General features: G+C 35.2%; 44 protein-coding genes, 3 tRNA genes and 1 other RNA gene (1 of these 48 running past the window's edge). 29 read left to right on the forward strand and 19 right to left on the reverse strand.

Annotated features, from left to right (window positions below; genetic code table 11):
- The first annotated feature begins 88 nt into the window (after positions 1 to 88).
- The 5 genes from B0A80_RS08020 (at position 89) to B0A80_RS08050 (ending at position 2,433) form a co-directional block, all read left to right on the forward strand.
- Positions 89 to 161: transfer RNA gene (locus B0A80_RS08020), tRNA-Phe, on the forward strand.
- 6 nt (positions 162 to 167) lie between these two features.
- Positions 168 to 253: transfer RNA gene (locus tag B0A80_RS08025), tRNA-Leu, on the forward strand.
- Positions 254 to 418: 165 nt separating this feature from the next.
- Positions 419 to 492: transfer RNA gene (locus B0A80_RS08030), tRNA-Arg, on the forward strand.
- Between the two features lie 572 nt (positions 493 to 1,064).
- Complete coding sequence (locus B0A80_RS08045; protein ID WP_089076961.1) at positions 1,065 to 1,661, forward strand: hypothetical protein; 597 nt, start codon at positions 1,065 to 1,067, stop codon at positions 1,659 to 1,661.
- 106 nt (positions 1,662 to 1,767) lie between these two features.
- Positions 1,768 to 2,433 (forward strand): M15 family metallopeptidase, encoded by a 666-nt coding sequence (locus tag B0A80_RS08050; protein WP_089076962.1) that lies wholly within the window; start codon positions 1,768 to 1,770, stop codon positions 2,431 to 2,433.
- Here B0A80_RS08050 and B0A80_RS08055 read toward each other — a convergent pair whose 3' ends face one another.
- From B0A80_RS08055 to tsaD, 8 genes are all read right to left on the reverse strand, one after another.
- Complete coding sequence (locus tag B0A80_RS08055; RefSeq protein ID WP_070908898.1) at positions 2,434 to 3,000, reverse strand: hypothetical protein; 567 nt, start codon at positions 2,998 to 3,000, stop codon at positions 2,434 to 2,436.
- A 2-nt stretch (positions 3,001 to 3,002) separates the two neighbouring features.
- Positions 3,003 to 4,184, reverse strand: coding sequence for a THUMP-like domain-containing protein (locus tag B0A80_RS08060; protein ID WP_089076963.1), 1,182 nt, complete (start codon positions 4,182 to 4,184; stop codon positions 3,003 to 3,005).
- A 2-nt stretch (positions 4,185 to 4,186) separates the two neighbouring features.
- The gene (locus tag B0A80_RS08065; RefSeq protein ID WP_089076964.1) at positions 4,187 to 5,278 is read right to left on the reverse strand and encodes an AI-2E family transporter; all 1,092 of its coding nucleotides are present in this window, start codon (positions 5,276 to 5,278) and stop codon (positions 4,187 to 4,189) included.
- A 115-nt stretch (positions 5,279 to 5,393) separates the two neighbouring features.
- On the reverse strand, positions 5,394 to 6,344 hold the full coding sequence (locus tag B0A80_RS08070; RefSeq protein ID WP_089076965.1) for a zinc metalloprotease: 951 nt from the start codon (positions 6,342 to 6,344) through the stop codon (positions 5,394 to 5,396).
- Between the two features lie 457 nt (positions 6,345 to 6,801).
- Positions 6,802 to 7,299, reverse strand: coding sequence for a TrmH family RNA methyltransferase (locus tag B0A80_RS08075; RefSeq protein WP_017497666.1), 498 nt, complete (start codon positions 7,297 to 7,299; stop codon positions 6,802 to 6,804).
- Between the two features lie 10 nt (positions 7,300 to 7,309).
- Positions 7,310 to 7,948, reverse strand: a complete 639-nt coding sequence (locus tag B0A80_RS08080; protein WP_089076966.1) for a DUF4159 domain-containing protein — start codon at positions 7,946 to 7,948, stop codon at positions 7,310 to 7,312.
- Positions 7,949 to 8,104: 156 nt separating this feature from the next.
- The gene (locus B0A80_RS08085) at positions 8,105 to 8,812 is read right to left on the reverse strand and encodes a 16S rRNA (uracil(1498)-N(3))-methyltransferase (RefSeq protein ID WP_017497664.1); all 708 of its coding nucleotides are present in this window, start codon (positions 8,810 to 8,812) and stop codon (positions 8,105 to 8,107) included.
- A gap of 2 nt (positions 8,813 to 8,814) precedes the next feature.
- On the reverse strand, positions 8,815 to 9,837 hold the full coding sequence (gene tsaD, locus B0A80_RS08090) for a tRNA (adenosine(37)-N6)-threonylcarbamoyltransferase complex transferase subunit TsaD (protein ID WP_089076967.1): 1,023 nt from the start codon (positions 9,835 to 9,837) through the stop codon (positions 8,815 to 8,817).
- 206 nt (positions 9,838 to 10,043) lie between these two features.
- Between tsaD and B0A80_RS08095 the strand changes: the two genes are divergently transcribed.
- The 5 genes from B0A80_RS08095 to B0A80_RS08115 all read left to right on the forward strand — a co-directional run bounded on the left by B0A80_RS08095 (position 10,044) and on the right by B0A80_RS08115 (position 18,293).
- Positions 10,044 to 14,540, forward strand: coding sequence for a translocation/assembly module TamB domain-containing protein (locus B0A80_RS08095; protein WP_233430727.1), 4,497 nt, complete (start codon positions 10,044 to 10,046; stop codon positions 14,538 to 14,540).
- Positions 14,541 to 14,849: 309 nt separating this feature from the next.
- On the forward strand, positions 14,850 to 15,836 hold the full coding sequence (gene pfkA, locus B0A80_RS08100; RefSeq protein ID WP_017497661.1) for a 6-phosphofructokinase: 987 nt from the start codon (positions 14,850 to 14,852) through the stop codon (positions 15,834 to 15,836).
- A gap of 83 nt (positions 15,837 to 15,919) precedes the next feature.
- Positions 15,920 to 16,924, forward strand: a complete 1,005-nt coding sequence (gene gap, locus B0A80_RS08105; protein WP_017497660.1) for a type I glyceraldehyde-3-phosphate dehydrogenase — start codon at positions 15,920 to 15,922, stop codon at positions 16,922 to 16,924.
- A gap of 129 nt (positions 16,925 to 17,053) precedes the next feature.
- Positions 17,054 to 17,905, forward strand: coding sequence for an N-acetylglucosamine kinase (locus B0A80_RS08110; protein WP_070908889.1), 852 nt, complete (start codon positions 17,054 to 17,056; stop codon positions 17,903 to 17,905).
- A 13-nt stretch (positions 17,906 to 17,918) separates the two neighbouring features.
- Positions 17,919 to 18,293: a methylglyoxal synthase gene (locus B0A80_RS08115; RefSeq protein ID WP_017497658.1), complete on the forward strand. Its 375-nt coding sequence runs from the start codon at positions 17,919 to 17,921 to the stop codon at positions 18,291 to 18,293.
- A gap of 135 nt (positions 18,294 to 18,428) precedes the next feature.
- Here the strand turns inward: B0A80_RS08115 and B0A80_RS08120 are convergent, their stop codons facing one another.
- Together B0A80_RS08120 and B0A80_RS08125 are read right to left on the reverse strand one after the other, a co-directional pair.
- Positions 18,429 to 18,809, reverse strand: a complete 381-nt coding sequence (locus B0A80_RS08120) for a RidA family protein (RefSeq protein WP_070908887.1) — start codon at positions 18,807 to 18,809, stop codon at positions 18,429 to 18,431.
- A gap of 24 nt (positions 18,810 to 18,833) precedes the next feature.
- Positions 18,834 to 21,557 (reverse strand): putative LPS assembly protein LptD, encoded by a 2,724-nt coding sequence (locus B0A80_RS08125; protein WP_026110113.1) that lies wholly within the window; start codon positions 21,555 to 21,557, stop codon positions 18,834 to 18,836.
- An 82-nt stretch (positions 21,558 to 21,639) separates the two neighbouring features.
- Here B0A80_RS08125 and B0A80_RS08130 point away from each other — a divergent pair, with 82 nt between their 5' ends.
- The 7 genes from B0A80_RS08130 (at position 21,640) to B0A80_RS08160 (ending at position 28,480) form a co-directional block, all read left to right on the forward strand.
- Positions 21,640 to 22,767 carry an N-acetylmuramoyl-L-alanine amidase family protein gene (locus B0A80_RS08130; protein ID WP_089076969.1) on the forward strand — a complete coding sequence of 376 codons (1,128 nt, stop codon included), beginning with the start codon at positions 21,640 to 21,642 and terminating at the stop codon, positions 22,765 to 22,767.
- Between the two features lie 50 nt (positions 22,768 to 22,817).
- Positions 22,818 to 23,783: an MlaD family protein gene (locus tag B0A80_RS08135; protein ID WP_017497655.1), complete on the forward strand. Its 966-nt coding sequence runs from the start codon at positions 22,818 to 22,820 to the stop codon at positions 23,781 to 23,783.
- Between the two features lie 5 nt (positions 23,784 to 23,788).
- A complete protein-coding gene (locus B0A80_RS08140; protein WP_026110112.1) occupies positions 23,789 to 25,120 on the forward strand; it encodes a (Fe-S)-binding protein in 1,332 nt (443 codons plus the stop codon).
- Positions 25,121 to 25,253: 133 nt separating this feature from the next.
- Complete coding sequence (locus B0A80_RS08145) at positions 25,254 to 26,045, forward strand: (Fe-S)-binding protein (RefSeq protein ID WP_017497653.1); 792 nt, start codon at positions 25,254 to 25,256, stop codon at positions 26,043 to 26,045.
- Positions 26,046 to 26,143: 98 nt separating this feature from the next.
- Positions 26,144 to 26,626, forward strand: coding sequence for an ABC transporter ATPase (locus B0A80_RS08150; RefSeq protein WP_089076970.1), 483 nt, complete (start codon positions 26,144 to 26,146; stop codon positions 26,624 to 26,626).
- Positions 26,627 to 26,878: 252 nt separating this feature from the next.
- Complete coding sequence (gene bshA, locus B0A80_RS08155; RefSeq protein WP_017497651.1) at positions 26,879 to 28,033, forward strand: N-acetyl-alpha-D-glucosaminyl L-malate synthase BshA; 1,155 nt, start codon at positions 26,879 to 26,881, stop codon at positions 28,031 to 28,033.
- 18 nt (positions 28,034 to 28,051) lie between these two features.
- Positions 28,052 to 28,480, forward strand: a complete 429-nt coding sequence (locus B0A80_RS08160; protein ID WP_089076971.1) for a protease complex subunit PrcB family protein — start codon at positions 28,052 to 28,054, stop codon at positions 28,478 to 28,480.
- 197 nt (positions 28,481 to 28,677) lie between these two features.
- Here B0A80_RS08160 and B0A80_RS08165 read toward each other — a convergent pair whose 3' ends face one another.
- Both B0A80_RS08165 and B0A80_RS08170 read right to left on the reverse strand, forming a co-directional pair.
- Positions 28,678 to 29,175, reverse strand: a complete 498-nt coding sequence (locus B0A80_RS08165) for a hypothetical protein (protein WP_070908883.1) — start codon at positions 29,173 to 29,175, stop codon at positions 28,678 to 28,680.
- 153 nt (positions 29,176 to 29,328) lie between these two features.
- Positions 29,329 to 30,153, reverse strand: coding sequence for a UDP-2,3-diacylglucosamine diphosphatase (locus B0A80_RS08170; RefSeq protein WP_017497648.1), 825 nt, complete (start codon positions 30,151 to 30,153; stop codon positions 29,329 to 29,331).
- A 188-nt stretch (positions 30,154 to 30,341) separates the two neighbouring features.
- On the opposite strand from B0A80_RS08170, the gene aroC reads away from it, so the two are divergent.
- The 3 genes from aroC to B0A80_RS08185 all read left to right on the forward strand — a co-directional run bounded on the left by aroC (position 30,342) and on the right by B0A80_RS08185 (position 35,057).
- Positions 30,342 to 31,403 carry a chorismate synthase gene (gene aroC, locus B0A80_RS08175; protein ID WP_017497647.1) on the forward strand — a complete coding sequence of 354 codons (1,062 nt, stop codon included), beginning with the start codon at positions 30,342 to 30,344 and terminating at the stop codon, positions 31,401 to 31,403.
- Positions 31,404 to 31,453: 50 nt separating this feature from the next.
- Entirely contained in the window at positions 31,454 to 32,740 is a 1,287-nt protein-coding gene (locus B0A80_RS08180) for a dicarboxylate/amino acid:cation symporter (protein WP_017497646.1), read from the forward strand.
- Positions 32,741 to 32,867: 127 nt separating this feature from the next.
- Entirely contained in the window at positions 32,868 to 35,057 is a 2,190-nt protein-coding gene (locus B0A80_RS08185; RefSeq protein ID WP_165769234.1) for a response regulator, read from the forward strand.
- Here the strand turns inward: B0A80_RS08185 and B0A80_RS08190 are convergent.
- Together B0A80_RS08190 and B0A80_RS08195 are read right to left on the reverse strand one after the other, a co-directional pair.
- Positions 35,054 to 36,304, reverse strand: coding sequence for a DEAD/DEAH box helicase (locus B0A80_RS08190; protein WP_017497644.1), 1,251 nt, complete (start codon positions 36,302 to 36,304; stop codon positions 35,054 to 35,056). The two genes, B0A80_RS08185 and B0A80_RS08190, sit on opposite strands and share 4 nt — an antisense overlap.
- A gap of 136 nt (positions 36,305 to 36,440) precedes the next feature.
- Positions 36,441 to 37,478, reverse strand: a complete 1,038-nt coding sequence (locus B0A80_RS08195) for a formimidoylglutamase (RefSeq protein ID WP_017497643.1) — start codon at positions 37,476 to 37,478, stop codon at positions 36,441 to 36,443.
- 97 nt (positions 37,479 to 37,575) lie between these two features.
- On the opposite strand from B0A80_RS08195, the gene B0A80_RS08200 reads away from it, so the two are divergent.
- Complete coding sequence (locus B0A80_RS08200) at positions 37,576 to 38,454, forward strand: hypothetical protein (RefSeq protein WP_017497642.1); 879 nt, start codon at positions 37,576 to 37,578, stop codon at positions 38,452 to 38,454.
- Positions 38,455 to 38,529: 75 nt separating this feature from the next.
- On the opposite strand, the gene hutI is transcribed toward B0A80_RS08200, so the two are convergent.
- Together hutI and B0A80_RS08210 are read right to left on the reverse strand one after the other, a co-directional pair.
- Positions 38,530 to 39,768: an imidazolonepropionase gene (gene hutI, locus B0A80_RS08205; protein WP_089076972.1), complete on the reverse strand. Its 1,239-nt coding sequence runs from the start codon at positions 39,766 to 39,768 to the stop codon at positions 38,530 to 38,532.
- 101 nt (positions 39,769 to 39,869) lie between these two features.
- A complete protein-coding gene (locus B0A80_RS08210; RefSeq protein ID WP_089076973.1) occupies positions 39,870 to 40,922 on the reverse strand; it encodes a glutaminyl-peptide cyclotransferase in 1,053 nt (350 codons plus the stop codon).
- Between the two features lie 88 nt (positions 40,923 to 41,010).
- Between B0A80_RS08210 and ffs the strand changes: the two genes are divergently transcribed.
- The 3 genes from ffs (at position 41,011) to fsa (ending at position 42,786) form a co-directional block, all read left to right on the forward strand.
- An RNA gene (gene ffs / locus B0A80_RS08215) (signal recognition particle sRNA small type) lies at positions 41,011 to 41,108 on the forward strand.
- A 173-nt stretch (positions 41,109 to 41,281) separates the two neighbouring features.
- Positions 41,282 to 42,085, forward strand: coding sequence for an SDR family oxidoreductase (locus B0A80_RS08220; protein ID WP_089076974.1), 804 nt, complete (start codon positions 41,282 to 41,284; stop codon positions 42,083 to 42,085).
- A gap of 44 nt (positions 42,086 to 42,129) precedes the next feature.
- Positions 42,130 to 42,786, forward strand: coding sequence for a fructose-6-phosphate aldolase (gene fsa, locus B0A80_RS08225; RefSeq protein ID WP_017497638.1), 657 nt, complete (start codon positions 42,130 to 42,132; stop codon positions 42,784 to 42,786).
- Positions 42,787 to 43,005: 219 nt separating this feature from the next.
- On the opposite strand, the gene B0A80_RS08230 is transcribed toward fsa, so the two are convergent.
- The 3 genes from B0A80_RS08230 to B0A80_RS08240 all read right to left on the reverse strand — a co-directional run bounded on the left by B0A80_RS08230 (position 43,006) and on the right by B0A80_RS08240 (position 46,395).
- Positions 43,006 to 44,475, reverse strand: coding sequence for an MFS transporter (locus B0A80_RS08230; RefSeq protein WP_089076975.1), 1,470 nt, complete (start codon positions 44,473 to 44,475; stop codon positions 43,006 to 43,008).
- Between the two features lie 176 nt (positions 44,476 to 44,651).
- Complete coding sequence (locus tag B0A80_RS08235) at positions 44,652 to 45,353, reverse strand: LytR/AlgR family response regulator transcription factor (RefSeq protein WP_017497635.1); 702 nt, start codon at positions 45,351 to 45,353, stop codon at positions 44,652 to 44,654.
- On the reverse strand, positions 45,343 to 46,395 hold the full coding sequence (locus B0A80_RS08240; protein ID WP_089076976.1) for a sensor histidine kinase: 1,053 nt from the start codon (positions 46,393 to 46,395) through the stop codon (positions 45,343 to 45,345). Before B0A80_RS08240 ends, B0A80_RS08235 begins: the two co-directional genes overlap by 11 nt.
- Positions 46,396 to 46,816: 421 nt before the next feature.
- Here B0A80_RS08240 and B0A80_RS08245 point away from each other — a divergent pair, with 421 nt between their 5' ends.
- The 5 genes from B0A80_RS08245 to B0A80_RS08265 all read left to right on the forward strand — a co-directional run.
- Positions 46,817 to 49,849, forward strand: coding sequence for a SusC/RagA family TonB-linked outer membrane protein (locus tag B0A80_RS08245; RefSeq protein WP_017497633.1), 3,033 nt, complete (start codon positions 46,817 to 46,819; stop codon positions 49,847 to 49,849).
- Positions 49,850 to 49,859: 10 nt separating this feature from the next.
- Complete coding sequence (locus tag B0A80_RS08250) at positions 49,860 to 51,443, forward strand: RagB/SusD family nutrient uptake outer membrane protein (RefSeq protein WP_070908877.1); 1,584 nt, start codon at positions 49,860 to 49,862, stop codon at positions 51,441 to 51,443.
- Between the two features lie 116 nt (positions 51,444 to 51,559).
- Positions 51,560 to 53,497, forward strand: coding sequence for a glucosamine-6-phosphate deaminase (gene nagB, locus B0A80_RS08255; RefSeq protein ID WP_017497631.1), 1,938 nt, complete (start codon positions 51,560 to 51,562; stop codon positions 53,495 to 53,497).
- A gap of 159 nt (positions 53,498 to 53,656) precedes the next feature.
- Positions 53,657 to 55,723 (forward strand): beta-N-acetylhexosaminidase, encoded by a 2,067-nt coding sequence (locus B0A80_RS08260; protein WP_089077033.1) that lies wholly within the window; start codon positions 53,657 to 53,659, stop codon positions 55,721 to 55,723.
- 499 nt (positions 55,724 to 56,222) lie between these two features.
- Positions 56,223 to 57,671 carry the start of a glycosyl hydrolase family 18 protein gene (locus tag B0A80_RS08265; RefSeq protein WP_233430728.1) on the forward strand. 3,525 nt of this gene lie beyond the right edge of the window, so the window shows 1,449 of its 4,974 coding nt (coding positions 1-1,449); the start codon lies at positions 56,223 to 56,225; its stop codon lies off the right edge, out of view.

The raw sequence follows: 57,671 nt of genomic DNA on the forward strand, positions 1-57,671 counted from the left end.
TGTCGTCGCCTTTCTTTGAAAACCCTGTTCGTAATAAAACGGGGTTTTTTATTCTAATTTTGGTTAAATGAAGATTTAACCAAAAAAAGGTACCTTAGCTCAGATGGTAGAGCAATGGACTGAAAATCCATGTGTCCCTGGTTCGATCCCTGGAGGTACCACATAATGCTCGGATGGTGAAATTGGTAGACACGCTGGACTTAAAATCCAGTGAACAGCAATGTTCGTGCGGGTTCAAGTCCCGCTCTGAGTACTAAAAACTTCAACTGGTTTTACTAGTTGAAGTTTTTTTTCGAATAAAAATAAAGAATGCTGGTCATTTGTAATAAACTTTATAATAAGAGCGCATTATTTTAATCGAAAAAAAAAGTATTGATTAGCCTAAAGTTTTGAAAGAGCCGGTTAATTAGAAAATAATGGACGCATAGCTCAGCTGGATAGAGCACCTGCCTTCTAAGCAGGCGGTCGAAGGTTCGAATCCTTCTGCGTTCACAAGAAGCCACTCTAACTGAGTGGCTTTTTTGTTTTAAATATTTTTATTAACGCAGCTCAGCAGGATAGAGCATCCCGATTTCCAATCGGGACGGTCGAAGGTTCGAATCCTTCTGTGTTCACAAGTAGCCACTCTTACGGAGTGGCTTTTTTGTTTTAAGTATTTTTATTAAGGCAGCTCAGCAGGATAGAGCATCCCGATTTCCAATCGGGACGGTCGAAGGTTCAAATTCTTCTGCGTTCACAAGAAGCCACTCTTACCGAGTGTTTTTTTTGTTTACATAATTTTTGATAATCTAGCCCAGTTGGATGGAATAGTTTGACTTTTAATAGAGATGCTGAATCGCTCGAAATTTCATAGCTACTACAATCCGCTCAGATAGAATAATTTTTCGTTTAACTCCGTTTACATATTGTTTGTCAGGTAAGTTTAGCTTTAAATGGAAATAAACAGGTGTTTATACTTGGTTGAAAGAATTGAAGAATTCATATTTTTAAAACTTTCTTATGATAAATGAGATTGTCTCTACAGGATGAAGTGAAGGCACTATTTGAATAGTAAAAGATAGATTATGATTGTTAAACCAGGTGATTTTTTTTTCGGCTTAATGGAATTTTTGGCTTATATAGTTCCGGGTTTTGTCCTGTCTATAACGTTACCTATTTATCTAAATATTGGAATTCCTTGCTATTTGGATGTGAAAAGAGATGATCCTACAATATTTTCATGGATTGCATTTATTTTGATTTCATATATTGCCGGGCATTTTATTCATCATTTGTGTGCAATGTTATTGAATCCGTTGTATAAAATTAGCTACGAAAAAATCAAACAGAAAAAATATCATGAATTTTTAAATTTGGCAGAAAATGTAATTAAAGAGAGATTTTCTTTTCATTCTGATTATTTGAAAATAGCAGAAGGCTTCCTTAGGTTAAATCATTCCGGATTGGTAGCCGAAATAGAGGTGTATGAAGCCAATTCTAAGCTGTTTAGGTCTCTTACTGTATTAGGAATATATTTGTGTTTTTTCCCAAAGATGCCCATAGCTGTAGTCGTAATTTTGGTGATTGCATCGTTTTTCTCATTTTTAAAATTTGCCAACCAGCGATGGACCTATCGGTTTGTTGTTTATGAGTATTTCTTGCTTGAGAAATCAGATCAGTAAAATTTGTTGTGTGCATAGAAGTTTGTTGTGAAATTTTTTCAAGATTCAATTAGTGTGTTAAGTAAATGGTTTTGTTTATATTTACTTCTTTCAACATATATTTATCATGAAATTAAGTTCGTCTTCCGCTCATACTTTAGTATTTCTGTTTTGTCTTTTCTTTTATGGACTTTCTTCAAATGCTCAAAATGAATCTTATTCATCTGAGGATAATGAAGAAATTGCCGATACCACTTTTGTAAATTTAAGGGAATATAGTAGCGATTTCGTTTATGATATGAAGTATGCTACCGAAGATAATTTTTTGAAAGCTAAAGTCTACGATTGTGCTGAATGTTTGTTGCGCTATAAAACGGTAAAAGCTCTTATAGCGGCAAATAGAGATTTTATGAAGGATGGATGTAAAATAAAGATTTTCGACTGTTACAGGCCTTTATCGATTCAGAAAAAGATGTGGGAGATTGTATCGAATCCGGAGTATGTGGCAGATCCAAAAAAAGGCTCCATCCATAATAAAGGAGGAGCCGTTGATATAACTTTAGTGAATGCTCAAGGTGAGGAACTGGAAATGGGAACTAATTTTGACTTTTTTGGCATCGAGGCAAGTCATAATTATAGAAAATTTCCGGTCTCAGTTAAAGCAAATCGAAAATATTTGAAAAAAGTGATGTTGAAAAACGGATTCAATTCTTTTGATTCGGAGTGGTGGCATTATAATTTAAAGACAGGTTTAAAGGATAAAGTCTCGAACCAAAAGTGGAAATGCGATTAATTATTCAACACATCTTATGTTTTCCATAAAATAAGTATTCGGGTGGTAAACTTTACCGTTCAGTTCAGAGGTTAATTCTCTTTTTACAATGTAATCTTCTATATTGGTTAGATATTTTATACGCATAATTGAAACAGGGGATTTTTTGAGCTCTTCAAAACCTTCTTTCATGAACATAAAAATTCCCGTATTGATGCGATTATCGAACCCTTTTTCGTCATGGATAAGTGTTCCACAGCTTTCTTTATCAATATGAATTAATGTTACGATTTTCCCGTTTTCTAATTGTAAAAAAACTTTTGAATTTTTATCAAAGCAGTTGGCTTTTATAAAATCTTTACTTTTTTGGATAAGCTGCAAATTTAAGGTCGGCAGACCGTCAGTTTGTGCCAGCGCGAAGAAAACATAATCAAAAGTACCTCCAAAGTATTTTTCGCTGATCATGTAGTCGTTTGTTACTTTATAAGTCCCTAAGGAGTCGGTAACATTCGCACTATATTCACATGGTTTTTGTGCAAAGGCGGTTAAGGTTAGTAATAAAAAGGTTAGTGTAATTAGTTGTTTCATTTTTAAGTTATTTTTCTGCAAATTAAAACTATTTTGTTATCATTTTTATCAGTTGTAAAAAAACAATACAAATTTCCGCCGTTTTTTATTTTCCATTTTTTTCGAATGTTTTCTACCGTGTCCGGAAAGTTTCGTGTTGTGATATTGGCCTGCTGATTGGCAAGTTCAATTTTCATCTCATTCTTGCTGTATGAGATTGTTTTTTCGATTTCAAAACGTCGTCCGGGAAACTCGATTAAAGTTTCTGAGGTATAGAGATGAGAATGTTTATGAAGTTTGTTGATCTTAAAAATAGTACTTACTTCATCGAATCCTCCTGATTTCATAATAGCCGAATTGGGCTCGTAAACGTATTTTTGAGGAAGCTCGTAAGAGGGAAAACCAATTTCATTTCCTAAAATAAAATCAAAAGTCTCGATTTTATCTTTCAGAATATTGGCCGTTTTTATAGTGATTTCGCCGGAATAATTTTTATGAATCTCAAAAAGCAATTCTTTTACTTCGTTTTCAAGGGCAATAATATGGATGTTTTTAACAAATTGAAGTTCCGATAATCCTGCAGAAAGATCTAATAGCGGAGCCGTTTTTATTAAAATGGATTCTGTTTTCTCAAAGTAAAAATTGAGCAAATCAGGAACATTGGGTAAGCAGTCTTTCAGCATAAAAACTTTACCTTTAGCGTCGTTTCTACGGGACGGATCAATATAAATCCAATCCCACTTTTTATTGAATTGATTTAAAACTGAAGTAGAATCATCTGCATAAAAAGTACAGTTTTCGACTTTAAGCTGTTTGAAATTATGTTTTACAATTGCCGATAAATCGTTATTTATTTCGCAATGCGCTATGTTTTTGAATTTTTGAGAGAAATAGTAATCATCCACACCAAAACCTCCTGTAAGATCAATTAAACTTTCTCCGGAAATTAAAGATGCTTTGTAAGCGGCAGTTCTTTCGGATGAAGTTTGTTCAACCGATATTTTGGAGGGATAAATAATATTTTCGGCAGCAAACCAGGTAGGCAACTTGTCTTTTGCTTTCGATTTTGCTTCAATCTGATTTAAAATTACAATCCATTCTATTTCAGGAAATGGATTTTTCTGAAGCGCTAATTTTGTAATCGGGACACCACTATTTTGAGTTATGAATTCCTGAATGTTTGGGGCTAAAATAGCAGTATTCAATGTTAAATTCTTTCGGTTAATACAGAGACAATTTTGTTGTCAGGAAAAAATTCTTTTAAAATTACTTTCACCATGGTAAAGGCCGGAATGGCAATAATCATCCCAACAATTCCAAAAGTAATTCCGCTGATTAAAGTAATCAGGAATATTTCTAACGGGTGCGAATTTACGCTTTTTGATGAGATTATGGGTTGACTGATGTTGTTATCAATAGCCTGAACCAACAGAAACCCTATAAGTACATAGATTGTTTTAGGAAGTATTTCCGATTGAAAATCACTTCCGATCATACTAATCATTGTTAAAAGTCCTGCCAGTATGGTTCCTATAATTGGTCCTATATATGGGATAACATTCAAGATGGCACATAAAAAGGCAATAACAAAGGCATTTTTATTTCCAAAAATCATTAAAACAATTAAATACAGGATAAATACAACCGTTAACTGCAGTAATAGCCCAATAAAATAACGGGTTAGGAAATGGTTTATTTTGGTTATCGAATTTAAGATTTTGTCTTCATTGGTGTCAGGAAGGATTTTTCGGGCACTAACTTTAAAGGCATCCTGATCTTTGATAAAGAAAAAGGTTATAAAAAATACAGATACCAATCCCATTCCCATATTGGCCATGAACCCGATAATTGAATTCAGGAAACCAGTAAAGTAGCTGAAATCGATTATGGATGTGATTTTGGATTCTTTTAAAACCTTATCGAGATCCAGATGTTGTATATTAAAATAATTTTCAATACTGCGTTCTGTTTCGAGAAATTGCTGTTGCAGATTTTGAGTATCAAGTAAGGATAGATTATTGGCTTGCGAAATGATTAACGGCACAAACAGTAGAATAAAACCAACAATTGCAAGTATGAATAAGATTAGCGCTGTGGTTGCAGCCAGTGAATTACTGAACTTTAATTTATTCTTTAAAAATTGAATTAACGGATTGGCAATTAAACACAATAACAGCGAAATGCACAGATAGACAATTACAGTCTGGATTTGGTATAGAAAATACAGGACAGCCGCGACAATCAGGATTGTTGTTAAAGCTCGTAAAATTCCGTTAGATATTGTTTTCGATGTTATCATGATTCGGTTTTAGATGATAAATATAGGAAAAAAGCTTTTGAAATTTTGAAGTAAACGAAAAAAAGCGGGATGTTGCCATCCCGCTTTTCAGTTTGTTTTTTATACTTGTTTGGTATTAGATTCCAAAAGAAGCTCTTGGACCTCCGGTAACAAATATAGCAGCCATTCTGCTTTTTTGTCCTTGAGAGAACATATACATAGCGTTGTCATCAACGTAATCCATATAGTTCATTGTCATTTCAACAGGAGTTCCTGAACAAGTGCTATAGTGAGGATATGCTGGTACACCATAGTTTGCAGTGTTGTGTGTAGGAGTATCTGAAACTAAATCACTTCCACAAGTAGCATCTCCCCAGATGTGACGTAAGTTCATCCAGTGTCCTACTTCGTGAGTAGCGGTTCTTCCTAAGTTAAACGGTGCATTTGCTGCTCCGGAAAGACCAAAATATTTCGGGTCAACAACAACTCCGTCTGTAGCAGAAGCTCCTCCAGGAAATTGTGCATAACCTAAAATACCTCCTCCGATAGTGCAAGACCACATGTTTAATTTTGTTGTTGGAGAAGTTGGTGCAAGACCACCTTGAGCAGTTTTCTTCATAGCATCGCTTGTTCCCCATGAAGTTTTGGTAGTAGATTTTCTAATTACCTGATCTAAAACGAATGTAATTCCAACATTTGCTTTTACACCAGAAAAAAGAGCTGGTACACTATTGTAATCTGAATTTAATGCATTGAAATCTTTATTTAAGACATCAATTTGTGTTTGAATTTGCGCATTAGAAATGTTTTCTGCTGCAGTTCTGTAAAGAACATTAACTACGACCGGAATTTCAATTTTACCGTTTACAAGACGTTTGGTAAGGATTGCATTTTCAGTGAAAGCGTTGATTTCGTTCATTCTGATTGCTAAAGTTGGATCAGCTTTCAGTTGAGCTTCTAAAACTTCCTGACTTGCGCATCCGCGATGTGCAATAGCTTCAACTTTTGAATCCGCAGATTCTGATTGGTCGTTTTGGCAAGAAAACAGCACTAATGCTGTAAATGCAGTAACAATGATTTTTTTCATAATAACTTGGGTTTTTGTTATAAAAAATTTGTTTTGGTTAATTATAATGCAATTTTATAACAAAAAAATTATTGTAACAAAATATTTACATAATATTATTTGTGAGAATTTTACAAACCCTTGTACAATCTAGTTCTTACAAAAAAATAGCAAAAATAATTAAGAAGTAATTTCGTACAATGCTGTTTTTGAGAATGTTATTGTGTCGATTTTTATCGTTTATAGAAGATTTTTTTGACAAATATTACAAAGTGAAATTTTCGTAAGTATTTATACGTAAGAATAACTGTTAAATTAATGGTAATTTTGAATCAAATTAGCCATGAAATTCCATCCGACTGTCTTACATGTCAAACAATAATTCCTGGTATTTCTTCATTTGGAGTAAATCCGGAAGAAACAACAAAAGGTAGTATCAAAATAAGTTGTATACTTGAGATTTAAAATGTGAAAAAAATTAAAAAGAAGTAATTTCATAAAGGGCAATACTTGCCGCTTGTACAACATTCATACTGCTGTTCTTTCCAAACATATTGATGTGTACAATTTGGTTTGAAATTTTTAAAAGCTCTTCAGAGATTCCGTTAATCTCACTTCCAATTAAAAGTGCAATTTTTTGATTTTCAGGAATTAGAACTTCTCTTAGCGGTTTGCTGTTGCTTGCGATCTCTAAAGCAATAATTTCAAAATTATTTTGAAGCAGATAGTCCGCCAGATCGGCTGTTTCTTCAATGATGGTGTGGGCTACATGAAGATGTGTACTTCGTGAAGTTTTGTTGATTTTTCGGGGAGTTAACGGAATATCTTTTCCTAAAAAAATGATATTTTCCACTCCAAATGCCTCACTGATTCTAAAAAGAGAACCAATATTCTGCTGAAAATAAATGTGATCACAAACTAATGTTATCGGAAATGTTTTTCGTTCAAATTGATTTTCTTCGTGAGTAAGCTGCACTTTCTAAAATTTAATAGGTAAAAATATAATTGATGATGTTGGCTCCCATTTTTAAGGCTTTGTCTCTAACCGGAGCAGGGTCATTGTGTACTTCGGGATCTTCCCAGCCATCTCCTAAGTCACATTCATAAGTATAAAGTAATACCAATTTGTTTTCGACAAAGATACCAAAGGCCTGAGCACGTGTTCCGTCATGTTCGTGGATTTTTGGCAGACCATTTGGAAATGGGTAAGGTTTTTGGAATATGGGGTGATTTGCAGGAATTTCGATTAAGTTATTGTTTGGAAATATTTTTTTAATCTCTTTTCGGATGTATTGATCCATTCCGTAGTTGTCGTCAATATGCAGAAAACCACCACCATTTAAATAATTTCTAAGATTACTTACATCAGCATCGCTAAAAACAACATTTCCATGTCCGGTCATATGAACAAACGGATAAGAGAGCAGATCCGGATTACTCGGTTCAACTGTTGATGGTTTTGCTTTTATTCTCGTATTGATGTTAGCATTGCAAAACTTAATTAAATTAGGTAATGATGTTGGATTGGCATACCAATCACCGCCACCGCTATATTTTAACAACGCAATCTCCTGCGAAAAGGAAGAGATTGAAACCATTAACAACAAGAGAAATACTTTTTTCATATCATTTAAGTCGTGGGATGTGAGTTATGGGGTATGAGTTATGAGTTATGAGTTATGAATTATGGGGATAACTATAAGCGGTAAATTTAAACAATTTCAAATTTTCGGTTAAACAGCAAAACAAATAAACAATTAAACAGTTTAACAATACCGGGTTTAATTTTCATTAAAAAACACTACACTATGACAAGCTACAATTGCAGCAGTCTCTGTTCGCAATCGGGTATTTCCTAAAGTAACGGGTTGGAATTTGTGTTCTAACGCCAGTGCAATTTCTTTTTCAGAAAAGTCTCCTTCCGGGCCAATAAGCAGGGTAACACTTTCATTGGGCTTCAAAACTTCCTTTAAAGATTTTTTATCGGTTTCTTCACAATGCGCTATCAATTGCAGACCATCGTTTTTTTGTTTGATGAATTCTTTAAACGAAATAGCTTCATTTAATTTAGGCAGATAGGTTTCGTTGGATTGTTTCATTGCCGATAAAATAATCTTTTCAAAACGCTCCGGATTAATTACTTTTCTTTCTGAACGATCACAAAAAATAGGGGTGATTTCCTGAATTCCTATTTCCGTAGCTTTTTCCAAAAACCATTCAAAACGATCATTCATTTTGGTTGGTGCAACCGCTAAATGCAGTCTGAATTTTGGAGCAGACGATTTTTTGATCGAAATGACTTCTACTATACATTTATTGTCTGATGCTAAAGTAATTTGGGTTTCAAACAACAAGCCCGAACCATTGGTTACGTGTAGAATATCGGAATCTTTTTTGCGTAAAACTTTTATAATATGACGGCTTTCTTCTTTGTCAAAAGAAAAGCGTTCTGTAGATTCGTCGATATCAGGATTGTAAAATAATTGCATAATTAAAATTGGATTCGCGCTTTCGAAACTACTGCTGAAGTTTCGAAACGTTTTGATAAATATTTTTGATACCCCACAATTCCTATCATGGCGGCATTGTCGGTAGTATATTCAAATTTTGGAATGAAGGTTTTCCATCCGTATTGGGCTTCGCTTTCTTTCAATCGGGTTCTGATGCCTGAATTAGCTGAAACTCCTCCGCCAATGGCAATTTGTTTGATTCCGGTTTCTTTTACCGCTAATTTCAATTTGTCCATCAAAATTTCGATAATGGTATGTTGAATAGAAGCACAAATATCATTAAGGTTCTCTTCAATAAAATTAGGATTTTCAAGTTTATTTTTTTGAATAAAATACAAGATGGCCGTTTTTAGTCCGGAGAAACTAAAGTCAAGTCCCGGTACTTTTGGTTTGGTAAAAGTAAAGGCTTTTGGATTTCCTAATTTTGCATATTTGTCGATCAGCGGCCCGCCCGGATAAGGAAGTCCAAGGATTTTGGCACTCTTGTCAAAGGCTTCGCCAACGGCATCATCAGTAGTTTCACCAATAATTTCCATATCAAAAAAACCGTTTACTTTAACAATTTGAGTATGCCCCCCGCTAATGGTGAGCGCCAGAAAAGGAAATTCCGGTTTATCAAACCCTTCTTCATCGATAAAATGTGCTAAAATATGGGCATGCATATGATTTACAGCAATTAGCGGAATTTTGAGCGCTAACGACAATGATTTACTAAAAGAACTGCCTACTAATAAAGATCCCATTAAGCCCGGACCTTGCGTAAAAGCGATAGCAGTTAGTTGATCTTTTTGTACATTTGCCTTACGAAGCGCGGCATCAATTACCGGAACAATATTTTGCTGGTGTGCTCTTGAAGCTAATTCAGGAACAACACCTCCATATTGATTGTGAATTAACTGATTGGCCACAACATTTGAGAGTACTTTGTCGTTATGTAGGACCGCGGCAGCAGTATCATCGCATGAACTTTCGATGGCTAGAATAAAAACCTCTGAATTTTGCATATAAAAGCACGATTTTTGAATTATATTTGACGAATCAAATATTTGATTTTCTTTTATTATAAGGAGAAGCCAAAATTAAAGAATTTTTATCAAAAACAGCCGTTCTTTGTCTGTTCAAAGTAAATTTAAAAGAAAACTAAAATATAGCAGCTATCAGAAAAGTAAAGAAAATAATATCTCGAACCCTAATTGGTTTAATTTTACTTTTGTTAGCACTTGCTATCATCTTGGCTTTACCTGTGGTTCAGACCAAAATAGCGAGATACGTTACAGAATCTTTAAATACTGATTTTAAGACTGATATTAGTGTTGAAAAAGTTGCCATAAATATTTTTGGAGGTGTAAAACTCAAGAAGGTTCTGATCCGCGACCATCATAAGAAGACTTTAATCTATTCTGATATAATTACCACTGATATTCTTAGCATTAAAAGATTATTAGATGGTGATTTGCTTTTTGGAGATATTAGGCTGACCGGTATGATTTTTAATCTCAAAACGTATAAAAACGAAGACGAGAATAATATCAACAAGTTTATTAAGCTGTTTGAAACAGGAAAAAAAACACCAAAAACCAACAAGCACTTTTTGCTGACAGCCAAGAATGCTTACATATCTCAGGGGGCTTTTTCTGTTGTGGATGAGAATAAAAACACGCCAAGATTTCTTGATTTTAAAAAGTTGAATGCGTACATCAGCGAGTTTAAGTTATACGGACCGGATATAAATACAAATATTCACCGATTTTCATTCTTAGATCATCGTGGCTTGTATGTGTCAAACTTTGCAGGGAAGTTCAGTTACACTAAAAAGCAGATCAAGGTTGAAAATCTGGCGATAAAGACTAAAAGATCTTCTATTTACGGAAAAGCGATTTTGAACTATAAAATAGAGGATTTTCTACATTTTACCGATAAAGTAAAGTTTGATGTAGCTTTAGATTCTGCTTCCATTGCGTCAAATGATATTCGCTATTTTTATGATGGCTTGGGAAAAAACCAGCATTTTAAAATTAAAACAAAAATAAAAGGAACCTTGAATGATCTTAATTTAAGACGTCTTAGATTGAGTGATACTAATGGTTCAAGAATCTTTGGAACAATTAACTTCAAGAATCTTTTAGGAAGCAAAACACAGAAGTTTTCTATGGATGGTAAGTTCGAAAAACTGGTTTCGAGTTACGATAATCTGGTCGTTTTATTGCCGGGTATTTTAGGTAAGACACTTCCAAAGGAATTACGACGAATTGGTAAATTCAATATCGTTGGAAAAGCGAAAGTTTCGACCACAGCCTTAGAAACCGATTTTAAAATGATTACCGATTTAGGTAACGGTCAGGTCGATTTGCACATGAATCATATCGATTTTATTGACAAAGCTTCGTATTCCGGAAATGTAATTCTGGAGAATTTTAATATTGGTGCGGTATTGAATCGTAAAGATATTGGAAGAACGACTTTGAATGTAGATGTAGACGGGGTAGGGTTTACCGAAAAATACCTCAATACCATTGTTAAAGGAGATATCGCAAAATTAGATTATAATAAATACACCTACAATAATATTGTTGTAAACGGGAATTTTAAATTGCCTTATTATAAAGGACAGGTTTCTGTAAATGATCCAAATTTAAGTTTACTGTTTGATGGAATGGTCGATTTAAGTAAGCGTGAAAATCGCTATGATTTTCATATTAACGTAGACAATGCCGATTTACGTAAACTTAAATTTATAAGCGATTCTATTTCACATTTTAGAGGAGATGCCGTTGTAGCAGTGACCGGAAATTCCATAGAGAATTTACAGGGAACGATTTCGATCAAAGAGGCTGTGTATCAAAACCCTCAGGACACCTATGTTTTTGATGATCTTACAATCAACTCACATTTTGATGCCGATAAACTGCGAACAATTACTATTGGTTCTAATGACGTAGTAAAGGGGGAAATAGTAGGTAAGTTTCAGTTTGCACAACTGGACAAGCTGGTCATGAATTCAGTGGGAAGTTTGTACACCAATTATAAACCTTACAAACTTAAGAAAGGGCAATTTTTGCGTTTCAACTTTCATGTGTACGATAAGATCGTGGAAATGTTATATCCGGACATTAAAATTGATTCAAGTACCACAGTGAGAGGAAAAATTGATTCGGATCTTCAGGAGTTTAAATTTAAGTTTAATTCTGAAAAAATTGTCGCTGCCAAAAATACCTTTGACAATATTCGAATTACGATCGACAATAAAAATACGCTTTATAATGCTTATGTAGAGCTGGACAGTATTAAAACACCTTATTATAAAGTACGTGATTTTAATTTGATTAACGTTACGGCTAAAGATACTCTGTTTGTAAGATCCGAATTTAAAGGAGGGGATAAAGGGGAAGATTATTATAATCTGGATCTCTATCATACTATCGATAAAAATAAAAACAATATCATAGGGATTAAGAAGTCTGAGATGAAATTTAAAGACTATTTATGGTATTTAAATGAAGATGCTGAAAAAGACAACCAGATTGTTTTTGATCAGTATTTTAAAAATTTCACTATTGATAATATTGTATTGTCTCATGAGAATCAGAAAATAGATTTGAATGGTGTCATAAAAGGGAAAGATTATAAAGATTTGGTGTTGAATTTTGAAGATGTGGATATTAATAAAATCACACCTTTTAATTCTAAGTTCGTATTTAATGGTAATTTAAATGGAAATGTAAATTACAAACAGAATAAAGACGTTTATCAGCCCACGGCCTCTATTGTGATTGATCATCTGAATCTGAATAAAACGGATTTAGGTACGCTTAATTTTGATATTGCGGGAGATGAAAGTTTTAAAAAATTCACTATCAATTCTTCTATTCAAAACGGATTCACAGAGTCGTTTAAAGCAGAAGGAACTTTTGCGGTTGAAAATAAGGAGACCTTTTTAGATTTGAGTTTGAAACTTGAAGGATTTAATCTGGCGACCTTAGGAACAGTTGGAGGTGATGTGCTTTCTAATGTTAGAGGATCGGTTTCAGGGAATGCCGCCGTGGTGGGGAATCTGAAAAAACCTGAAATTAACGGACGTTTGTATGTGGAGAAAGCCGGGATGACCATTCCATACCTGAATACAGATTACGAATTAAGCGATCGTACCGTGATTGATTTAACAGATGAAAAATTTCTGTTTAGAAACAATCAGCTGACTGATACCAAATATGGGACAAAAGGGTTGTTGAACGGTAGTATTGAACACCATAATTTTGGCGACTGGAAGCTGGATTTAAATATTACGTCTAAGCGATTGCTTGCTCTGGATACTAAAGACAGTGAAGATGCCGCTTATTTTGGTACGGCTTTTATAAATGGTACTGCCAGTATTAAAGGTCCTACAGAAGGATTGTTTATAAAAGTAGAAGCGAAATCAGAAAAAGGAACTCAGGTTAAGATTCCTATAAACAATGCCCAGAGTGTTGGAGAAAGCAACTGGATTCATTTTGTAACACCGCAGGAAAAGTACAATCTGGCAAATGGTATACTTGAAAAGACTAAGAATTACAACGGATTGGAACTGGAGTTTGATTTTGATATTACTCCCGATGCCGAGGTAGAGGTAATTTTAGATCGAAGTTCCGGACATGGTATGAAAGGAAAAGGATACGGATCGTTATTATTTAAAATTAATACACTGGGTAAATTTAATATGTGGGGGGATTTCCAGGCATACGAAGGAACTTATAATTTTAAATACGGTGGTTTAATTGATAAAAAATTCTCCGTTAAAAAAGGAGGATCTATTATTTGGGAAGGAAACCCAATGAAAGCACAATTGAATCTGGAAGCTGTCTATAAAACAACTGCAAATCCGGCTGTACTGTTAGACAATACTTCTTCATTCAATAAAAAAGTACCGGTCGAAGTGGTAATTGGATTACGTGGAGATTTGGCCAGTCCGGAACCTAATTTTGACATACAGTTCCCTTCTGTCAGTACCGTGCTTAAATCAGAGATACAATATAAGTTAGACGATAAAGACATTCGTCAGACTCAGGCTTTATATTTACTTTCTACAGGCTCGTTTATGAGTACAGACGGATTTAGTCAGGGTGATTTTTCAGGAACCTTAACTGAAACCGCTTCCAGTTTGTTAGGGGGTATAATAAAATCAGATAATGATAAAGTCAATATCGATCTGAACTATATCTCAGCTGATAAAAGACTTGGGCAGGAGGCCGACGGTCAGTTTGTAGCGAATATTTCTTCTCAGATCAATGAAAGAATTACAATCAACGGAAAACTTGGAGTTCCTGTAGGTGGAGTAAATGAATCTGCTATTGTTGGAGATATCGAAATCCTGTATAGAGTTAATGAGGACGGATCAATGAATCTTCGTTTGTTTAATAAAGAAAATGATATTAATTATATAGGACAAGGGATTGGTTATACACAAGGTGTTGGTATTTCGTATGAAGTAGATTTTGATACTTTTAGCGAGCTGGTCAATAAACTTTTCAAAAATCATAAGCTGGAAAGAGCGATCAAAAATTCCACAAACGATTTGCAGGACAACAACCTAAATCCTGATTTTGTTAATTTCTCGAATAAAAAGAACACAGATAAGAACAAAAAGAAGGAGGAGAAGAAAGAGAAAAAAGAAGAACCAAAAGTTCCTCCACCCATAAATAATGAAGGATTAATTCCTGACAATGACTTTTAGAAGATTTGTTAAAAAGATACAGATAAAAAACCATTCGTTACTGCGAATGGTTTTTTTGTTTTAATTTTAGAGACTTGCTTATTTTTTGCTAATAAGGATTGCCGTCAAATTTTATAACACTTCAGTAATGTATTGTTAATTTTAAATATTCAATTTAAATAGGCGACATTTATTATGGAGAATGAAATTTTTACTTTAGAAAAACTTATTAACGAAAACGTTTGAATTTAACATATTTTGCTAATTTATTATAAAGATAACCCGATAAGTGGTGAATGTTTGCTAATTTTACACTTTAATACTTAAATAATGCCAAAAACGATAAAAAAAGTTGGTGTTCTAACATCAGGAGGTGACTCACCAGGAATGAATGCCGCAATACGATCAGTTGTTCGAACATGTGCTTATCATAATATAGAATGCATAGGGATTTATAGGGGATATCAAGGAATGATTGAAGGTGACTTCAAAGAAATGGGACCCCGTAGCGTAAATAATATTGTGAACAAAGGCGGAACGATTTTGAAATCAGCTCGTTCAGTTGAGTTTAGAAGCCCGGAAGGTAGAAAAAAAGCGCACGAAAATCTTTTAAAAGCCGGAGTAGATGCTTTGGTTGTTATTGGAGGAGACGGAAGTTTTACCGGAGGATTAATTTTTAATTCAGAATACGGTTTTCCGGTAATGGGAATTCCAGGAACAATTGACAATGATATTTTTGGAACCAGCCATACTTTAGGTTATGACACAGCCTTAAATACTGTTGTAGATTGTATCGATAAAATTAGAGATACTGCAAGTTCGCATAACCGTCTGTTTTTTGTAGAGGTAATGGGTAGAGATGCAGGTCATATTGCTCTTAATGCCGGAATTGGAGCCGGTGCAGAAGAAATTCTTATTCCTGAAGAAGATTTAGGTTTAGACCGATTATTAGATTCTCTTCAAAAAAGTAAAGCTTCAGGAAAATCATCAAGTATAGTAGTTATTGCCGAAGGAGATAAAATAGGTAAAAATGTTTTCGAATTAAAAGATTACGTTGAAGCCAATCTGCCGGAATACGACGTTAGAGTATCTGTATTAGGACATATGCAGCGTGGTGGTTCTCCATCTTGCTTTGACCGTGTTTTAGCAAGCCGTTTGGGAGTAAAAGCGGTAGAATCTTTAATAGAAGGTAAATCAAATTATATGGTCGGTTTGCAGGCTGATAAAGTTGTTTTGACACCTCTTGAACAAGCAATTAAAGGTAAATCTGAGATTGACAGAGAATTGTTAAGAGTGTCCGATATCATGTCGACATAAAAAAAGTTTAAAAAAGGAAAGAAGTTTATTGTGAGGAAATTAGACTTTGAATTAGTGTAATAAAAAACAAAAAATTAAGTAAAATGTCAAAAGTAAAATTAGGAATAAACGGATTTGGACGTATCGGAAGAATCGTTTTTAGAGAAACTTTCAATAGAGATAATGTAGAAGTAGTAGCAATCAATGATTTGTTAGATGTAGATCACTTGGCTTACTTATTAAAATATGATTCAGTTCACGGACGTTTCAACGGAACTGTAGAAGTAATAGACGGAAAACTTTTTGTAAACGGAAGAAACATCCGTATCACTGCTGAAAGAAATCCTGCTGATTTAAAATGGAACGAAGTAGATGTAGATGTAGTTGCTGAATGTACTGGTATCTTCACAACAATCGAAACTGCAAACGAGCACATCAAAGGTGGTGCTAAAAAAGTAATTATTTCTGCTCCGTCTGCTGATGCACCAATGTTTGTAATGGGAGTAAACCATGAAACAGCAAAAGCTACAGATTTAGTGGTTTCTAATGCTTCTTGTACAACAAACTGTTTAGCTCCTTTAGCTAAAGTAATTCACGATAACTTCGAAATTGTTGAAGGTTTAATGACAACAGTTCACGCAACCACTTCAACTCAAATGACAGCTGATGGTCCTTCAAGAAAAGACTGGAGAGGCGGACGTGCTGCAAGCATTAACATCATTCCTTCTTCAACCGGAGCTGCAAAAGCAGTTGGAAAAGTAATTCCGGCTTTGAATGGAAAATTAACAGGAATGTCTTTCCGTGTTCCTACTGCTGACGTTTCTGTAGTAGATTTAACTGTAAAAGTGGCTAAAGAAACTTCTTATGAAGAAATTATGGCTGTTTTGAAAAATGCTTCCGAAACTACAATGAAAGGTATCTTAGGATATACAGAAGATGCAGTTGTTTCTCAGGATTTTATTTCTGATAAAAGAACTTCAGTAGTAGATGCAGGAGCTGGAATCGGTTTAAATTCAACTTTCTTTAAATTAGTATCCTGGTACGATAATGAGTACGGATATTCAAGTAAATTGATTGATTTGTCTGTGCATATCGCAGGTTTAAAATAATAATATATATTTTTGCAAAATCCCGTTATTGAATAGTAATGGGATTTTCTTATTTTGTTGCTTCTTTAATTAAGGTAAAAACACATTTTTTATTTAGCTAAAGAAAGACTAATCCAAAAACTAAATAAAATGAAATTAATAGTTGATAGTGGATCTACTAAAGCCGATTGGATTGCAATTGATGATAATGGAAAAGTATTATTCACCACACAAACTTTAGGATTAAATCCTGAAATTCTTGACGGTCCGGAGATAGTAGAAAGATTAAACGATCGTTTTGATATTCTGCAAAATAAAAAGAACGCGACGCATTTGTTTTTTTACGGAGCAGGTTGCGGAACAGAGAGAATGAAAATAGAACTTTCCCGAATATTTCAGGAATATTTTGAGAATGCAATTGTAGAAGTTCAGGAAGATACTTATGCAGCGGTATATGCAACTACTCCAAAAGGAGAAGCTGCGATCGTGAGTATTTTAGGTACCGGTTCTAATTGCAGCTTTTTTGATGGTAAAGTATTGCATCAAAAAGTTCAGTCACTTGGGTTTATCGCAATGGACGACTGCAGTGGAAATGTTTTTGGAAAAGAATTAATCAGAAAGTACTACTTCAATAAAATGCCAAAAGAACTGGCCGTTGAATTTGAGAAAGAATATAATTTAGATCCTGATTTTATCAAAAATAAATTGTACAAAGAACCAAATCCAAACGCCTATTTAGCGACCTTTGCAAAGTTCCTGATCAAGCATAAAGACACTGAGTTTTGCAGAAAAATTATCTTCAAAGGAATGAAATCTTTCGTGAAAAACTACATCAAGCAATTTGACAATTGTAAAGAAGTTCCTGTTCATTTTGTGGGGTCAATTGCTTTTTATTTAAAAGACGAATTGCAAGAAACTTTTGATAAATATGGACTTCAATTGGGTAATGTTTTAAGAAGACCAATTGATGGGTTAATTGCTTACCACGTTGCAAATCAATAAATAAAAATAGAATATGGAAATTGCTATCATAGCTCATGATGGGAAAAAAGCAGACATGGTTCAGTTTTTGAATAAAAACAAGGCCTTACTGCTTCAGGAAAACATTAAATTAATCGCAACGGGAACTACGGGGAGTAAGGCTGAAAACGCCGGTTTTAAGGTGAAAAGAATGCTCTCAGGACCAATGGGAGGTGATGCGCAAATTGCTGCGAGAGTGGCAGAAGGAAAGACGAAAATGGTTTTCTTTTTTAAAGATCCGCTGGCAAGCCATGCTCACGAAGTAGATATCAATATGCTGATTCGTGTTTGTGATGTTCATAATGTACCTCTGGCAACTAATGAAGCTTCGGCGCAGTTACTGCTTAATGCCATTGCGCTGCAATTATAGAATTTCTAATTTTAGATATAAAAAAAACCGTTACAAGTTGTAACGGTTTTTTTGTTTCAGGTTTCAAGTTTCAGGTTATGCTCAAAGTGTCAAACTTGAAACTTGAAACTTGAAACCTGAAACTTGAAACAATTTTTATTGTACTGCAATTATCGAAATTTCAACATTTACATTTTTAGGTAAACAAGCAACCTGAACAGTTTCACGAGCAGGAGCCGTTTTTTCGTCGAAGTAAGAACCGTAAACGGCGTTTATAGCGGCGAAATTATTCATGTCCATGATAAAAATGGTAGCTTTTACTACATTTTCAAAAGACATATCGGCAGCTTCTAAAATGGCTGCAATATTTTCCATTACTTGTTTAGTTTCATCATTGATATTGTCTGTTACAAGTTCGCCGGAAGTCGGATTGATCGCAATCTGACCTGATGCATAAAGTGTGTTTCCTGATAATACTGCCTGATTGTAAGGACCAATTGGAGCCGGTGCCTTTTCGGTAAAGATGATTTTTTTCATAATAAATTATTTTTATTCGATGGTTTATCGATTTGAAGTACTACGCTTGTTCCATTTAATATCACTCAACATTCCGGATTTAATTCCAATAAAGAAGTTCCAGTTGGAGTTCGGACCAATTGGAGTCCAGTTAAAGGCCATTCTCCAGCTTAATAAGTCTCTTTCAAAACGAAATTGTGTAAAAGTAACCCCTTTTTGTACAAAATCGTAACCTGTAGAAACTCCGCCTTTCCATTTAGGAGTAATATCCATATTAGCAGATATCATGATCGAGTTTCCACTAATTTTATTTTCCCTAGCGGCATTCGAGTAGGTTAGGGAATATGCCAAAGTCATATCCCACGGAAGTTTAGAGCGGAAAAATTCAGTTATCACATCTTTATCGTCATCTTTTTCGTTGGCAAACTGACTATTTCTGCTATCGTTTAGATCCGTATTTGTTCCGAACAAGTCGTCATTACGACCACCATTTCGCTGGCTTTGTGTGTTCTTTTCCTGTGCATTGCCTCCCTTGTTCGAGAAGGAATAGTTTACGGTAAGGTTGGCACTCGTTAATCGGAATAAACTTCCTCCATTATCAATATTAAAGACATTCATTACGTGCCCTGCATTGTCAATCGCATACGGGTTTAAAACAGCTCCGAAATTCAGGTTCATTTTGTTGTCCAAAAGCTGCGTTCCACCACTTACAATCACCGGCTGCCAGGCTAAAGTTTGCTTTCCGTCAGCATTGAAATTATAACTGGTGCTGAAGTTTAAGTTGTTTAGTAACATGATTTTTTTCGGCTCTGTTTTTGTGCTGTCACGATCTCTTACCTTGGCTTCAAAAGTATTACTTAAAGCAAACGACACAATATTAGAATTGCTGTTTCCGGGAGCGCCAAAAATACCATTGTCAAATCTGGAGTATGTATTGATTTTTCCGGTTGCGTCTACTGTATAATTGTCGTAATACTGATCAAAACTTGGCGTGTAAGAATACGTCATAGTGGGTCTCATGACGTGACGTATGGATTGAATTTTTTTGTTGTCACCAAAATTAAAAGTACCGTAAATGGTAGTTCCTAAATTGGTACTGAAATTATAAGTTCTGTAAGCATCAAAACCATTAACAGTTGTGGTTACGGCCTGCCCTTTAGTAGCATCGTATTCTCTCTTTTCGGTTTTAGTTACCCAGGTTTCCTGATAATTGGTAGAGGCTCCGGCACTAAAGTATTTAAACAATTTAAAGTTAGTACTGATAGGAATACTGTGTTGCATTCCAATCTTAGCATCTCTAAACATCTGTGGTTTGAAAAACAGGGAATCTGTTGTTGAAATACTGTTTTTCCCGCTTAAATTATATTGTAAATTGATGTTTTTTATGAATCCTTTTTTAACGCCGTCTTTTCCAACAAAAGGATATACACGATCCACACTTGCCTGTAAGGTTGGTAAGGTCATGTCGATTTTTTCCGTTTGAGTATTTTGCGAGTGCGTGGCAGTTAACGAAATACGTGCCTGAGGAATTGTATTGAATGTTTTGCTGTAGGAGATGGAAGAGTTTAAAGTGTTATTTAAATTAGATCCTGCGTTCGCCTGATTAATAGATCGCTTGAAGTACTTACTACTACCCATGTTTACAGAGGCAGAAAAAGTAGAGTTAGGGTTTGATTTTGTATCTTTTGAATGCGACCACTGAATGTTGTAGATTTTTTCTTTAGAATAATCAGGATAACCACGCTCACTGTTGATTAGATTTTCATAACGAATGTTAAGATTTCCTCTGTATTTGTACTTCGCTGCATATGTCGATTCGAAACGCATGGCATAACTACCATTGGTATAATAGTCACCCAGAACCGTCAGATCATAATTATCACTCAATGCAAAATAATATCCTCCGTTTTGTAAAGAGAAACCTCTTGTGTTTGAGTCGTTGTAACTAGGTAAAATAATACCCGAAACACTTTTTTCCTGACTCATCGGGAAATAGGCGAAAGGCAATGCCAGAGGGGTAGGAACATCTGCAATGACCATATTGGTTAAACCGGTAATTACTTTTTTACCAGGTATAAATTTTACTTTATTGGTCTGAAAATAGTATTCCGGATTGTCAATGTCTTTTGCGGTTGTAAAACGGGCACCGCGTAAAAAGTAAACCGAGTCGTTTTCTTTTTTGGTAATGGCTGCTTTAATCTTAAACTCACCTTGTTCTGTTCTCGAATTATAGATCAGAGCCTTTTTTGTTTTAAAATTAAATCGGATAGAGTCGGGCTGAACTTCGCTGGCTCCTTGTTTGAAGTTTGGATATTGTATCAAAACACCTGCCGAATCCCGAATACGTCCGGCATAAACCTCTTCCTTCTCCATGTTTAAAACAATGATACCCGATTTTAATTCGACATCTTTGTAATAAAGTTCGGCTTCATTATATAAGGTAAGAGTTTTTGCTTTTTTATCGTATTTAGCGTAATCTTTAGCTTTATATTTGGTAACAGCGTCCAGAAAATTCTTTTTTGCCTTAACCGTATCCAGCTTTATAGTGTCTGAAACAGTAACCTCAGGTTTCTCTGTTGTAGTGCTTTTGGGTTTATCTGTTTGTTTTACAGTAGGTAAAGGCTTTTTTTTGTTTTTTATCTCTTGCGAATATAAATTACCACATCCTAAAGTTAGGAAAAATGATAATAAAACGATATTAAATAAGTTTGTATGCAAAGGTTTAAATGCTATTTTTGTAAAATTATGGCTTGTTTTTTGACATGTCAAACTTACATATAATTTTTTGTCAAAAATAATCAATTGTAAAAATTATAGCTGTAGCGTTTTATTAAAATTAACTTTTAGATTTATGAATGGATTTAACAAAATTAAAGTAATATTTACTTTTTTTCTAACGATATTGTCTTTTTGTGCTTATAGCCAGGCAAATGTTTTTAAAGTAACACTTGATGCTGGACATGGTGATCACGACTTTGGAGCTGTTTACAGCGGACGGATTGAAAAAAATATTGCTTTAGCTATTGTTTTAAAAGTGGGTAAAATCTTAGAGGGAAGTCCGAATGTTAATGTAATATATACTCGTAAAACGGATGTTTTTATCGATTTGGTCGAAAGAGCCAACATCGCAAACAGAGCAAATTCGAATATTTTCGTATCAATTCACTGTAATGCAAATAAAAACACAGCTGCTGACGGAACAGAAACCTATGTAATGGGTTTGAGTAAAGTAGCGTCGAATCTTGAAGCGGCGAAAAAAGAGAACTCTGTAATTACTTTAGAAAAAGATTATAAACGTAAATACGAAGGTTTCGATCCAAATTCACCTGAATCAATGATCGGAATGACTTTAATGCAGGAAGAATATTTAGATAACAGTATTTCTTTGGCCAGTAAAATTGAAGACAATTTTGATAAACTTGGAAAAAAATTGAGACATGGAGGGGTAAAGCAAGCGCCTTTCATGGTACTTCATAAAGCTTATATGCCAAGGGTTTTAGTAGAAACCGGGTTTGTTTCTAATCCGACAGAAGGAAATATTCTAAATTCAGAAGAAGGACAAAATGATATTGCAAAAGCGATTGCCGAAGCAATTTTAAGTTATAAAAGCGAATATTTTGGTTCAGGTATTCCTGAAATAGTAGATTCAAAACCGGCAAAAGATACTTCAACTCCGGTTAGAACCAAAGAAGTCGAAACTCCTGCGGCAGTTAAAAACGCTCCAAAAGGTACATTCTTTAGAGTACAGCTTATTGCCAGTATTAAAAAGACACCATTGGAACCTAAAAATTTTAAAGGACTTAAAAACGTAACTATGCTGTACGAAAATAATATTTATAAATATTTCTATCAGGAAACTTCAAGTTACGATGCTGCCAAAAAATATTTGGAAGAAGCTAAAGATAAAGGATATGGCGCTGCCTTTTTGGTTGCAACCAAAGATGGAGAAAAGATCAGTATTCAAGACGCCATTAAATAATAGCTTCTAGTTCGAATATTTATATTAATTTTGTACAAACACTAAGAATTTTGAAACTAACAAGAGAAATTAAAACGGCTATTTTAGTCATCGCGTCAATTTTATTATTTATTTGGGGCTATAGTTTTTTAAAAGGCAAAGACCTTTTTACAGATTACCAAACATTATATGCAGAATATGATAATGTGGAAGATTTGTCAGCATCAGCTCCCGTTACCATAAACGGACTTACAATTGGTAAAGTAACTAAAATTACAATCAATGAAGTAACAGGGAAATTATTAGTTGAACTTCAATTAAAAACAGATTTTCCAATTTCTAAAACAAGTCAGGCATCTTTATATTCTCCAAGTTTAATTGGAGGAAAACAGATCAAGATTGTTCCTAATTTTGCAGACAAAGAACTGGCAGTTGATGGTCAGACTTTAGCTTCGGTTGTTGAACCGGGACTAAAAGAATCTTTAGGCGGAAAAATTGAGCCAATTCAGGTGAAATTAGAAAAAATGTTGGTTAACATTGATAATCTGGTTTCAGGATTAAACAACGTTTTAGATAAAAAAGGACAAGAAGACCTGAAGAAAACTTTAGCTGAATTGAGTCAGACTATGGAGCAGTTTCATAAAGCTTCAGGAAGCATCAATACTATTTTAGATACCAACAAAGGACAGATTAACGGAGTGGTAAGCAACTTTAATAAAATGTCCAGTAACTTCAATAAAATCTCTGATTCTTTAAACAAGGCAGATTTAGGAAAAACAGTTCGAAACTTAAATCAGACTTTGGCTAAAGTGGATGGTATTATGAGTAATTTGAACTCAGGAAAAGGTACTGCGGGTAAATTATTGAATGATGATGCGTTGTATAATAATCTGGCAAAAACTTCAAAAGAGCTTGAATTATTGTTACAGGATGTTCGTCTTTACCCAACACGTTATGTAAATGTTTCGCTTTTCGGAAAGAAAAACAAACCTTACGTAGCACCAACAGAAGACGCTAACACAACCACTAAAAAATAATCAGAATGAGTTATTTAGATAATATTTTATTCGCTATACTTCTTATAATAGGTTTTGGCTTTTTTGCATCGAGCGTAAAAAAGATCATCCGAAACATTAATTTGGGAGTAGATGTAAATCGAAAAGATAATTCTAAAGCACGTTGGAAAAACATGGCATTGATTGCTCTAGGGCAGTCAAAAATGGTGAGACGCCCTGTAGCTGGAATACTTCATATTTTTGTATATGTAGGTTTTATAATTATCAACATCGAATTACTCGAGATCATTATTGACGGACTTTTTGGAACGCATAGAATTTTTGCGCCTTATTTAGGTGTGGTTTATGATGTTTTAATTGCTTCATTTGAGATATTGGCAATATTGGTAATTTTTGCTGTTACTGTTTTTTGGATTAGAAGAAATGTAATCCGATTAAAGCGTTTTGTGAACAAAGACCTGGACGGATTTCCAAAAAGCGATGCGAATTACATCTTGTATTTCGAAACCGTTTTGATGCTATTGTTTTTATTAATGAATGCTTCCGATCTTCATTTGCAAAATGTTCCTGGAGGGGTTTTTCATAAAGCAGGAAGTTTCCCGATCAGTCAGTTTATAGCGCCAATTTTTAACGGAATGTCGAATGATTTGGTAGTGTTGTTATTTGAAGTGTTTTGGTGGCTGCACATAGCAGGTATTTTAGTTTTCATGAACTATTTATACTTTTCTAAACACCTGCACATTCTTTTGGCTTTCCCAAATACTTATTTTGCGAACTTGAACCCTGAAGGTCAGTTTGATAATTTAGAGTCAGTAACTAAAGAGGTAAAGTTGATGATGGATCCAAATGCAGATCCGTTTGCAGCAGCTCCTGTTGACGAAAATGCTGCTCCTGCAAAATTTGGAGCAAGCGATGTTCAGGATTTGAACTGGGTACAGCTTTTAAATGCTTATACGTGTACGGAATGTGGTCGTTGTACATCATCATGTCCGGCAAATCAAACGGGTAAAAAATTATCTCCTCGTAAAATTATGATGGACACAAGAGACCGTTTGCAGGAAGTTGGTAAAAACATCGATGCAAATAAAGGAGTTTTTGTTCCGGATAATAAAACATTATTGAACGATTATATTACACCTGAAGAATTGTGGGCTTGTACCTCGTGTAACGCCTGTGTAGAAGAATGTCCGGTAAACATCAGTCCGTTGTCTATTATTATGGATATGCGTCGTTATTTGGTGATGGAACAAAGTGCTGCTCCAATGTCACTGAATGCCATGATGACTAATATCGAAAACAATGGAGCACCTTGGCAATATAGCCAGCAGGATCGTTTGAATTGGAAAAACGAAAATTAGAAATAAAAGTTTAAAAGGTTATTGGTTTAACCGTTTAATCGATTTGAATAAAATAGTAAGGTTTTTTAGTAAGGTTACAGCAAAGAGTGCGATTAACCAAATAAACAATTAACCGATTTAACAACAAAAGAAGATGTCAGAAAGTTTAGTAGTGCCAACAATGGCTGAGATGCTAGCCCAGGGAACACAGCCTGAAGTTTTATTTTGGGTAGGTTGCGCAGGGAGTTTTGATGATAGAGCAAAAAAAATTACAAAAGCATTTGTGCGAATTTTAAATCGTACCAATGTATCGTTTGCAGTTTTAGGTACTGAAGAGAGCTGTACCGGAGATCCTGCAAAACGTGCCGGAAATGAGTTCTTGTTTCAAATGCAGGCCATGATGAATATCGAGGTGCTTAATGCTTATGAAGCAAAGAAAATAGTTACTGCTTGTCCGCATTGTTTCAATACTTTAAAAAATGAATATCCGGAATTAGGAGGTCAGTATGATGTTATTCATCATACAGAATTCTTAAAATCATTAATTGATGACGGTAGACTAACCGTAGAAGGAGGTCAGTTTAAAGGAAAGAAAATTACTTTTCATGATCCTTGTTATTTAGGAAGAGCTAACAAAGTATATGAAGCACCAAGAGATTTGATTCAGAAACTGGATGTTGAACTAGTGGAAATGAAGCGCTCAAAAGCAAACGGACTTTGTTGTGGAGCGGGTGGAGCACAAATGTTTAAAGATGCCGAGCCTGGAAATAAAGAAGTGAACGTTTTGCGTACCGAAGATGCTTTGGAAGTACAGCCGGATATTATTGCAGCCGGGTGTCCGTTCTGTAATACCATGTTGACTGATGGTATCAAACATCAGGAAAAAGAAGGACAAGTGAAAGTAATGGATGTTGCGGAGCTAATTGCGAATGCACAGGATCTTTAAAAAAAAGGTTCTGAGTTACTAAGATGCTAAGGCGCTAAGGTTCTGAGTTTTTTAACTTGAAACCTGAAACTTGAAACAAAATAAAACAAAAAGAAAAAATGTATATACCTTTTGAAAATTTACCTGGTGAATCCAGAGTTTGGATTTATCAATCAAACAGAAAGTTTTCTGAGGAAGAATTTTCTGAAATAGAAACCGACCTGAAAACTTTTGTAGAAGGATGGGCGGCACACGGAACAAGTCTGGAGGCTTCGTATCAACTAAAATACAACCGATTCATTATTTTGGCTGTAAATCAGGAAGTACAGGCGGCAACAGGCTGTTCGATCGATAGTTCGGTAGAGTTTATCCAAAGTTTAGAGAAAAAGTACAACGTTGATTTGTTAGACAAAATGAACGTGACTTTTAAACTGGGGGAACATATTGCACATAAACCTTTAATCGATTTCAAGAAAATGGTTAAAGATAAATCAGTTTCCGAGAACACTATTGTTTTTAATAATCTGGTAAACAATATTGAAGAATTCAACGAATCATGGGAAGTTCCTGCTGCCGATAGCTGGCACAGCAGATTTTTCTAAGAGAAATTTATAATATTCGAAAGGTGCAAAATCTAAATTTTGTGCCTTTTTTGTTTTTATAAACCGGACAGGTTTTTGAAACCTGTCCGGTTTGAATAAATAGACTTTTTGTTGTTGTAACCTCTGAGGTTTCAAAAACCTGTAGGGTTTAGAATCGAAAAATCTGAATCTATATATTCACAAAAATCTAACAGTTTAAAAGAGCAACTAAAAGCTATTTTTAAGTACTTTCGTAGTTACTAAACTTAATACATGAAAATAGCAATAGTTTGTTATCCGACATTTGGTGGTAGTGGTGTAGTTGCTACGGAATTAGGCCTTGAATTAGCCAGACGCGGACACGAAATCCACTTTATTACCTATAGTCAGCCAGTTCGGTTGGCACTTTTAAATCCTAATGTTCATTATCACGAAGTAAACGTTCCTGAATATCCTCTTTTTCATTATCAGCCTTATGAATTGGCATTGTCCAGTAAATTGGTTGATATGGTGAAATTGTATAAAATAGAAGTACTTCACGTGCATTATGCCATTCCTCACGCGTATGCGGGTTATATGGCAAAGCAAATGCTGAAAAATGAAGGAATTAATCTTCCAATGATTACCACACTTCACGGAACAGATATTACACTAGTGGGGAATCACCCCTTTTATAAACCTGCGGTGACCTTTAGCATCAATAAATCAGATTATGTGACTTCAGTTTCTCAGAGTTTGAAAGATGATACTTTAAAGCTGTTTAAAATCAAGAATAAAATTAAGGTTATCCCTAATTTTATCGAATTGGATAAAGTTAGAAAAGATCCTCAGGCACCTTGTCATCGTTATGTTATGGCGAAGGAGGACGAGCGCATTATCACGCACATTAGTAACTTTAGAAAAGTGAAAAGAATTCCGGATATTATTAAGATTTTCTATAATATTCAGAAAGAGATTCCGTCTAAACTGATGATGGTAGGTGATGGCCCGGAAAAAGAAAAAGCTGAAGTTTTGTGTATGGAACTTGGTATCTATGACAAAGTTATTTTCTTTGGAAATAGTAACGAGATTGATAAAATTTTATGTTTTACCGATTTGTTCCTGCTTCCATCAGAAACAGAGAGTTTTGGTTTGGCAGCTTTAGAAGCAATGTCAAGCGGAGTTCCTGTGATTTCAAGTAATTCAGGTGGTTTGCCAGAGGTTAATTTTGATGGCTTTTCAGGATATTTGAGCAATGTTGGTAACGTTGAAGAAATGGCTGCCAATGCAATCAAAATACTAAAAGACGACGACGTTTTGAATCAGTTTAAAGCAAATGCATTAGAAGTTGCCCGTAAGTTTGATATCAAAACAATATTGCCTAAATATGAGGCGTTGTATCAAAAAGCGATTGATGATTATAAGCATGAGAAACACGAGAAACAATAATCTTAAAAGTTAACGTAAATGAAAAAAGTAATTTCGGTACTGGTGATTCTGGTTTTAGTTTCTTGCGGGGTTAAGAAAAACTCTGACGGAACCTCTAAAATTTTGTATGAAGTTCTCACAGAACAATCTGACGGAGGAGGAAATATCAAATTTTTTGAAATTCTGACGGAACCGAACGAAATCAAAATGCTGGAAAACGATCCCCATTTGAAAGCAAAAATGAAACAGGACGATATCAGTAATTCAAATTATGTAATCCTGAATATGGGAGAAAAAAATACCGGTGGCTATTCTATTGGTGTTGAAAAAGTAGAAGAAACGGATAAAAATATTATCATCACCGTTAAAGAAAATAATCCCGCTGCAGATGCTATGGTAATGCAGGCTATTACTTATCCGTACACTGTAATCAAAGTACACTCTAAAAAAGAGATTATTGTGAAATAAGTTATGAGTTGTGAGTTGTGAGTTGTGGGGTGTCAGGCTGAGCGAAGTCGAAGCGAGTGTCCGGCTGAGCGAAGTCGAAGCCCCTATGTGCAAAGCTTCGACTTCGCTCAGCCTGACACTCATTTTCAATGTAAACATAAAAAAACCTGTCGCATTAAAAACGACAGGTTTCTTTTTATAATTATTTTTGTCTTTAATTAGAATCTGAATTTTACTCCTAAGCCTACGTCAAATCCAAAATTGTCATCGTCATAATATCCGGAACCAACTTCAGGTCTCGCGTCTAATGATAAAGTAATTGGTGCTTCTTTAAATCTGTATTCTATACCAATATCTCCCGCAGCAAAAACATACGTTCCGTTATCTTTGTATCTGTTGTTGTTGGTGTAATAGTCGTGATTCCAGGTTGCAAGTCCACCTCCAACACCGGCATACCAGTTGAAACCGCCATCAATATTCCAAACCCATTGATAAAGCGCTACACCTTTAATGGCATCAACGTTACTGCTGTTTCTCCATCCTAAATCAAATTCCAGTCTGTTTTTTTGGTTTAATCCTAACTGATAAGATACTTCTCCGCCAAAACCGTTATTATCTCCTAAACGGATACCCAGGGCATGTTTCGAAATTTCTTGTGATTGTGCCGTAAACGCTAAGCCTAATAGCATTAGGGCAGATAAAATGATTTTTTTCATAAAAAATGGTTATTAATTTTTGCCAAATTTAATCCTCACTATAATTTTGAAACGTATAGGATTATTAAAAATTGTTATATAATTCACATTTTTAGAAAGCAAGAAAGCAGGTTTAAAGTAGTTTTATTTGCGATAGGCAGTGTGTTTAGAGGTTTATTTGTTTAGAATAATAGTAGAAATTAATTGAGAGCTTAACGTGTCCTCCATTTCAAAGAGATTTTCTTCTTCGGTAAAATTACTTTCGGCATAAGAGTATAATTTCCATCGCTTTTTATGGTATTCCAATGCGGTAAGATTTTCCACCCAATCTCCCGAATTAAGGTATAAAGTCGAGCCGTGTTTGTTTTCTTTGGTAACGATTTTCGGTTCGTGTATGTGTCCGCAGATGACGTAATCGTATTTTTTTTCAATAGCCAGATCAGTAGCAGTAGTTTCAAAATCAGAGATAAATTTAACGGCTTTTTTCACGCTGGCTTTTATCTTTTTAGAGAAGGAGTAAGGTTCTCGTCCTAGTTTTGCAAGGCACCAGTTGGCAAATCGATTGCTTAGAATTAAGTAATCGTATCCTAATCCGCCCAGTTTTGCAATCCATTTGGAGTGTTGAACAGAAGCATCAAAGACATCTCCGTGAAAAATCCATGCTTTTTTATCGTCCAGTTCCAAAACTAATTTATCGACCAGTGCAAAATTCCCCATGTTCATATCGCTGAATTTCCGAAGAATTTCATCATGGTTTCCGGTGATGTAATATACTTTTGTGCCTTTAGATGCCATGCCGATAATACGCTGAATGACTCTTAAATGTGCTTTTGGAAAGTATGATTTTCTAAATTGCCAGGCATCAATAATGTCACCGTTCAGGACTAAAGTTTTAGGCTTTATGCTTGATAAGTAGTTGTTTAGTTCTTTGGCGTGACTTCCGTAAGTTCCTAAATGGACATCTGATATAATGACCAATTCAACATTTCGTTTTTTCAATTTTTCTTTTTTTGAAGTTTAACAAATGAAAGAAACTCTTGTGAGATAAATTTTATGAAATGGTTATCAATTTGGCTGCAATTTTAATAAATTGTGATTTTTAATCACCTTAACCTTTGCTTAATAATACCAATTTTAAATTTTTTAATTTAATTCATAAAACTTACATTTGCTCAAAACTAATTACAATGGCAGGAAATAGCTACGGCAATTTATATAAAGTTACAACATTTGGAGAATCTCATGGTGAAGCTTTAGGCGGAATTATAGATGGTTGTCCATCAGGAATTGAACTTGATTTAGATGCAATTGAAGTTGAAATGTCCAGAAGAAAGCCCGGACAGTCGGCAATTGTAACACAACGTAAAGAACCGGATGCAGTTCAGTTTTTATCTGGTATTTTTGAAGGTAAAACGACTGGAACGCCTATTGGATTTATTATTCCGAATACCAATCAAAAATCAGACGATTACTCCCATATAAAAGACAATTACAGACCTAGTCATGCTGATTACGTATACGATCAGAAGTATGGTTTTCGAGACTATCGCGGTGGTGGAAGAAGCTCTGCCAGAGAAACGGCAAGCAGAGTAGTTGCGGGGGCGATAGCAAAACAAATGCTTCCTGAAATAAAAATTAATGCCTACGTTTCGTCGGTTGGTCCAATTCATTTAGATACACCTTATCAGGATTTGGATTTTTCTAAAATAGAGAGCAATCCTGTTCGTTGTCCGGATGAAAAATCGGCAGCGATTATGGAAGAATATATTCGTGATATCCGCAAACAAGGAGATACCGTTGGAGGAGTAGTTTCTTGTGTCATTCAAAATGTTCCGGTTGGATTAGGAGAACCGGTTTTTGATAAGCTGCATGCTGAATTAGGAAAAGCCATGCTTTCGATCAATGCCGTAAAAGGTTTTGAATACGGAAGCGGATTTTCAGGTTCTGAAATGAAAGGAAGTGAACATAATGATTTATATAATCCTGACGGAACTACAAAAACAAATCTTTCGGGAGGAATACAGGGTGGAATAAGCAACGGAATGGATATTTATTTCAGAGTAGCCTTCAAACCTGTTGCGACTATCATGCAGACTCAGGATTCATTAGACAATAAAGGAAATATTACACCAATGACCGGTAAAGGCCGCCATGATCCGTGTGTAGTGCCTCGCGCAGTGCCAATTGTTGAGGCAATGGCTGCGATTGTTTTGGCTGATTTTTATTTGATCAACAAAACGTATTTATAAAAGTTAAGACAGTGAGGGTTTTAACATTTTAATTTAAAACAAACAAATTAATGCAAGAAGTTACAGAAACTAAAAAGAAATCTTTTCTTAAAGGATTAACAGGGCAGATTATTATTGCAATGGTTCTTGGAGCCACTTTGGGAATAATTTTGCACAATTCGATTTCGCCTGAGGCAGCACAATCTTTTAGTAATAAAATAAAAATGCTTGCAACGATCTTTATCAGATTGGTGCAGATGATTATTTCTCCGTTAGTATTTACCACTTTAGTTGTAGGTATTGCAAAACTTGGAGATATTAAAACTGTGGGAAGAATTGGAGGAAAAGCCCTTGGATGGTTTTTTACTGCTTCTTTTATCTCTTTATTGATTGGATTGTTTTATGTGAACATTCTGGAGCCGGGCGTAGGTTTAAAACTGGATCACGTTGATATGGCTGCAGCTTCGGAAGTAACTGCTAAAACAAAAACATTATCTGTTGAAAATTTTGTAGAACACATTGTACCTAAAAGTATTTTTGAAGCAATGGCAACCAATGAAATTTTACAGATTGTTGTATTTTCAATCTTCTTCGGGTTAGCTGGTGCCTCTTTGGGCAGTACAGTAAAACCAGTAATCAATGCTTTAGATAAGACTTCGCATATCGTTTTAAAAATGGTGAACTATGTTATGAACTTCGCTCCAATTGGAGTTTTCGGAGCCATTGCGGGAGTATTCGCTATTAGAGATGCCGAAGAGTTGGTAATTACCTATTTTAAATTCTTCGGATCGTTTTTAGTTGGAATTGGTACTTTATGGGTGGTTTTAGTTGCGGTAGGTTATCTTTTTCTGAAAGGAAGAATGACAGAGCTTTTAAGACGTATTACAGGGCCTTTGGCGATCGCTTTCGGTACAACGAGTAGTGAAGCTGTTTTTCCAAAATTAACGGAGGAATTGGAAGATTTTGGTGTAAAAGACAAAATTGTAGCCTTTATGTTGCCGCTTGGATATTCGTTTAACCTCGACGGAAGTATGATGTACATGACTTTTGCCAGTATTTTTATTGCTCAGTTTTATGGAGTACATCTGGATTTAGGGACTCAAATGGTGATGCTTTTAGTTTTAATGTTGACAAGTAAAGGTATTGCAGGTGTACCAAGAGCCAGTTTGGTTGTAGTTGCTGCAACTTGCGGTATGTTTGATATACCGGTTGAAGGAATTGCATTAATCTTACCAATCGATCACTTTTGTGATATGTTCAGAAGTGCTACAAACGTTTTAGGAAATGCTTTGGCAACATCAGTTGTGGGGCAATGGGAGGATGATAAAGATTCTGAAATTGCTTCCGAAAACTTATAATTATTTTTATTCAGGTAGGAAAAGACTTTGAAAACTTTTAAAGTCCAAATAAAAAAGAAGCTGTATTTTTAATAGAAATACAGCTTTTTTTTATTTTTGATGTATATTTGGTCAAATTAGCCTGTTTATGCCCCGAATACGGATTCTTTTGCTGCTACTGCTGGTATGTCTGAATTGTTTTGCCAATTCAGCCATTGTGCAATCTGAAACGGTGCCGGAGGCAAAGATTAATAAACTTGTAGAGGAAGCCTGGGGAGACTACAGGAAATCAAATTTTGAAAAGTCACTCATCACCTCGCGAATAGCATTAAACTATGCTACAGCTGCTAAGAATAATAATTTAATAGCAAAATCGTATAAAATAATTGCCGGGAATTACAATGAATTGTCGGAATTTGATAAAGCTATTTTTTTCTATAAAAAAGGATTGTTTTACGCCGGTAAAACCAATAACGATTCCTTAAAATACAGTCTTCATAATAATCTTGGTAATATTTATTGTTTCGAGAAAAAACAGTTCAACCGGGGAATTAATTATTACAAAAAATCCATAGCCTACAGTTTAAAATTAAACGAGATGGGGCAAGTATATTTTACAAATGTAAATATTGCCTGGGCTTATTTTGATATAGGAAAATTTAAAGAAGGATATCCGTTTCTAAAATTTGTAAACAGCAATAAGAGTAAATATGGTGACGAGTCTACAGAGATCGTTGTAAACATGCTAAACGGGATGTATTATAGTTACCATAATGATTATGAGTTGGCCAATGTTTTCTTTCTTAAAGCAATTCAGGCGGGTAAAAACAGTGACGAGCGATCGGATTTGTCATATTCACATCAGGAATATTCTAAGTTTTTAAATAAGATAGGGAAGTATGAAGAGGCTTATGTGAATCTGGCTTCATATAATAAAATAACGGAAGAATTGTACAATGAGGAAAAACTCAAAAAAGCCTCTATTGCCGGTTTTAATTTAGAATTAGACGAATACAAAAGGCAGATTGATAAGATAGAAAGTGAGAAAGATTCACAGTATCAAAGTCTTAAAAAGTCAAGGATTATTGTGATTTTATTTGTTCTGATTTCGCTGATTCTTTTGGTTCTCATTATCACTCTGATTAAAAACATCAGGTTTAAGAAAAAACACAATGCAGAGCTTTTAGAAGCCAAAGAAATTGCAGAGGAAGCCTCACTTCTTAAAAGTCAATTTATTTCGACTATAAGCCATGAATTGCGTACACCATTGTACGGTGTGGTTGGAATCACCAATATGCTGCTGGAAGAACACAAAGAACTGTCCAGAAGTCAGCATTTGAGTTCGTTGAAATTTTCGGCCCGTTATTTATTATCCTTGGTAAATGACATTCTTCAGATTAATAAAATTGAGGAGAATAAAGTGGTATTGGAGAATTTGACATTCAATATTTCCGATGAGATCATGATGATTAAGAATTCGCTGTCTTTTTTATCGCAAAAAAACAATGATAAAATCACGGTTTCTATTGATCCCTGCATTCCCGAGTACCTTATTGGAGATAAGTTGCGACTTGCTCAGATTTTAATGAATCTGGTGAGTAATGCGCTTAAATTTACAAAAGATGGTGAAGTTGAAATTATCGTAAAACTTAATCGCTTTGAAGGAAAGATGTATTTTCTGGATTTTTGGGTAAAAGATAACGGGGTGGGAATCGCAGCTGTAGACCAGGATAAAATTTTTGAGAAATTTGTACAGGTTGGAAGAAAAGATGAAGATTATCAGGGAACTGGCTTAGGATTGAGTATTGTAAAACGATTGTTGGGGCTTTTTGGCAGCACAATTGATTTGAAAAGTGAAGTAGGCTTTGGGACTTCATTTTCATTTACCATTCCGTTTGAATTCGATCCTCAAAAAACAAAACTGATTATTGAAGAAATAGAGGTTGATCTGAGTTCAAATGAGGTGTTTAAGATTCTAATTGTAGAAGATAATCTCATCAATCAGCTGGTCACGAAAAAAATCATCGAAAAACACAATTATGTCTGCAAAGTTGTTGATGATGGTTTTGCGGCTTTAAAAATGTTGGAGAGCGAAAATTTCGACCTGATTTTAATGGATATCAACATGCCTTTGATGAATGGTTTTGAAACTACGAGAAGGATTCGTTCAAAAGGGCTTAAAACTCCTATTATAGCGCTTACTGCTTTTGATAAAGACGAGATTACAGATGAAGCGATTTCTTCAGGAATAAATGATATTATTATCAAGCCGTTTGAACCGGTACGCCTTTTTAAGATAATGAATTACTTAATATTGGAAACGAAAAACGCCGGTTAATACCAGCGTTTTTTATTTTGTTTAGAAGCATTTGATTTTCTCGATTTATGAGCACCACCGCTTCGGTTTGAGTTTTTAGGTTTTTCATCCGTTGCTCCCGGGCTTCCTGAGTGCCATGGGTAAGGATGATCGGTAATGGTTTTTACCTCTACTTTTATAAGTTTCTGAATGTCTTTCCAGTAAGGCTGTTCGTCTTTACCACAAAAAGAAATAGCAATTCCGCCATTTCCGGCACGCCCCGTACGTCCAATCCTATGCACATAAGTCTCCGGAATGTTGGGTAAATCAAAATTGATAACAAAAGGCAATTGGTCAATATCGATTCCTCTTGCAGCAATATCGGTCGCAACAAGAACGCCAACTTCTTTGTTTTTAAACGCATCTAAAACACGCTGTCTGGCATTTTGAGATTTATCTCCGTGAATAGCCTCGGCAGGAATGTCTTTTTTACGAAGCGCTTTTACCACATTGTCAGCACCATGTTTGGTTCTTGAAAAAACCAGAACATTAGACAGATTTTCATTTTTGATTAAATGATACAATAAATTTCTTTTCTCTGTTTTTTCTACAAAGTAAATGCGCTGCTCAACCGTTTCTGCCGTTGATGAAACAGGTGAAACTTCTACCTTTTCGGGATCTTTCAAAAACATTTCAGCCAGTTCGCGGATAGCAATCGGCATAGTAGCAGAGAATAATAGAGTCTGTCTGTTTTTAGGAGTCAGTTTTACAATTTTTTTGACATCATTGATAAAACCCATGTCCAGCATTTGGTCAGCTTCATCCAGAACTAAAGTGTGTAAATGATCGAGATCCAGGAATCCCTGTTTGTGTAAATCAAGCAAACGGCCCGGGGTTGCAACTAAAATGTCAACTCCATTTTTTAAAGCGTCTACCTGAGGATTTTGTGAAACCCCTCCAAAAATGGTCAATTGTGTTAAGTTGGTATATTTGGCATAAGTGTCAAAACTTTGGCCAATTTGAACCGCTAATTCACGTGTAGGAGTAACTATAAGAGCACGGACTTGTTTGGCCTTTTTAGAAGAACCAACAATTCGGTGTAATTGATGTATGATTGGAATAGCAAATGCTGCTGTTTTTCCGGTACCGGTTTGTGCACAGCCAATTAAATCTCTTCCTGACAAAACGATCGGGATCGATTGTTCCTGAATAGGAGTAGGATTTAAGTAACCTTCTTCAAATACGGCTTTTTGTATACTTTTTGAGAGTGACAGATCTTCGAATAACATATCTTGACTTATTAAGAATTTAGTTTTAAGTACTAAAATTCAGTGCAAAGATAGGTTTATTCGTTTAATCCTTTATTTGAATATCGCTTTATTTGGCAAACGCCTATTTTTTTGATTAGTAAAGTTTCTGTTGTGATTAGATTTTTTCGTTATTCGCTTTAATAAAATCTGTTACTAAATAGCCTATTAGCTTGCCAATTAAATTGTTGTTCGGAGAATCGGCCAGATCCGGCGCGCCTTCACAAATATGCAGATACGTCGCATTTTTATGTTGTCCGAAAAAGGAAATAAACTGACGTACTTGTTCTACCGAAAAACCGCTGATGGTCATCGCGCTGCTGGCAATGTTCGGAAGAGCATCCAAATCGATTTCGATTCCGAAAGAATCTGTTCTGATGAATTCTAAAGCCAGAGCCATTTCTCTGTCGAAATCTTTTTCCCTGCGAATGCTGACGCTGTCGTACGTATTATAGCGAACGCGGTCTTCCAGTTTTTTGATGATGTCTAAAACACTTTTAGAAGTATAGTTTTCATGCAGACCAAAAATGAAGTATTTTTTTAAGAAACCTTCTTCATAGGCATACGAAAAACCGTTGCCGCTATGACGTCCTTCAAGGATTCTAAAATCAGAATGCGCATCGAAATTGATAGCGTTAATTGGTTTTCCCTTGGCCAAAGCAGATCCTTTTATATTTCCGTAAGCATTGTTATGTCCGCCTCCAATAATAATAGGTGTTTTTCCTGCTTTTATAAGAGTAAAGATAATGTGTGAAACTTCTTTGTCTATTTTTTCGACTAATTGACTAAGTTTTGACCGGTCGTCGATATCGTTGAAATCAAGATTTTCAACATCGCGCATTTCCGCAGCAACGTCCAATTGTCCTAAAACAATAATCTGACTGCCTTTAGAAAAACGATTGTGCTGAATGTTAGCAATGCTTTTCATAGCGCTTTCCCATGCCGATGCTGCTCCCGGTCTGCCGTAATTGGCACGTACGCCAATATCTTCCGGAATTCCGAAAAGGACATATTTAGCTTCGCTCTCTTTTAGAAACTGAATCTTATCAACTCCTTTAGGGATGACGATCATTTTCTCTCCGAATTTTATTTCACCACTTCTGTGATTGGTAATTTTTGCTAAATCGTTAACAGTAAAAGGAATTAGTTTCTCCATGAAAAAAAAAATTTTTCAAAAATACTATAATTGTAGAAACTTACGTTAATACCTTTATATTAATTCTTAAATTTGTTTTAAAGAAAATTTTTTAAATATGGAAAACCCAAAGAACAACAACTCAAGTCTAAAGGCGGTAATCGCAGTTTTAGCAGTCCTACTGATTGGTAGCTTAGTGTATATTTTTAAATTATCATCTGATACAGATGTAGTTAAGACTGAACTTACAACGACAATGACAGAAAAAGAATCTGTTATGAAAGATTTACAGGAGTTAAAAGCAACTTACGATGCTGCAATTGCTGAGAATACTTCAATGTCTGATGAGTTAATTCAGGAAAGAGATAAAGTAGTCGCTCTAATGGATGATTTAAATAAATCTAAAGGAGATGTATCTAAGTACAGATCACAAGTTCAGGCAATGCAAGGTAAAATGAAAACTTTAGTTGCTGAAAACGATGAGTTGAAAAAACAAAATGGTGTTTTAACAGTTCAAAGAGACAGTACAATTGTAGTTTTAGGAGAGTCTAAGAAATACAATGAAGTTTTGGTTGGTCAAAACGAAGAATTGGCTAAAACAGTTGAAAAAGGAGCTAAATTATCAGTATTGAATACTAAAACTATTGCTTACAAAGTAAGAAGTTCCGGTAAACAAATTGAAACTGATAAAGCAAGCCGTGCTGATGTATTGAAAGTAAGCTTTACAATTGCTGAAAATCAAATCGCAAAATCAGGAGATAAAACGTACTATGTTCAGGTTATTGATTCTAAAAACAATGTTTTAGGAGAAAAGAGAACAGAAAGTTTTGGAGACAATACTTTAACGTACAGTTTTAAAACTACTGTTAAATATGAAAATAAAACAGTAAACGTTTCAGAGGATTTAATTGGTAAAGATTTCGAAAAAGGAACTTACTTTATTAACGTTTTTGACAATGACGAATTAGTTTCTAAAACTAGTTTCACTTTAAGATAATACGCCGTCTAGGACAAATACCACTAAAAGTAAAAAAGGTCTGTGATTTTTCACAGACCTTTTTTTTATGTTTTACTATTTTAGAATTTTTCCTTCCAAAAAAACACTTTCGATAAGATTGCTTCCAAAAGCGTAAGGAATCTGATAGTAAGAGGAAACGGGTTTTGTAAGGATCAGATTGGCTTTTTTACCTTTGGTGATACTTCCGTGTGTTTCAGAAATTCCCATCGCGTACGCGCCATTTATGGTAGCAGCATTTATAGCTTCTTCAGGAGTCATTTTCATTTTAATACAAGCCGTTGCAATCACGAAATTCATGTTTCCGGATGGAGTAGAACCGGGGTTAAAGTCTGTAGCCAGGGCAATTGGCAGGCCTGCTTTTATCATTTCACGAGCCGGAGTGTAAGGAATACTTAAAAAATAAGAACAGGACGGTAACGCAACAGGCATTGTTTCTGTGTTTTTTAAAGCCTCAATGTCTTCCGGGTTCATAATTTCAAGATGATCCACTGAAAGGGCGTTGTATTTGATTCCGGCCTGTATTCCGCCAATAGAATTGAATTGGTTGACATGAATTTTTGGTTTCAGTCCATATTGTATTCCGGCTTCCATGATTTTTTCTGTTTCTTCAACAGAGAAATAACCAGTTTCACAAAAGGCATCCACATAATCGGCCAGTTTGTTTTGGGCAATCTCAGGCAGCATTTTAGTGGTGATTTCATCAATATAACCCGCTTTGTTTTCTTTGTAATGCAAAGGGAAGGCGTGTGCTCCTAAAAACGTTGCTTTTATGGCAATGGGATAATTCTGGGCTAATTTTTGAATTACGCGAAGCATTTTAAGTTCACCCTCGATAGTTAGTCCGTACCCTGATTTAATTTCTACAGCTCCGGTTCCCAAATGCATGACTTCTTCTAAACGAAGTTTCGACTGCTCGTAGATTTCTTCTTCAGTAGTTTCATTGAGTTTTTTAGCCGAATTTAGAATACCACCGCCACGATTGGCAATTTCTTCATATGAAAACCCATTGATACGGTCTACAAATTCCTGCTCGCGATTTCCTGCGTATACAATGTGTGTATGACTGTCGCACCAGGTAGGCAATATAACTCGTCCTGTCGCATCGATTGTCAGATCGGCATTGGTTTCTGGAAGATTTTCCATCAGGCCGTAATCCTGAATAAGATCGTCTTTTAGAATTAAATAGGCATTTTTCAGTGTCGGAAGTATGGCCATTTCTGTTCCTGATACTTTGGCTATTGAAGTTTCGCGAACCTGAAGCAGTTCTTTTATGTTGGTTATAAGAGTTGTCATTATTTTGAGGTATAAAGTAAAAAGCACAAATTTCACAATTATCACACAATAGATTAGTGAAATTAGTGAAATCTGTGTTTGAAAATTTGTTCTTAATTGTCTTATTCTGAAACGGTTATTTCGAACATTTTGCTCCAGTTTTTACCGGTAACAAAAATAGTTTTAGTTTTTGGGTTGTAAGCAATTCCGTTTAAAACATCATCTTTAGTTACATCAGTCATAAGTTTGCGTAATCCTGACATGTCTAAAATTCCTTCAACGGCTCCGGAAGTAGGGTTTACAACAGCAATAGCGTCCTTAAACCAGACGTTGGTATAGATTTTTCCGTTAATCCACTCCAATTCATTAATGGCTTTAATTTTTGAAGTTCCTGAGTATACGTTGATATAATCTATCATTTTTTGCGTTGCAGGATCCATTTTCCAGATTTTTTCGGTTTTGTCCGTTTGATAAATGTATTTCCCGTCATTCGTCATTCCCCAGCCTTCGATATCTTTCTCGTAAGTAAAGGTTTTTTCTAGTTTTAAAGTGTTGGCATTGTAGATGAAACCTGTTTTGTTTTGCCAGGTCAGCTGAAATAATTTGCCGTTGATGAACGTAATTCCTTCACCAAAGTATTTTTTATCTAAGTCAATTTGCTTGAAAACTTTTCCGGTTTTATAATCGTATTTTCTTAAGTAAGAAGCTCCTTCCTGACCGGTGCTTTCGTATAAAGTGTCTTTGTAGAACTCTAATCCTTCAGTAAAAGATTGTTTGTCGTGCGGATAGGTGTTGATTATTTTATATTTTAATAATTTAGGTTCGATATTAGAAACCAGTTCCACACGTTTAGTAGCATCTGAGGAATCTGAACCAAAATAAACGGTAGCTTTTAGGTACTGATACCCTAATCTTTGTTCTTTTAATTCAAATTTGAATTTTTCCGCACCTTTAGTGCTTCCCACTTTTTTATCGTTTACAAAGTAAGCAATGCTGTCGATTTCTTTCGAATTTGGGTTCAAAACACCGATCGAAATGGCTTCCTGAGGTAAAAAATGTGCCGGAAAAGCCGAATCATCGATAGTAAACAAAGAATTTTCACCTTTTTTTGTATCTCCACATCCAATTAATGTGATTCCTAATAAAATGACAGTTAGGAAGTTATAATTTTTCATAGTTTAAAATTTGAATAAGCCAATATACGATGATATTTTTATAGCAACAAAGCTCTTGCAAAAATATAAAAAGATTGTATATTTGCACCGGCAAGTCCTACACGACCAGCTCCTGCAGACTCCCCCAGGATGGGAACATAGCAAGGGTACGTGGTTGAGCGGTGCGATGTAGGTCGCTTGCCATTTTTTTTTTTTTTTTTTAGTTCCCGATCTTTCGGGATTTTTTTTAGAATTAATTTAAAAGTAGTCTTCCTTATGGAGGATTTTTTTATTTTTGACCCTTTTGAAAGTTAAAGTTAAGTGATGGAAATTAAAAATTTCTCCACATAACCCATAACTCATAACTCAAAACTTAAATAATGAGTAAAGTTGTTTTAATTACCGGCGGATCTTCAGGAATTGGAAAGTCAATTGGAGAGTATTTACATCAAAAAGGTTTCGTGGTATACGGAACGAGCCGAAATCCTGAAAAGGTACAGAGCTCTGTTTTTCCTTTGGTTGCTTTGGACGTTCGTAATACAAATTCTATACAGTCGGCAGTAGCTCAGATTATTGCTGCTTCCGGAAGGCTGGATGTTGTCATTAATAATGCCGGGGTTGGAATTACCGGACCTTTAGAGGAGATTCCGACGGAGGAAATCAAGAATAATTTTGAAACCAATTTTTTCGGACCAATTGAAGTGATGAAAGCGGTTTTGCCTCAAATGCGAGAGCAAAAATCGGGTTTGATTATCAATATTACTTCGATTGCAGGTTATATGGGATTGCCGTATCGCAGTGTGTATTCGGCTTCAAAAGGGGCGTTAGAATTAATTACAGAGGCTTTGCGTATGGAAGTAAAATCGTTTGGAATTGAAATTACGAATGTGGCGCCGGGTGATTTTGCTACAAATATTGCAGCAGGTCGTTATCATGCGCCGGTGGTAAAAGGTTCGGCTTACGAAAAAGTGTATGGCGATATTCTGGCAACGATGAACGAACATGTTGACGCAGGTGGAAATCCAAATGAAATGGCTGAGGCTGTTTGTAAAATCATCCAAAAGGAAAAACCAAAAGTACATTATAAAGTAGGGGCTTTTATGCAGAAGTTCTCCATTGTTTTAAAACGTGCATTACCGGATAAAGTTTATGAAAAAATGCTGATGAATCATTATAAGTTGTAATTTTGCACGAAATTTTTAAACACACAATTAAATATAAATAGATTATGAAATTTTTTATTGACACGGCTAATTTAGCTCAGATTAAAGAAGCACAGGCTTTAGGAGTTTTGGATGGTGTAACAACTAACCCATCATTGATGGCTAAAGAAGGAATTACCGGAAAAAACAACATTTTGAAGCACTATGTTGACATCTGTAATTTGGTTGAAGGAGATGTAAGTGCTGAAGTGAATGCGCTGGATTTTGACGGTATGGTTAAGGAAGGTGAGGAGCTGGCTGAATTACATGACCAAATCGTGGTAAAATTGCCTATGACGAAAGAAGGTGTTATGGCGGCAAAATATTTTTCTGATAAAGGAATTAAAACGAATGTAACTCTTGTGTTTTCAGTAGGACAAGCTATTTTGGCTGCAAAAGCTGGAGCAACTTATGTATCTCCGTTTGTAGGTCGTTTAGATGATGTTTCAACTGACGGATTGAATTTAATCGAAGAGATTAGATTGGTATATGATAACTACGGTTACGAAACTCAAATTTTAGCAGCTTCTGTGCGTCACACGATGCACATTGTAAATTGTGCTAAGATTGGTGCTGATGTTATGACTGGGCCTCTTTCTGCAATTTACGGATTGTTGAAACACCCATTAACAGATATTGGATTGGCTCAGTTTGTAGCTGATTTCGAAAAAGGGAACAAGTAGTCCTTAGCTAATAAAAACGTAAAAACGCCATTTTTCAATAGAAAGATGGCGTTTTTTTATGTTGTATATATAAAACCGACAGATTTTTGAAACCTGTCGGATTTATTGTGATTGTAAGAAAGTAGTACTAAAAAACAAATCTCAAATTCCAAATTCCAAACCTTTAGTGAGCGTTTGGAATTTGGAATTTGAGATTTGGATTTTAAAATTTTACCCGGTTTAGTGACCTCCGCCTCCGCCTTCAACGTGGTTGATCCCTTGTCTTTTTAAAATTTTAGGGCAATAGAAGCCATAAAATCCTAAATAAGCAAAACCTAAAAGAGGAACGATGTAGGAGAAGTGTGTCCATGTGATTCCGAAAATTCCGTTTGGACTTGTAAGGTCGATATCGCAGATGCTTCCCTGAATTAAAGGGATAACTCCTCCACCAAGAATCATCATGATTAAGAATGAAGATGCTTTTCCGGTGTTTTTACCTAAGCCGGCAATCGCTAAATCAAAGATAGATGGCCACATGATAGATAAGAATAAACCTCCGGAAATGAAGAAGAATTTAGCAATTTGCGGATCAGGGTAAACCAATCCTGCAAACATCATTAATACTCCTGAAATTCCGAAAAGCATTAATGTTTTACCTGCATTTTTACCTCCAACAAAACTTACTGCTATAAATAATAAGATCCAGATTGGGTAAATGTAAAAAGAAGAAACATCGTGTGCGGCAAAAAGGTTAGCACCAATGATTACTCCAAATGCCAAAGCAGGAACGATAAATTTAAGTGCTGTATTTACTAAGTTTGAAGTATTGAAAACGTTAACACCACCATTCCATCGGCCAATCATTAAACTTCCCCAGTAAAGGGCAATAAACGGGGCGATAGCATCTTCCAGGATGTTTCCAAATTCATGTGTATGTAATAAGGCAGGAAGGTTACTGATAATGGTTACCTCTGTACCTACGTATATAAAAATTCCTAACATTCCTAAATAAAGCTGAGGGTAGTCTAGTATGTTGAATTTTTCGTGAACTACTTTAATTTCTTCTTCGTCCTCTTTTGCAGGATCTTCAATTTTGGAGAAGTTCATGAAAACGGCTACTATGATAAAAGCAAGTCCAAGAATAATAAAAGGCAGTTTAATATCCTCTAAAGAAAGAGCTGTCTTTTTGTTATCTCCCATTCCGAATAAAGCGATTCCCAGTAAGATAGCGCCAATTGTAGTTCCGAAAGAGTTAATTCCACCCGCTAAAGTCAAACGGTGAGCACCTGTTGCAGGGCTTCCCATTTTAATGGCAAGAGGATTGGCAACAATTTGCTGGATAGAAAATCCTAATCCTACCGTAAATAAAGCGGTTAAGAAGAAAGGGAAGCTTTCCATTGTTGCAGCGGGAATGAATAAAAATGATCCAACGGCAGATAGGAGTAAACCGGCAGAAAGTGTTTTTTTGTATCCAAATTTTTGTAAAACATCTAATTTTAAGGACACCAAAAAGAAAATCAAGGAACCGACGAAGTATGCTGCATAAAAGGCCCAGGCTACTAATTGTGATTGTACTTGCGATAAGGTGAATACTTTCTTGAAAACAGGAATCAGGATGTCATTGGCAGAACCAACAAAACCCCAAAAGAAGAAAACAATTATCAACGAGATAAACTGTCCCCATTTGGTTTGAACATTTTCTGAACTCATAATTTAAGAGGTTAATTTTTTATTTTATTGTTTTTTGAAGACCGTAAATATATTTGTTAAGAGTATCAAAAAAAAATAAAAACCCACAAATAATGTTAAATTTAAACCAACGACATTATTTTTTCAACAATGTGTTAGTTTTTACTGAGTTACAAAAACGATTTAGGAAGCTGAATTTATTCCAGAATTTTGTTTTTTACTTCTTTGCTGTAATTTCTTCCAATTGGAATGGTGTAGGATTGTATTTGAATACGATTACCCTCTATAGATTTTACTTTGTTGAGTGCAATTACGTATGATTTGTGAATGCGCAGGAATCGGTCAGCCGGTAATTCTTCAGATAAAGAAGTTAGAGATTTGTGTGTAATGTAGGTTTTGTCGGAAGTCACCACTTTGATATATTCTTTCATGCCTTCAACAAAAAGAATTTCTTCAATATTAATTTTCATCATTTTTTTATCGACTTTAATAAAAATATGAGAGTCTCCTTTTACGGTTTCGACTTTAATATTGTTTTTCAGGTTGTATTCGGTGGTGATTTTATTAATGCATTTTATGAATCTTGGAAGCGGGATAGGTTTTACTAAATAATCCAGAACATCCAGATCGTAACTTTCGGCGGCAAATTCTCTAAAAGCGGTTGTGATGATAACTTTGGTTTTGTTTTCGATTAAGCTAATAAGTTCGAACCCTGTCATCATAGGCATGTTAATGTCTAAGAATACAGCATCGACAGTGGTACTGTTTATAAAATCAAGCGCTTCCAAAGAATTATTAAATGTGCCGATTACTTCAAAATCTGTAAAATTGGTAAAATAATTTTGCAGGACTTTGATTGCTAATGGCTCATCATCAACCAACACACATTTAATTTTCATTATTAAGAGGTATTTGCAAACGGATTATATAGTAATTTAATTTGATTGTGTTTTTTAGACTAAAATCGTTCTTGTAAATCAGTTTTAATCTTTTTTTGGTATTCGCCAAGCCAATACCACCTTTCGAGTTAAGATTTTGTGAAATTACAAAATTATTTAAGATTTCAAAGTCTAACATTTTATTGTCGATAACTTTACAATTGATTTTGATTTTGATATTGTTGTTATTGACTCCGCCATGTTTAAAGGCATTTTCTACCAATGAAATAAAGATCAGCGGAGGCACTACAATATCTTCGATATTCGATTCCAGATTGATTGTAACTTCTACATTTTCAAACCGTAACTTCTCGATTTCGATATAATTTTGTATGTAATCAATTTCTTTGATTAAGGGAACAGATTTGGTTCCTTTGACATCATATAAAACATACTCCATCAAATTAGACAGTTTTAAGATTACGTCCGGAACTTTATCGGAAGATTCTAGTGATAAAGCGTACAAGTTATTCAGCGTATTAAAAAAGAAATGAGGCTGAATTTGATTCTCCAGATATTTTAGTTTGATCTTAAACTGATTTTCTCTTAATGATCGGTTTCTTTCGCGTTCTCGCAACCAGGTTAGTGTAAGGTAAACAGAAGACGCCATGGCAACAACGTACAATTCTCCAATGCAGACTGCCAGTACGTGGTTAATGTCGAAGGTGTGATATTCACGGTTTGCCTCGGGCCAAATATTTTCGGATATAATATAATAGGTAAGACCGGTTTTTATTAAGTAGACACCCAATAGGCTTGCAACCATCATAAAGGTATACTGAATGTACTTTTGTTTTAGCACCAAACGAGGAACCAGTACGAATAAATTAAAATAGACTAATGGAATGTGTAAAGAGAATTCTATCAGGTTTGATTTGAATGAATAGGAGTAGTCATTAAAGTAGGCTCCCCATCTTAAAAAGTTAAGAGTAAAATAGCAGCTCCAAAACCAAACATGATTTTTAAGTTTAATGTCAAATTTCAATTTTCGTATTTCGTTCAACTTTTGATTACTAGTTTATAGGGATTTTCTTTAGCTTAAATATGATGCAACTTTAAACAATTACTTTTTAAAACGCAATTCTTTTAAATAAAATTTTATGATAAAAGAAATGTGTTGAGCTTTTTTGATGAGGTAACGTTTTCGTAAAGCATATTGTGAAGTATGGGCTAAAGTTTGATCATAAATGCCCTTAAGATGTTAATGATTATTAAATGATTGTTTAATAAAAGTGATTTTTTTTGTAGTAAATATTTATTTTGTTGTAAAATTTTACCAGAAAATGGCTAGAAAACGTTTTCGAATAGCATATTATTGATTGTTTTATGTCGTTGGTTTAAAATTTAATGTTGTTTGTATAAATTATTTTTTTTAACAATCCCTTAAGAATAATTTTACCCTATAACTAACAAAATAAATTAACATGAAAAAAATTTTCTTAATCTTTATGATTGTTTTTACGGCGCAAGTTTCGCTTGCTCAGGTAAAAAGCATTAAAGGTGTGATTACAGATTCTGATGGAATGCCATTGCCAGGGGCTTCCGTTGCAGTACAAGGAGGTCAAAAGGGAACTACTTCCGATTTTGACGGAGTGTACTCAATTGAAGTTCAAAAAGGACAGACTTTAGTTTTTACTTATGTTGGACTTGAAACACAATCAATTGTTGTAGGTGATGCTGCTACAATTAATGTTAAAATGCTACAAGCAGCGTCAAATGCACTTACAGAAGTTGTTGTAACTTCATTAGGTATCAAGAAAACAAGAAAATCTTTAACTTATGCGGCTCAGGAACTTAAAGGGGAAGAGCTAACACGTGTAAGAGACGCGAACGTTATCAATACAATTGCAGGTAAAATTGCGGGTGTTGCTGTAACAAAAAGTTCTGCCGGTACAGGTGGTTCTACAAAAGTAGATATTCGTGGAAGCTCTTCAGCAACAAACAATCAGCCTTTGTATGTTATTGATGGTATTCCAATGTTAAACTCTGGTTCAGGTCAGCCAAATGATACTTTTGGTAGTTTGAATGGTGGTAACCGTGATGGTGGAGATGTTGTATCTTTAATTAACCCGGACGATTACGATGGTATGACGGTTTTAAAAGGAGCAGCGGCTTCTGTATTATATGGATCGCAAGGAGCAAATGGAGTAATTTTACTTTCGTCTAAAAAAGGAAAAGTTGGACAGTCAAGTTTTTCAGGTTCGTCTGTAACTACTTTTGAATCGGCTGCTTATTTGCCAAAGTTTCAAAAAGATTATGCTGCAAGAACAGGGGAAGATGAGTCTTGGGGAACGAAACAAAACATAAAAGATCATGTTAAAGATTTCTTTCAAACCGGAGTTACTCAAATTACATCTGTAGGATATTCTGCAGCAACTGAAAATTCTTCTACAGCATTGACTTATGCTAATACATCAGGATCGGGGATTATTCCAGGTAACGGAATTAAGAGAAATAACTTTGGAATTCGTCAAACTGCAAAGTTTTTTGATAACAAACTTACAGTGGGTGTAACTGGAAATTATACTACACAATCAATTGCAAATAAGCCGGTAAATGGTCTTTACTTTAATCCACTTACAGGAGTTTATTTAATGCCAAGAGGAAATGATTTCAATTATTATAAAAATAATTATGAAGTTTTTAATCCGACTAGAAATTTAATGGCTCAAAATTGGATGACGAACAGAGATATTATGCAAAACCCATATTGGGCTATTAACAGAAATAAATCTGAAGACACAAACACTTTCTTCAACGGAGCAATTTCGGCTTCGTACAAAGCAAATGAATGGTTAACAATTGCTTCAAGATATAGTTATAACAGAGTTGACAGTGGATTTGAAAAGAGAATTTTTGCTACTACTCAAGGAACACTTTCTCACGCTAATGGTAGATATATTAGTAACGATGCTGTAAGTACACAACGTTATGGAGATTTAATTGCTACGATCAATACAAAATTTAGTGATGATTTTTCATTTAATGCTAATATTGGTACAAGTATTACGAATACGATGACAAATGACAGAACAATTTTAGATTCTGGAATTGGTGCCGGATTAAAAATTACAAACTGGTTTACACTTAACAATTTTGTAAACAATACAGGGAATTATCAGACAATTGACTCAAAAAGAGAAATACAGTCTGTATTTGCAGCTACTACATTGGGTTACAAAGACATGTTGTTCTTAGATGTTGCAGCTAGAAATGACTGGTCTTCTACATTAGTGAATACAAATAAAGGATCTTATTTTTACCCGTCTGTAGGTTTGACAGGTATACTTAGTGAGATGTTCAAAATGCCGGAGTCAGTTAGTTTTGCAAAAGTTCGTGCAACTTACGCTCAGGTTGGTAATGATGTTGCTGCTTTTGTTACTACTCCTGTAGATTTATATGTTCCGGGGAATAACAGTACACAACCTCAGGTTGGATTACAAAGAGGAACTACTTTAAAACCAGAGTTGAAATCAGAGTATGAATTTGGTACAGAATGGAGATTCCTTAACAATAGATTTGGTATTGAGCTTTCTTACTATAATTCAACAACAAAAAATCAATATTTCCAATCTGCTGCGCCGGACGGAAGCCCTGAGGGAGTTAGATTTTATGGATTCAATGCCGGAAGTATCGAAAATAAAGGTTTTGAAATTGTAGTAAATGCTGGTATTGTTAAAGGAGATAAATTCTCATGGGATTCATCTGTGAACTTTTCTCAAAATAAAAATAAAGTAAAAGAACTTCCAGCTTCATCTAAAGGAATAGTGAATTTGACTGTTCCTGGAGTTAATAACTACCAATACTCTTTAATTGAAGGAAGACCGTTTGGTGTTATCATGGGGAAAAACATTCTAAAAGATGATCAGGGTAGAATTTTACTAGATAAAGATGGTAAAATTCAAGGTACTGAAGGTTTTACTGAAGTAGGTAATTCAAATCCTGATTTCATGTTAGGTTTCTCTAACACTTTCAAAGTTGGTTCTTTCTTTGCAAATGTTTTAATTGACGGACGTTTTGGTGGTAATGTTATGAGTATGACTGAAGCTCAGAATGATTTCTTCGGAGTTTCTAAAGCAACAGGTGATGCCAGAAACGCAGGAGGAGTTCCCGTAAATGCAATTAAACCAGACGGGACTGTAGTAACAAATATACCTGCTGAGGATTATTATAAAAAAGTTGGAGGTAGAGATGGAATTACAGGCGAATATGTTTATAAAGCGACAAATGTAAGTGTAAGAGAGATTTCTGTAGGATATACTTTCAATCCTAAAAAACTTCCTGTTTTCCAAACAGCTTCTATTTCATTAATTGCAAGAAACTTATTCTTTATATACAAAGACGCTCCTTTTGATCCAAACATTGCATTAAGTACAGGAGAGGGACTACAAGGTATTGATATCTATGGTTTACCTTCTACCAGAAGTATTGGTCTTAATTTAAATGTAACTTTCTAAATTAAAAAAAATGAAACTAAATAACATAAAAAAAACAGCTATCTGTATGTCATTTCTTGCTGCAGTAGGTTGTACAGGTAATTTTGATGAAATTAATACTAACCCTAATGGTTTCAGCAATGATCAATTAAAGGATGATTTTAATGATATCAAAAAAGGATTCGCTCCGATGTTTAACAACATTCAGGTTTTAGGGGATCAGCTTGAGTCTCAGTATCAATTACAACAGAATCTAAATGCAGATATTTGGTCAGGTTATATGGCTACTCCAACCCCTTTTAGAGGAGGAAGTAACAATACAACTTATGACTTAATTGACGGATGGAACAATGCTATTTGGACAAATGCTTATCCTACTGTTATGTTTAATGCATACGATATTGCGAACAAAACTAAAGGGAAATTTGACCATTTTTATGCACTTTCTCTTATCTTGAAAGTAGAAGGAATGCACCGTGTTACGGACATCTTTGGTCCTATCATCTATTCTCAATATGGTAAAAATGCACCAATTGCTTATGATTCTCAGGAAGAAGTATACAACCAAATGTTTAGCGAGTTGGATTTTGCTGTAGATGAATTAACAAAAAGAGCAGATGCCGGAGAGCCTTTTGTATTTAAAGATGCGGATTTATCAGGTTATGAAGGTAACTATGCTTCTTGGGTTAAATTTGCCAACACTTTACGTTTGAGATTAGCTATGCGTATCGTAAAAGTAAAACCTGCTTTAGCAAAAGCTCAGGCTGAAAAAGCGGTAGCACAAAAATTCGGAGTATTTACAGCTAAAAAAGATGCGTTTAGAATTGTATCTCCAACTTTCACAAACCCTATTGCTACCATTAGTGGTTCATGGTTAGACATTAGAATGTCTGCTGATATGGAATCTATATTAAAAGGATACAACGACCCTAGAATGCCAATTTATTTTGATAAATCAGCTCAATTTACAGGTCAGTATAAAGGAATTCGTACCGGTATAGCCATTGGAGGAAAAGGAGACCGTGAGCGTTTTTCAGGTATTGGAGAAGTGGTTAGATCTAAAACCATTTATTTAGTTACTACTGCTGAAGCTTATTTCTTAAGAGCAGAAGGAGCTTTAAGAGGCTGGAATATGGGAGGTGATGCTAAATCATTATACGAAGCAGGTATTCAGGCATCATTTGATCAAAGAGAAGCTTCTGGTATTGCTAAATACTTAACGGATAATACTAGTTTACCTGTAGCATATGTTGATCCTGTTGCTGCTGTAAACAATTCAGCTCCGGTAAATAATATTACTATTGCCTGGGATGATGCAGCTACAAATGAGGTGAAATTACAAAGAATTATTACTCAAAAATGGATCGCAGGTTTCCCGGAAGGACAAGAAGCCTGGTCTGATTACAGAAGAACAGGATATCCAAAATTATTCCCTGTAGTGGTAAACAATAGTGGAGGAAAAATTTCTACTGCACTTGGAGCCAGAAGAATCAACTTTACTTCAAATGAAGTACTGAATAATAAAGAAGGTGTAGCAACTGGTGTAGCTAAGTTAGGTGGTCCGGATAACGGAGGAACCAGACTTTGGTGGGATGTTAATGCTCCAAATTTCTAAAAAAAATAATCAAAGAATTAAAAGAATTTAAGTTTGGTTAGTAAATGGCGTAAACAGCGCGAGTTGTTTATGCCATTTCATAAACCAAAATTGTAAATGTTATAAAAAGAAAAGAAATGAAAAGTGCTTTAGAAATAAAACCTGATATCAGCTATAAAAGCGCGGGGAAATTTGAAGAGACACGATTTGAAAAAATCCACAATGAAATCTTCAGGAATTCCGCAGAAGCTTCGGTAATTGTAGCACAGGAAATTGCGCAATTAATCCGATCTAAACAAGAAAAGAATAAATCTTGCGTATTAGGTTTAGCCACAGGTTCTTCTCCTATAAAAGTTTATGAAGAGTTGGTGAGAATGTACAGAGAAGAAGGCTTAAGTTTTAGCAATGTAATCACTTTCAATCTGGATGAGTATTATCCGATGAGCAAAGAGAACAATCAGAGCTATCATTATTTCATGCATCAGCATCTTTTTAATCATATTGACATCAAACCTGAAAATGTAAATATTCCGGACGGAACCGTTGCCATTGAAGAACTTAATCAATACTGCATCGATTACGAAATGAATATTAAAAATGCAGGAGGACTGGATTTTCAATTATTGGGAATTGGCCGTACAGGTCACGTAGGTTTCAACGAACCTGGATCCCACATCAACTCGGGAACCAGAATCATTACACTGGATCACATTACAAGAGTGGATGCTTCTTCCGATTTTAACGGAATCGATAACGTTCCAAAAAGAGCGATCACCATGGGGGTTTCTACCATCATGAGATCCAAACGAATTGTACTAATGGCCTGGGGACAAAACAAAGCCGATATCATCAAGAGAACCATTCAGGGCGATATCAGTTCTGAAGTTCCGGCTACATTTTTACAAAACCACCCTAATGCGACTTTCGTATTAGACCAGTCAGCAGCTTCAGAATTAACCCGTTTCAAAACGCCTTGGTTAGTAGGAGAATGTATCTGGACACAAGAATTAAAAAGCAAAGCGATTGTTTGGTTGTGCCAAAAAACAAAACAATCTATTTTAAAATTAACAGACCGTGATTACAACAACAACGGAATGTCTGATCTTTTGGCGCAGGAAGGTTCTGCTTACGACTTGAACATCAATATGTTTAATGTTTTGCAGCATACCATCACCGGATGGCCGGGAGGAAAACCCAATACCGACGATTCGCATCGTCCTGAAAGAGCCAATCCGGCAAAAAAACGAGTGATTCTTTTTAGTCCACATCCTGATGATGATGTGATTTCTATGGGAGGAACTTTCTCAAAACTGATCAAACAAGGTCATGATGTACATGTGGTATATCAAACCTCCGGAAATATAGCCGTTACAGACGACGAGGCACTTAAATTTGCCGAAGTGGCTAAGGATTTTCTTGGTGATGCTGCCTCGGGAATCAACTTTAAAGCTGTAATTGAATTTTTGAATAACAAATCAGAGAACCAAATTGATTCCCTGGAAGTTCGCAAATTAAAAGGACTTATCCGAAGAAGAGAGTCGTATGCAGCGACCCGATACATTGGTTTAAAAGATGAAAACACCCACTTTTTAGATCTTCCGTTTTATGAAACCGGACAGGTAAAAAAGAATCCATTGGGTCCTGAAGACATTGCTATTGTAAAGGACATCATTGCACAAATCAAACCTCATCAGGTATTTGCAGCGGGAGACTTAGCAGATCCGCACGGTACTCATGAAGTTTGTCTGAATGCCATCTTTGCAGCGATGAAACAACTGAAACCTGAAAAATACATGGACGACTGCTGGTTGTGGTTGTATCGTGGTGCATGGCACGAATGGGACATTCACGAAATTGATATGGCCGTTCCGCTTTCTCCATCAGAAGTATTGCTTAAACGCCATGCGATTTTGTACCACCAGTCACAAAAAGACCGCGTAATGTTCCAAGGAAATGACTCAAGAGAATTTTGGGTAAGAGCCGAAGACCGTAACAAAAATACTGCCGTCTTATATGACGAACTAGGATTGGCAGAATACGAAGCCATTGAAGCTTTTAAACGTTTTGATTATTAAGAATACCATATAAGATCCGGGTGAGAGTGGATCGCAATGCAAAATTCAGATTGATTTCATTAGGAGTAGTGAGGGTTCAATCGAAATCATTCTGAGTTTTGCTTCTATTATTTATTATTAATGTTGTGTAAAAGCAACATCTTTCCAAAAACAAAAAAAATGAAATATTTATTAGTCCTACTATTAGCGGGTGTAACTGCTAGTGCTCAGATTAAAAAAGAGCAGTTAAATCTTATGCCCTGGCCTCAAAGCGTTGTGTTAAATGATGGTAATTTTGCGTTAAACAAAAATTTTAAAGTAAATATTACCGGAAATCCAAATCCCCGAATTTTTGGCGGAGTAACTCGCTTTTTGCGTCGACTAGATGGTAGAACCGGTATTTTTTTCGAACAAGGATTTATTACCAAATTAAATGAAGTTCCAACAGCTGAGCTTCAAATCAATTGTACCAAGAGTGGGAAAATTGGTTTGTATGAAGATGAAAGCTATCACCTGGATATCAAACCAAACAAAATTACAATCAATGCAACAAGCGATTTAGGGGCCCTGCATGGTCTTGAAACCTTATTGCAAATGTTGCAGAATACAAACAACTCCTTTTATTTTCCGGTATCAAAAGTCTCCGATTTTCCAAGATTTACCTGGAGAGGTCTGATGGTCGACGCGGCAAGACATTTTCAGCCGGTAGATGTGATCAAAAGAAATATTGACGGATTGGCGGCTATGAAAATGAATGTTCTTCACTGGCATTTGGTGGACGATCAGGGTTGGAGAATTGAAATGAAAAAACATCCCAAACTAATTGAAAAAGCTTCGGATGGAATGTATTACACACAAGAGGAAATTAAAAATATCGTAAAATATGCTGATGAGCGCGGTATTTTAATCGTTCCGGAAATAGATGTTCCTGGTCACGCATCTGCAATACTTACCGCTTATCCTGAGATTGGAAGTAAAGTAATCACACTGACAGGAGGAACTTCTGAAAAAAATATTCAGGGAACCGCAATTGCGACCTATGGAATTGAAAGAAATGCGGGTATTTTTTCACCAACATTAGATCCTTCAAATCCTAAAACATATCAATTATTAAGTGAGTTATTTGATGAGGTTTGCCCGTTATTTCCAGGCGCTTATTTTCATATCGGAGGAGATGAAAACGAAGGAAAGGACTGGGATGCAAATCCAAAAATTCAGGAGTTTAAAAAGAAAAATAAGTTAACAACCAATCATGAGCTGCAGACTTATTTTACTATGCAGTTAATTCCGATGCTTAAAAAACATGGGAAACAGTTAATGGGCTGGGAGGAAATTTTGACTAAAAATATGTCAAAAGATGCTATTATTCATGCCTGGAGAGGTCCTAATGAAGGAGTAGTAGCAGGTCAGTCCCTGATTGAATCCGTAAAAAAAGGATATAAAACCGTAATGTCCAATGGGTATTATATTGATTTAATGTATCCGGTGGCAAGTCATTATTTGAATGACCCTATGCCAAAAGGAGCCAATTTATCCACGGAAGAAAAAGCAAGAGTATTGGGAGGTGAAGCAACAATGTGGACAGAGCTCGTATCATCAGCAACAATTGATTCCAGACTTTGGCCAAGAACAGCTGCAATTGCAGAACGACTTTGGTCAGCCGAAGATATAACCGATTTGGCCAGCATGCGTAAACGTCTTGATGTAGTTTCTTTTAGATTAGAAGAACTAGGATTGACACACATTCGTAATAAGGATGTGATTTTAAGAAATATATCGAACAATCAGAATACAGATTTCGTTGAGGAATTTACAAATGTTTGCGAGCCTTTAAAGGGGTATAAACGAAACAAAGGAGGAACCGAATATCAAATGTACTCCCCGTTAACTCTTTTTGCTGATGCCTGTACACCGGATGCTAAAGATTCTTTGGCTTTTGACGATGCAGTAGCACAATATTTAGCAAATAAGACTCCGGAGAATAAAGCAAAAGTAACAGCATTTTTCAACAAATGGATTGCTGTAAACAAAGGACTGGTAGAATTGAGTGCAAATGCACCTTTGATACAACACTTTTTACCTCTGTCTAAAAAATTGAATGATGCATCACAAGAACTATTACTTGTTTTAGATAACAAATCAACTTTAAAAGGAGATGATTTGAAAAATTTAATCGAGCAATGTAACAGTAAAGACCACGCTGATGTTGAGTTGTCAGTGTATGAAAGTCTTAAAAAATTAATTTAAAGATTTGTTTGAGTTAGTATTTAGTATGTTTTTTTACCATGATTATTTAGTAATTCGTTATCTCTGCCATACAGGTTTTTGGCAGAGATAATTATGGTAGACTTCACTAAATCTTTAACTCCTGACCAAAGAATAAGCATACAATTATAACCATATAAAGAAGTATTAACATTTAAAAACCAAATAGTAAGTCGCATACCACAAACATGACAAAAAGTAAAGTATTTAGATTGATGAATCCCAAATTTATCTTCTGTGTTTAAACTAATTTTTTTAAAAATTAAATAAATATCAGTCACTACTATTCACTAATGATTATGGCTAGGATCAGTAATAGTAATATTTATTTTTAGAAGTAATGAATTAAAAATCCAGTGTGTCGTGATGTTATTTATTCGCGGTGTATTGAACCCCGGTTATCGTATTTATTTGCCGCATTTTGGCAGGTAAGGTATTGTAATTGGAATATTTATTATCTATTAACCAATATTTATTAACTATGAAACATTATTACAGATTACTCTTTATGTTACTGTTTCCCTTACTTGCGTCGGCCCAACCAGCCCACGGCAAAAAAGTAGTAGGGTATTATGCGCAATGGGCTATTTATGCCCGGGATTTCAACGTTCCCAAGATAGACGGGAGCAAGATAACCCATTTGAATTATTCTTTTTACGGGACAACTTTTGACCCAGCCCGTCCGGAGAATACAAAATTAAAATGTTTGGATACCTATGCTGATTATGAGCATACGGAAGGCGGAATTCCATGGGATGCTCCTGTAAAAGGGAATTTTTATGACTTGAAAAAGTTAAAAGAAAAGTATCCGCATTTAAAAATTTTAATCTCTGTTGGAGGATGGACCAAAGGTCAGGATCTTTCTCCAATTGCCGCAAGTCCGGTGGCAAGAGCTGCTTTAGCTGCAGATATGGCAAACTTCATTGTCACTTATCCGTTTATTGACGGATTTGATATCGACTGGGAGTATCCTCTTATGGGAGGAACAGACGGTACCGAAATCGTGAACGGAATCCCGGTTCCTCCACAAAAATACCACCCGGATGACAATAAAAACCTTGTACTTTTATTAAAAGCCATGCGTCAGGCAATGCCTAATAAACTGGTAACTATTGCGGCCGGAAACAATGTTCGAAATGTACCTAAACAATATTTAGGACCAAACAACAGGGCAACGTATGGAATGACCGAAGATATTTCAACGTATTGTGATTACATCACGTACTTTGGATATGATTTTGGCGGAAACTGGTATGATAAAACATGTTATAATGCTCCTCTTTATGGAAGCGGAAACCCGAATGATCCATTGTATGGTGCAACTCAGTCAGAATCACTTGATGAGTTAACGAACATCTATTTGAATGTAGTTGGTTTTCCTGCCAATAAATTAATCATGGGATTACCTTTTTACGGCAAGAAATTTGACAACGTTGCCAATAACGGAACCAATCCAAACTTTCCCGGTTTATTTGTTGCTGCACCAAGATATAATGTTGCAGGCTGTACAAATCCGCAAAACCCAACAGGAACCTGGGATGGACCGGCAGCTTGTGAGAAATCCGGAAGTATCGAAATTTGTGGCCTGGTTGGAAATCCGGTTACCAATTCACATGCTTTTTTAGATCCAAATACCATGTTAGTTACGCCAACGGCAGCTGCTGCAGGTTGGGTAAGGTATTTTGATAACACGACTAAAGTTCCTTATTTGTACAATAGTAGTTTGAAACAGTTTATCAGTTATGAAGATAAACAATCAATGGATTTAAAAGTACAGTACATCAAATCTAAAAATCTGGCCGGTGGTATGATTTGGGAATTATCTCAGGATACCAGAGGTTCTATCCCTAATTCACTTTTAACTCAGGTAGATACTTCGTTTAAAAGTATCGTAGAAGGTACAGTGAGTATTGGAGGTTCTGTGAAAAAT

Source organism: Flavobacterium tructae (genome assembly GCF_002217475.1).
In the GTDB taxonomy this organism is placed as follows: domain Bacteria; phylum Bacteroidota; class Bacteroidia; order Flavobacteriales; family Flavobacteriaceae; genus Flavobacterium; species Flavobacterium tructae.

Coding starts and splice junctions, on each gene's coding strand:
- B0A80_RS08080 (WP_089076966.1), bottom strand. CDS start 7,948: ATGAAAAAAGTATTTCTCTTGTTGTTAATGGTTTCAATCTCTTCCTTT.
- B0A80_RS08220 (WP_089076974.1), top strand. CDS start 41,282: ATGAGTAAAGTTGTTTTAATTACCGGCGGATCTTCAGGAATTGGAAAG.
- B0A80_RS08120 (WP_070908887.1), bottom strand. CDS start 18,809: ATGAAAAAAATCATCTTTACCGAAAAGGCACCGGCTCCAATTGGTCCT.
- B0A80_RS08190 (WP_017497644.1), bottom strand. CDS start 36,304: ATGTTATTCGAAGATCTGTCACTCTCAAAAAGTATACAAAAAGCCGTA.
- B0A80_RS08110 (WP_070908889.1), top strand. CDS start 17,054: ATGAAATTAATAGTTGATAGTGGATCTACTAAAGCCGATTGGATTGCA.
- pfkA (WP_017497661.1), top strand. CDS start 14,850: ATGCCAAAAACGATAAAAAAAGTTGGTGTTCTAACATCAGGAGGTGAC.
- B0A80_RS08230 (WP_089076975.1), bottom strand. CDS start 44,475: ATGAGTTCAGAAAATGTTCAAACCAAATGGGGACAGTTTATCTCGTTG.
- B0A80_RS08185 (WP_165769234.1), top strand. CDS start 32,868: ATGCCCCGAATACGGATTCTTTTGCTGCTACTGCTGGTATGTCTGAAT.
- hutI (WP_089076972.1), bottom strand. CDS start 39,768: ATGACAACTCTTATAACCAACATAAAAGAACTGCTTCAGGTTCGCGAA.
- B0A80_RS08140 (WP_026110112.1), top strand. CDS start 23,789: ATGAGTTATTTAGATAATATTTTATTCGCTATACTTCTTATAATAGGT.
- B0A80_RS08085 (WP_017497664.1), bottom strand. CDS start 8,812: ATGCAATTATTTTACAATCCTGATATCGACGAATCTACAGAACGCTTT.
- B0A80_RS08045 (WP_089076961.1), top strand. CDS start 1,065: ATGATTGTTAAACCAGGTGATTTTTTTTTCGGCTTAATGGAATTTTTG.
- fsa (WP_017497638.1), top strand. CDS start 42,130: ATGAAATTTTTTATTGACACGGCTAATTTAGCTCAGATTAAAGAAGCA.
- B0A80_RS08115 (WP_017497658.1), top strand. CDS start 17,919: ATGGAAATTGCTATCATAGCTCATGATGGGAAAAAAGCAGACATGGTT.
- B0A80_RS08160 (WP_089076971.1), top strand. CDS start 28,052: ATGAAAAAAGTAATTTCGGTACTGGTGATTCTGGTTTTAGTTTCTTGC.
- B0A80_RS08180 (WP_017497646.1), top strand. CDS start 31,454: ATGCAAGAAGTTACAGAAACTAAAAAGAAATCTTTTCTTAAAGGATTA.
- B0A80_RS08070 (WP_089076965.1), bottom strand. CDS start 6,344: ATGAAAAAAATCATTGTTACTGCATTTACAGCATTAGTGCTGTTTTCT.
- B0A80_RS08210 (WP_089076973.1), bottom strand. CDS start 40,922: ATGAAAAATTATAACTTCCTAACTGTCATTTTATTAGGAATCACATTA.
- nagB (WP_017497631.1), top strand. CDS start 51,560: ATGAAAAGTGCTTTAGAAATAAAACCTGATATCAGCTATAAAAGCGCG.
- B0A80_RS08065 (WP_089076964.1), bottom strand. CDS start 5,278: ATGATAACATCGAAAACAATATCTAACGGAATTTTACGAGCTTTAACA.
- B0A80_RS08200 (WP_017497642.1), top strand. CDS start 37,576: ATGGAAAACCCAAAGAACAACAACTCAAGTCTAAAGGCGGTAATCGCA.
- aroC (WP_017497647.1), top strand. CDS start 30,342: ATGGCAGGAAATAGCTACGGCAATTTATATAAAGTTACAACATTTGGA.
- B0A80_RS08145 (WP_017497653.1), top strand. CDS start 25,254: ATGTCAGAAAGTTTAGTAGTGCCAACAATGGCTGAGATGCTAGCCCAG.
- B0A80_RS08165 (WP_070908883.1), bottom strand. CDS start 29,175: ATGAAAAAAATCATTTTATCTGCCCTAATGCTATTAGGCTTAGCGTTT.
- tsaD (WP_089076967.1), bottom strand. CDS start 9,837: ATGCAAAATTCAGAGGTTTTTATTCTAGCCATCGAAAGTTCATGCGAT.
- B0A80_RS08260 (WP_089077033.1), top strand. CDS start 53,657: ATGAAATATTTATTAGTCCTACTATTAGCGGGTGTAACTGCTAGTGCT.
- B0A80_RS08130 (WP_089076969.1), top strand. CDS start 21,640: ATGAATGGATTTAACAAAATTAAAGTAATATTTACTTTTTTTCTAACG.
- bshA (WP_017497651.1), top strand. CDS start 26,879: ATGAAAATAGCAATAGTTTGTTATCCGACATTTGGTGGTAGTGGTGTA.
- B0A80_RS08245 (WP_017497633.1), top strand. CDS start 46,817: ATGAAAAAAATTTTCTTAATCTTTATGATTGTTTTTACGGCGCAAGTT.
- B0A80_RS08055 (WP_070908898.1), bottom strand. CDS start 3,000: ATGAAACAACTAATTACACTAACCTTTTTATTACTAACCTTAACCGCC.
- B0A80_RS08250 (WP_070908877.1), top strand. CDS start 49,860: ATGAAACTAAATAACATAAAAAAAACAGCTATCTGTATGTCATTTCTT.
- B0A80_RS08050 (WP_089076962.1), top strand. CDS start 1,768: ATGAAATTAAGTTCGTCTTCCGCTCATACTTTAGTATTTCTGTTTTGT.
- gap (WP_017497660.1), top strand. CDS start 15,920: ATGTCAAAAGTAAAATTAGGAATAAACGGATTTGGACGTATCGGAAGA.
- B0A80_RS08150 (WP_089076970.1), top strand. CDS start 26,144: ATGTATATACCTTTTGAAAATTTACCTGGTGAATCCAGAGTTTGGATT.
- B0A80_RS08235 (WP_017497635.1), bottom strand. CDS start 45,353: ATGAAAATTAAATGTGTGTTGGTTGATGATGAGCCATTAGCAATCAAA.
- B0A80_RS08195 (WP_017497643.1), bottom strand. CDS start 37,478: ATGGAGAAACTAATTCCTTTTACTGTTAACGATTTAGCAAAAATTACC.